Here is a 55,384-nt window from a genome sequence, read left to right on the forward strand (position 1 = left end):
GTCGCGGGCGGTCGACAGATGCCCCTCTTCGGTCAGGCCGTGCATGTTCTTGAAGGTCGTCCGGGTCATGCCGAGCGCCTTGGCGGTGCGGTTCATGCGCCGGGCGTAGGCGGCCTCGCTCCCTTCGATCGCCTCGCCGATTGCGGTGGCGGCATCGTTGGCCGACTTCACCGCCGCGGCGCGGATCAGGTAGCGGAGCTCGATGGTCTGCCCGGCCTGCAGGCCCAGCTTCGAGGGCACCTCGTTCGCCGCCTTCTTGGAGATGCGGACCTTGGTGTCGAGCCCGATCTCGCCATGCTCGATCGCCTCGAACGCCACGTAGAGCGTCATCATCTTGGTCAGCGACGCCGGGTGCACCCTGGTGTCGGCGTTCTGGGAATACAGCACCTCGCCGCTGCGTGCGTCCATAACCATGGCGGCGAACGGCGCCGCGCCGGCACGGATGCTGGTGCCGATCATGACACTGAAGGTGAGGATAAATATCACGGAAATCGCGAGCGCACGGCGCCCGCCAATGCTCGTCGTCATCTCGAAGCCTGCCTCTGTCTGCCTCGTCCCGCCCGGTTTTCCGGGTCGGATTCTTTTGCTCGTGACAAAGGTAGCACGACAAAGGGGAGTCGAAAAGCGTTCGCTTTCAAGCGCTTTCGAGGTGACATTCAAGCCACATCGCAACATCTCGGGGCCAGTTTGGCCCAAGGCACCAGATCTCAGCCGATCTCGTCCACCAGGCCGGCCAACTGCCCGAGGTTCTCCAGAACACGAAAACGTGCGTGGCCCTCGGGCGCCTCGGCCTGCTCCAGCGCCCAAGCCAGTTGGAACGGCACATGGACGCCCCAGGCCCCGGCCTCGATGGCCGGGAGGACGTCGGATTTCATCGAATTCCCGACCATCACGGCGCGCTCCGGCCCGTCACCATGGGCGGAGAAGACGCGGGCATAGACCTCGGGCGTCTTTTCCGAGACAATTTCCACCCCGTCGAAATACTCCCAAAGCCCCGATTCCGTGAGTTTGCGCTCCTGGTCCAGAAGGTCACCCTTGGTGATCAGCAGCACGCGGTGATCGGAATTCGCCATCGCCTCCACCGCGGCGCGGGCCTCGGGCAGGAGTTCGATCGGGTGGCGGAGCATGTCCTGGCCGATCTCGAGAATCCGGTGGATCACCGAGGCGGGAACCCGGGAATCGGTGACCTCGATCGCGGTCTCGATCATCGACAGCATGAAGCCCTTGATGCCGTATCCGTAGTGGCCGATGTTGCGCCGCTCCGCCTCGAGCAGGCGCTCGTCGAGGCTGTCGCGGTCGCTGTAATCGCTCAGAAGGTCGGCGAATCGGTCCTGCGTCAGCACGTAGAAGCGCTCGTTGTGCCAAAGCGTGTCGTCCGCGTCGAAACCGATTGTGGTGATTTTCATCGCCCATTCCCCCCGCCACGCGCGTCTGAACCCTTTTCAGACCCTGTGTGACGACTATATAACCGCAACGAACGCCCCAATTCCCAGTAGCCAATGGAGCGCACCGCGCCTTGAAACGCCTGAGCGATCCCATCCTGTCCGCAGACGATGACGACCGGACCGACGGCGAGACGGGTGTGGCCACCAAGACGCGGCCGCGCACCCAGCGTCCGCCGCTCTACAAGGTGTTGCTGCTGAACGACGACTATACGCCGATGGAGTTCGTGGTCCATATCCTGGAGAGGTTCTTCGGGATGACCCATGCGCAGGCCTTCGAACTGATGCTGGTGGTCCACAAGCGCGGCGTTGCCGTTGTGGGCGTGTTCAGCCACGAGGTGGCCGAGACGAAAGTGGCGCAAGTGATGGATTTCGCCCGCCGGCACCAGCACCCGCTGCAATGCACCATGGAAAAGGAATGACCGCGCCATAGGGCGCGGCCGATCTTTCGGAGAAAGATCGTGCCTCCGGCGGGGATATTTACGGACAGAAGAAGCGAAGTGTGCCCGGCGGATCAGCTGTCGAGCCCGGCCAGAAGGCGGGTCTTGTGGCCCGCGCCGGTCAGCGCAGACGAAAGGTCCGCGAGCGTGTCGAGCGAGTGGCAGGCGGCGAAGCTGTCGACATGCGGCAGCAGCGCCCGGATGCCGCCGGCCTGGGGCGCAAAGCCGTCGAAGCGCAGCAGCGGGTTGAGCCAGATCAGGTGCCGGCAGGACAGGGCGAGCCGCTCGGCCTGCTGGTTGAGCAGGTCCGGGTCGCCGCGTTCCAGCCCGTCCGAGATCAGCAGCACCACGGCACCGCGCCCGAGCACCCGGCGTGACCAGTCCTTGTTGAACCGCTCCAGCGCCTCGCCGATCCGCGTGCCGCCGCGCCAGTCCTGCGCCTCGCGGCCGACCGCCTCCAGCGCGAGGTCGGGGTCCTTGTGGTGCAGCGCGCGGGTGACGTTGCTCAGCCGCGTGCCGAAGGTGAAGCTGTGGATGCGGCCCCAGGCGCCGTCCTGCGACTGCCCCAGGGCGTGCAGGAAATGCATCAGCATCCGCGAGTAGACCGACATCGACCCCGAGATGTCGCAGAGCGCCACCAGGTCCGGCGGGCGCTGGCGGGGACGGGTGGTCGACAGCCGATCGATCTCGCCGCCCCGACGCAGCGAGCGGCGTAACGTGGCGTGGATGTCGGGGTGCCGGCCATGGGGGGCAGGGGCCTGGCGCCGGGTGCGGATCGGCGGCACCGGCAGGCGCAGGCTGCGGATCGCGCGGGTGGCCTCGGCCAGTTCGGCGGCGCTCATCTGTTCGAAATCCATCGCCCTGAGCCGCTCGGTGTCGGACCAGTTCAGATGCGCCTCGATCTCGATCTCCTGCCGATCCTTTTTCGGAGGCGGGCGCTCCGGCCGGTCGCCGAGTGCGTCGGAGGCACGGCGTTCGGCGGCCTTGGGGCGGGTGTCCTCCGGCTGACCGCGCAGGGCCGGCGAGAGCATGTGGATCATGTGTTCGAGGAAGTCGGGGTCGCGCCAGAACATGGCGAAGATCTGGTGGTAGATCTCGAGGTCGCTGGCGCGGTTGATCAGGGTCGCCCGCAGGGTGTGGTAGAAATCGACCCGGTGGGTGAAGCCCGCAGCCTCGACCGCGCGCACCGCGTTCTCGACCTGCGCAGTGCCGACCTTCACGCCCGCCTTGCGAAGGGCGCGGGTGAAATGGACGATGTTCTCGACCAGCCGGCCGTCGACCTCGCCGGGCCGGCGCGCGGCGGTCATCCCGCGGTGGCGAGGCGGGCCTTGGCCTCGTCGAGCAGGCGCGTCGCCTCGGCGCCGGCGATGCGGGTGATGTCGTCCTGGTATTTCAGCAGCCCGCCGAGCGTGTCGGAGATGACCTCGGGCGAGAGCGCCACCGTGTCGAGCGCGATCAGGCAGCGCGCCCAGTCGATGCTCTCGGCCACGCCGGGCGTCTTGAACAGGTCAGCGCCGCGCAGGCTCTGGACGAAGGCGACGATCTCGGCGGAGAGCGCATCGGTCGCTTCCGGCACCCGGGCGCGCAGGATCTCCATCTCGCGGGTGAAACTGGGGTAATCGACCCAGTGATACAAGCAGCGCCGCTTCAGCGCGTCGTGCACCTCGCGGGTGCGGTTCGAGGTCAGCACCACGATCGGCGGTTCGGGGGCGCGGATCGGTCCAAGCTCGGGGATGGTGACTTGGAAATCGGACAGCGCCTCGAGCAGGAAGGCCTCAAAAGGTTCGTCGGTGCGGTCGATCTCGTCGATCAGCAGCACGGGCGGCCCTTCGGCATGGGGTTCCATCGCCTCCAGCAGCGGGCGGCGGATCAGGAAATCCTCGGAGAAAAGCTCGCTCTGGAGGGCGGCCCGGTCGGCCCCGCCAGTGGCCTCGGCGGTGCGGATCGCGATCATCTGGGCGGAGAAGTTCCACTCGTAGATCGCGGAGGCGGCGTCGAGCCCCTCGTAGCATTGCAGGCGGATCAGGCGGCGGCCGAGGGCCGCGGCAAGCGCCTTGGCGATCTCCGTCTTGCCGACGCCGGCCTCGCCTTCGAGGAAGAGCGGTTTTCCGAGGCGCAGCGCCAGGAAGGCGACGGTGCCCAGGTCGCGGCCGCAGACGTAGTTCTGCCCGTTGAGCAGCGCGATGGTGTCGTCGATGGATGAAGGGATCTCGCCCAAGGTCGCGCGCTCCTCCTGCTTGCGGTTCGGGGAAGACTAGGCGGCAGTTTCGCCGCTGTCCACGTTTGGGAGCGCTTGCCCCGCGGCGGCGGCGGTCTAAGAATGGTCGAAACGCGGGGGGAAAATGACCGAAATCGTTTCGGGTCCGGCAAGGGATCCAATTTCAGAGCTGCTCTCTCGGCCGGAGGAGTCCGTGCTGGCGGTGATCGTCGGGGTCGAGGGGCCATCCTACCGGCCGGTCGGAGCCACGATGGCGATCTTTGCCGATGGCGCGCGGGCGGGGACGCTGTCGTCGGGCTGCGTGGAATCCGACATCGCGCTGCACGGGCTGGATACGCTGGAGCGGGGGCGGCCCACGGTGCTGCGCTACGGGCGCGGCTCGCCCTTCATCGACATCCAGCTTCCCTGCGGCGGCGGGCTCGACATCCTGCTCCTGCCGCGGCCGGACCGCGAGGCGTTGGGTGATCTCGCGCAGCGGCGGGCGGCGCGGCAGCCCTGCACGCTGGAAGTGGCGGAGGAGACCGGCGCGATGGCGATCCGGGAGACCGGCGAGACCGGCCGCGACGCCGGCCTGTTCCGCCTGCGCTGCCTTCCGGAGCTGCGGTTCCTGGTGTTCGGCAAGGGACCCGAGGCGAGCACGTTCGCCGCGCTGGTGAAGTCGGCAGGCTATCCCAACATGCTGCTCTCGCCCGACGCCGAGACGCTGGAGGAAGCCGCGCGCGCCGGGAGCGAGACGCGGCACCTGGTGCGGCCATTCCTGCCGGAGGATGTGGCCGTCGATGCCTGGACGGCGATCGTTCTGTTCTTCCACGATCACGACTGGGAGCCGCCGATCCTGGAGGGCGCGCTCGCGACGAAGGCGTTTTATATCGGCGCGCAGGGCAGCCAGCGGGCGCGGGATGCACGACTGCTGATGCTGGAAGGCATGGGCGTGCCGGAGGACGCGCGGGCGCGGCTGCACGGGCCGGTGGGGCTGATTCCCTCCGCACGGGACGCGCGCACGCTTGCCGTCTCTGTCCTCGCCGAGATCCTCGCGGAGGCGCCCTGGGTGCGGGCATGACACGGGTCGGGCTGGTCCTGGCGGCGGGCCGATCCGCGCGGTTCGGGCTGGAGAACAAGCTGCTGGCGCCGTTCCGGGGCCGTCCCCTCGCGGCCTGGGCGGCCGAGGCCATGCGGGGTGTCGCGCTCGATCACCGGCTGGTCGTCACCTCCTCGGCGGAGGTCGCGGCCCTGTTCGAAGGGTTCGAGGTAGTGCCCGGCGCGGGCGAGATGGCCGGGCAGGCCGACAGCCTCCGGGCGGGCGTGGCGCGGGCCTGGGCGCTTGGTGCGGAGCGCCTGCTGATCGCGCTGGCCGATATGCCGCAGGTCGGGGCCGAGGTGATGGAGGCGGTGCTGGCCCGGTGCAGTGACACCTGCGCCAGCGCGGTGACGGACGGCCGCCGCAGGATGCCCCCCGCCTGTTTCCCGAAATCCGATCTCGCCGCTCTGTCCGGGCTGCAGGGCGACCGCGGGGCCGGCGCGCTCCTGCGCGGCCTGCCCGCAACTGCGCTGGTGAGGGTGTCCGCGGATATGCTGGCCGATGTCGATACAGTGGCCGATCTCGCGGCGCTCGCTGCGTCCAACGGTCACGAACCCGGCAACCGCCCATAGAACATCCAGCTCCGTGCATGGAGCGGTCCTGCTGTCGTTACGGGAAGTGGAGGCCCGGCTTGCATCCATTTTGGTTTGGATGTCTAACTTTGGGCATGTGCCCCGGAAGTGGGCAGATCTCGCAGGGAGACTACTTATGAAACAGACGCGGACATTTACCGCAGCGCTCATGTGTGCCGGCGTGCTCGCCGGTGCGGCTTCGGCGCAGACACTCGTATATTGCTCCGAGGGTTCGCCCGAGGGCTTCGACCCGGCGCTCTACACCTCGGGCACGACCTTCGATGCCTCCGAGCACCCGATCTACGACAAGCTCGTGCTTTTCGAGACCGGCAGCACCAACGTGGTTCCGGGCCTCGCCGAGAGCTGGGAAGTGTCGGAGGACGGGCTGGAGTACACCTTCAACCTCCGTCAGGGCGTCAAGTTCCACAGCAACGACGCCTTCACGCCGACCCGCGACTTCAACGCCGACGACGTGATCTTCTCGTTCGAGCGTCAGTGGAAGGACGACAACCCCTACAAGGAAGTCTCCGGCGGCACCTGGGAATATTTCGACGGCATGTCGATGCCCGACCTGCTGAAGGAGATCGTCAAGGTCGACGACTACACGGTGAAATTCGTGCTGAACCGGCCCGAGGCGCCGATGATCGCGAACCTCGCCATGGGCTTCGCCACGATCGTCTCCAAGGAATACGCCGACGCGATGCTGGAGGCCGGCACGCCCGAGCAACTGAACCAGGCGCCGATCGGCACCGGTCCGTTCAAGTTCGTGGCCTACCAGAAGGATGCCGTCATCCGCTACGTGCGCAATGACGACTACTGGCGCGAGCCGGCGGCCATCGAGAACCTGGTCTTCGCGATCACGCCCGATGCCTCCGTGCGCTACCAGAAGCTGCAGGCCGGCGAATGCCACGTGATGCCCTATCCGAACCCGGCCGACATCCAGGCGATGAAGGACAACCCGGACATCAACGTGATGGAGCAGGAAGGCCTGAACGTGGGCTACCTCGCCTACAACACGACCCAGGCGCCCTTCGACAACCCGAAGGTCCGCAAGGCGCTCAACATGGCCATCGACAAGCAGGCCATCATCGACGTCGTGTTCCAGGGCTCCGGCCAGATCGCCAAGAACCCGATCCCGCCGACCATGTGGTCCTACAACGACGCGATCGAGGACGATGCGTTCGATCCGGAAGCCGCCAAGGCCGCACTCGAGGCCGAGGGCGTCACCGACCTCAGCATGAAGGTCTGGGCGATGCCTGTGCAGCGTCCGTACAACCCGAACGCCCGCCGCATGGCCGAGCTGATCCAGGCCGACATGGCCAACATCGGCGTCGACGTGGAGATCGTCTCCTACGAGTGGGGTGAGTATCTCAGCCGCTCGCGCGAACTCGACCGCGACGGTGCGATCCTGCTCGGCTGGACCGGCGACAACGGCGACCCGGACAATTTCCTCGCCGTTCTGCTCGGCTGCGACGGTGTCGAGAACTCCAACCGTGCCCAGTGGTGCTACGAGCCCTTCGAGGAAGTGATCCAGAAGGCCAAGATCACCACCGACGTCGCGGAGCGCACCGCGCTCTACGAAGAGGCGCAGGTCATCTTCAAGGAGCAGGCGCCCTGGGCCACCATCGCCCACTCGGTCGTCTTCATGCCGATGCGTCCCGAAGTGGAGGGCTACAAGGTCCACCCGCTCGGTGGCCACATCTTCTACGGCGTCAGCATCGCCGAATGATCTCAACCGTGGTCCGGGGCGCTCAGGCGCCCCGGTCCCTCTTTCGGGTTCCCTGACAATATGGACCGCTACAGCGACTATCGCCGCATCGCACGCTCGCTTGGCGCGGATGCGGTCGCGCTCGTTCCGGGTGCGAATTTCGAGCGCCTTTTCAATGCCTCCTTCCACAGCCACGAACGACCGCTGGTCGTCGTGATCCCCGTCGAGGGCGCGCCGGCGGCCATCGTGCCGAACCTGGAGCTCCGGAGCTTCGAGCCGCTTGGCTTCGAGGGCGAGGTTTTCGACTGGCGCGACCAGGACGGCCATTCCGAAGCCTTTGCCGCGCTCGCCCGGCACCTGCCGCTGAAAACGCTCGCGGTGGAGGGCCAGGTGATGCGGGTCTTTGTGCACCACGCGCTGGTCACGGCGATCCCGGGCCTGCAGGTGCTGGATGCCGAGCGCGAGATCTCGGCGCTGCGCCGCGTCAAGACCGCCGACGAGATCGCCACGATGGAATGCGCCATCGCCACCTCCGAGAAGGCGCTGGCCGAGGTCCTGGAGCAGGTGCGCATCGGCCAGACCGAGGCCGAGGTGCAGAGCTTCCTCACCCAGGCGCTGTTCCGTCACGGGGCCGAGGATCACGCCTTCGGCCCGATCGTCGCAGGCGGCGACAATTCCGCGCGCCCCCACGCCCATGCGCGCGTCGACTACGCGCTGCGCGACGGCGACTGCCTGCTGTTCGACTTCGGCGCCCGGATCGGCGGGCTCAACGCCGACATCACGCGGACCTTCTTCGTGGGTCATGCGCCGGACGCGGCGCAGGAGGTCTATGAAACGGTGCTTTCCGCCAACCTGCGCGGGATCGAGGCGACCCGGCCGGGCGTCACCGCCCACGACATCGACGACGCCACTACCTCGGTCCTCGAGGCCTCCCGCTTCGCCGACCGGATCCGCCACAAGACGGGCCACGGGCTTGGCCGGGCGGTGCACGAGGCGCCGCAGGTGATGCGCGGCAACCACGAGATCCTTGAACCCGGCATGGTCATCACCGTGGAGCCTGGGCTATACGCCATCGGTGACCTCGGGATCCGGATCGAGGACGACGTCCTCGTCACGGACACCGGGTGCCGCTCGTTGACGACCTTTCCAAAGGACCTGACGGTAATCGGATAATGCTGAATTTCCTCCTGTCCCGCCTGCTCACCTTCGTCCCGACCTTCATCGGGGTGACGCTGATTTCCTTCTCCTTCATCCGCGTGCTGCCGGGCGATCCGATCATCGTGATGGCCGGCGAGCGGGGCATGAGCGAGGAACGTTACGCGGAACTGCAGGCGCAGTTCGGCTTCGACAGGCCGCTCCTGGTCCAGTACTGGGATTACATGACCGGCGTGCTTCAGGGCGACCTCGGCAACAGCTTCGTCACCAAGAAACCGGTGTTCGACGAGTTCTTCGCATTGTTCCCGGCGACGCTGGAGCTGTCGATCTGTGCGATGATCTTCGCCGTGGTCCTCGGCCTGCCCGCCGGCGTCATCGCGGCGATCAACCGGGGCAAGCTGTTCGACCGGACGCTGATGTCCACCGCGCTGGTCGGCTACTCGATGCCGATCTTCTGGTGGGCGCTGCTGATGATCATCGTCTTCTCCGGCTGGCTCGGCTGGACGCCGGTCTCGGGGCGGATCTCGCTGATCTATTTCTTCGACGACGTCACAGGCTTCATGCTGATCGACTCGCTGCTCTCGGGCCAGAAGGGCGCCTTCTCCTCGGCGGTGAACCACCTGATCCTTCCGACGATCGTGCTGGGCACCATCCCGCTTGCGGTGATCGCCCGCCAGACCCGCTCGGCCATGCTGGAGGTGCTGAGCGAGGATTACATCCGCACTGCCCGCGCCAAGGGCCTGCCGCCCTCCCGCGTCACCTATATCCACGCGCTGCGCAACGCGCTGATCCCCGTGGTCACGGTGATCGGCCTGCTGGTCGGCACGCTGCTGGCCGGCGCCATCCTGACCGAGACGATCTTTTCCTGGCCGGGCATCGGCAAGTGGATGGTCGACTCGATCTATCGCCGCGATTACCCGGTGGTGCAGGGCGGTCTGCTGCTGATCGCCGTGATGGTGATGATCGTGAACCTGACCGTCGACGTGCTCTACGGTTTCATCAACCCGAAGATCCGGAAGTCCTGACATGGCCGAGGCAACTGCAAACGTCGAGCGGCCGGGCCGCCTCAAGGAATTCTGGTTCTACTTCCGCGAGAACCGCGGCGCGGTGTTCGGGCTCTGGGTGTTCCTCGCCTTCCTCTTTGTCGCGATCTTCGCGCCGCTGATCGTTCCGCACGATCCCTCCGCGCAGTTCCGCGACCACCTGCTGCAGCCGCCGGCGTGGCAGGAGGGCGGCGACTGGTCCTTCGTGCTCGGCACCGACGCGCTCGGACGCGACCTGCTGTCCCGGCTGCTGATGGGCGCACGCTATTCCTTCTTCGTGGGGATTGTCGTCGTCGTCGTGGCGGCAACGGGGGGCATCACCGTGGGCCTTCTCGCCGGCTTCGCGCCGAAATGGCTCGACTCGATCATCATGCGGATCATGGACGTGATCCTCGCCTTCCCCTCGCTGCTGCTGGCGCTGGTCCTGGTCGCGATCCTAGGCCCGTCACTGCTCAATGCGATGATCGCCATCGCGATTGTGCTGCAGCCCCATTACGTGCGCCTGACACGGGCCTCGGTGATGTCGGAGCGCAACAAGGATTACGTTACCTCGGCCCGCGTGGCGGGTGCCGGGCGCTGGCGGATGATGTTCATCACCGTGCTCCCGAACTGCCTTGCCCCGATCATCGTGCAGGCGGCGCTGTCCTTCTCCACAGCGATCCTCGACGCGGCGGCGCTCGGCTTCCTCGGCATGGGCGCGCAGCCGCCGACACCGGAATGGGGCACCATGCTCGCAGAGGCGCGGGAGTTCATCCTGCGGGCCTGGTGGGTCGTCACCTTCCCCGGCCTTGCGATCCTGGTCACCGTGCTGGCCATCAACCTGATGGGCGACGGTCTGCGCGACGCGCTCGATCCCAAGCTGAAGAGGAGCTGACGACATGGCGCTTCTCGAAGTCCGCAACCTTTCGGTCGATTTCGCCACCACCTCGGGCACGTTCCGTGCGGTGGACGGGTTCGACCTGACGCTCGACAAGGGCGATATCACCGCGGTGGTCGGCGAATCCGGCTCCGGCAAGTCGGTGGCCTTCCTCGCGATGATGGGCCTGCTGCCCTGGACCGCGACGATCACCTCCGACCAGCTCACCTTCGACGGCAACGACCTGCGCGGCATCTCGCCCCGCAAGCGGCGCCAGATCATCGGCAAGGACATGTCGATGATCTTCCAGGAGCCGATGACCTCGCTCAACCCGTGCTACACGGTCGGCTTCCAGATCAAGGAGGCGCTGCGGATCCACCTCGGGATGGACCGCAAGGAGCGCCACGCCCGTGCCATCGAGCTGTTCGAGCAGGTTGGCATCCCGGCGCCCGAGACGCGGCTCTCGGCCTTCCCGCACCAGATGTCGGGCGGCATGAACCAGCGGGTGATGATCGCCATGGCGATCGCCTGCAAGCCCAAGCTGCTGATCGCCGACGAGCCGACGACCGCGCTCGACGTCACGATCCAGGCGCAGATCCTGGAGCTTCTGACCTCGCTGCAGGAAGAAACCGGGATGGCGCTGGTCCTGATCACCCACGATATGGGCGTGGTGGCGGAGACCGCGGAGCGCGTGTCGGTTCAATATGCCGGTCAGAAGGTGGAGATGCAGGACGTGCGCTCGCTGTTTGCGACGCCGCATCATCCCTACACCGCCGCGCTGCTGGCCGCACTGCCGGAGCGCGCCACCACCAAGCACCTGCCGACGATCCCCGGCGTGGTTCCGGGCCAGTTCGACCGCCCGGCCGGCTGCCTGTTCAGCCCGCGCTGCGCCCATGCCGACGAGCGTTGCCGCACCGTCGCGCCGCCCGTCGGCGGGCCGGAGCTCGGCTTCGCCCGCTGCCATTACCCGCTCAACGTGGCCCAAGAGGAAAGCGTATGACCGAGCCAGTCCTCATCGCCGAGAACCTGACGCAGGAATACGTCCTGAAAGGCGGCCTGTTCGGTCAGGACCGCATCGTGCGCGCGCTGACCGGCGCGTCCTTTTCCCTCGAGGCGGGCAAGACACTCGCTGTGGTTGGCGAATCCGGCTGCGGGAAGTCGACGCTGGCGCGCTGCATCACCATGATCGAGGAGCCGGTCGCGGGCAGCTTTGTGCTCGACGGGACGAAAGCCGGGCCGGACACCCACGACAAGCTGCGCACCACCGTTCAGATCGTCTTCCAGGACCCCTACGGCTCGCTCAACCCGCGGCAGCGCTGCGGCCAGATCCTCGAGGAGCCGCTGGTGATCAACCGCCCCGAGATGTCCGCCGAGGAGCGGACGCGGCGGGCGCGGGAGATGCTGGAACTCGTGGGCCTGCGGCCCGAGCATTTCGACCGCTACCCGCACATGTTCTCGGGTGGCCAGCGGCAGCGGATCGCCGTGGGCCGGGCGCTGATGCTGGAGCCCAAGGTGCTGGTGCTCGACGAGCCGGTCTCGGCGCTCGACCTGTCGATCCAGAGCCAGATCCTGAACCTGCTGGTCGACCTGCAGGAGCGGCTGGGGCTTGCCTACCTTTTCATCAGCCACGACCTGTCGGTGGTGAAGCACGTCGCCGACGATGTCATCGTGATGTACCTCGGCCGGCCGGTCGAAGTGGGCAGCAAGGAGGCGATCTTCAGCCACCAGCGGCATCCCTACACCAAGGCGCTGCTCTCGGCGACGCCGATTGCCGACCCGACCCTGCGCAAGGAGCGGATCAAGCTGGTGGGCGAATTGCCGTCGCCGGTGAACATCCCGCCCGGCTGCCCGTTCAGCCCGCGCTGCTGGAAGGCCACCGACAAGTGCCGGACCGAGCGTCCGGAACTGGAAGGCCAGCCGCACGCCGTGGCCTGCCACTTCCCGGAGTGATCGTCGGGTCGCGGTGTGATCTTGCGGAATCTCGCCGCAGTGCAGAATTGTTGAAGGGCTGGCCAAGGGCTTCTACACTTCGCCTGCGGCCCCCGCCGAGCGGTGCGGACACAGCCAAAGGAGGTCCCGATCATTTCCGGTCGGCCCATATCGACTTTGTCCAGGTCGGCGCGTGCCCGGGATTTCGTGGCCGCGTTCGATCTTTGGTGGCAGGATCCCGGCGCCGAGGGGTTTCCCTTCGGTTCCGCCGTCGATGCCAGCCATGAGGTTGGCAAGCAGTTCCTGCCTGAAGAAATGATCGGCTGCCTTGCCCGGTTGCGCGAGGCGCGGTCCCGCGTTGGTGGGGGCGCCGAGGCGCAGCGGTTGCTCGACGGCTTCCTCGACTGCGCGCTGGACAAGCACGAGGGCCGCTACGACTACGCCACCTATTGCGCCCTGAAGGTTCTCGACTTCCCGGACGACGGTACCGGTTTCCACGATCCCGCAGGGGTGCTCGAACAGCGCGATCTCGGTCTGCTCGCGCTGATGGGCGATTTGCTCGGCTTTGAACTCGACGCGCTGGAAGGCCGGGCGGAGATCCTGCCGCTGATGCGCCCCGGGGCGGAGCTTGGGCGGCGCCGACTGCGCCTGACACGGGCGGCGCTGCGCCCGTCGCTCGACCGGGCCGGGCTGGCGATCCGCTCGGACGAGCCAGAGGACGCGGCGCGGAAAGTGCTCGAGGCGATCGGACCACGGGTTTCGCAGCAGATGCGGCGCCGGCTCGCCGCCAGCATGCTGCCGGTTCACGTCGTGCACGACGAATACCTGTTCCTGCGGGTGCTGCAGGGCTTCGAACTGAGCTTTGCCTGGATCGCCGTCTCGCTCCGGCAGGCCATCGACGCCATGCCATCTGCGCCCGCGGCGTCGCTCGGCTGGCTGCACCTCGCAAACCAGCTCCTGCGGGAGGTGTCCCGGCTCTTTCCGCTGATCGGCTCGATGCAGCCCGCGGCCTTTCACGAGTTCCGCCGCTATACCGAGGGCGCCAGCGCCATCCAGTCGGCCGGCTACAAGACGGTCGAGGCGCTGTGCCGCCGGCCCGATGCGGAGCGGCTGGACTCGCCCGCCTACCGCTCGGTGCCGGAGGTGCAGGCCGCCGTGCAGGAAGGCCTGCCCACGCTGGAGGATGCGCTGGCGGCGATGAACGAGGATCCCGAAGCGGATGTTGCCCTGCGCGGGGAGATCGAGGCGGAGCTTGCCGCCTTTGCCCGCCAGTTGCTCCGCTGGCGGCAGGCGCATTACCAGATCGCCCGCCGTTTTCTCGGCAACCGCTCCGGCACGGGCTATACCGAGGGGCTTCCCTATCTCGACAAGGGCCGGTCCGTCCCTGTGTTTCGCGCCGCCAGCCTCCGCGAGACCTGAGCCGGGCGCCACCTCAGAAAATTCGGTCGCAGGCCCCGATGGCGGCGTTAATCCGGCTCGCATTGGCGAGGTCGTTGGAGCGGGCCCGGGCCTCCGCCGCATCGGGGGGCAGGCCATGATCCAGCCAGCGGCGGATCAGCCGTTCCAGCAGGACATCCTCGCCGACCTTCAGGAAGCAGCTGAAATCCCAAAGGGGTGCGAGCTTGTCCCAGGGACTTTCGGCGAAACACAGGTAATTGCCCTCGACCACGGCGATCCGGTCCTGCGGGCCGATCTCGACCGCACCGGCGATGGATATGTCGCGCTCGCGGTCGAAGGTGGGCAGGATGACCTGCGGTTCCTCGCGCAGGCGCCGGACGGCATGGACAAAGCCCTCGCCGTCGAAGGTCTCCGGCGCGCCCTTCCGGTGCAGCAAGCCGCGGGCGGTGAGCAGGGCGTTGTCGAGGTGGAACCCGTCCATCGGCACCAGGACCGCCGCCGCGCCGTGCTGGTTCAGCCTGTCGGTGAGGCGGGCGGCAAGCGTGGATTTGCCGGAGGCGGGCGGGCCCGCGATGGCGATAAGGCTGCGCACCCCGCTTGGCCGGACCGACAGCGCGATTTCCGCTAGCTCCGTCAGCCGATCCTCGTCCATCGCGCATTCTCCTCCCGGTCAGGCCGGCTCTTCCCGGCTTCAGGACACAGGGAATCCGGATGCCTTGTCAAGCCAAGTGAAACCCCGTTAGCTTTTCTGACCGGGGTTCGGAGAAGGCCCTGTTCCCCGGTGCAACCGGAGGACCAGACGTGGTGACGACACCGGAACAGCCGGCCTCTCGCAATTGGACAAGTTCGGTGCGCGGCTCGAACCAGAGCGGCTTGCGGGCGCATAACGAACGTCTCGTGCTGTCGCTGTTGCGCCGCGAGGGACCGATGGCAAAGGCGGAGATCGCGCGGGTCTCCGGGCTGTCGGCGCAAACCATCTCCGGCATCATGCGACGGCTGGAGGAGGACGGGCTGCTGAAACGGGGCGAGCCGATCCGCGGCAAAGTCGGCCAACCTTCGATGCCGATGCACCTCGCTCACGATGGCGCCTATTTCCTCGGGCTGAAGATCGGTCGCCGCTCGGTCGACCTGATCCTGATCGACTTTCTCGGCAAGGTGCTGGGGCGGGTCCACCGGACCCATCCCTATCCGACCCCGGACGCCGTCATGGGCTTTGCGCTCGAGGCGCTCGGAGAACTGCAGGCCAAGCTTCCGCCAGAGAAGCGGCCGCGTATCGCGGGTCTGGGCATCGCCATGCCGTTCCGGCTCTGGGACTGGGCGGTCTCGATCGGTGCGCCGCTGGACGACATGGAAGCCTGGCGCGACCGGGATATCCGCACCGAACTGGCCGACCGCCTCGATTTCCCGGTCTACCTTTGCAATGACGCCTCCGCGGCCTGCGGGGCGGAGCTGGTGTTCGGTACGGGAGAGCGGCCGCAGGTGTTTCTGCATTTCTTCATCGGCTATTTCATCGGCGGCGGGCTGGTTCTGAACGGCAATCTCTATACCGGGCGGACCGGCAATGCCGCGGCGCTTGGGTCTCTGCCGATCCCGGGGCCGGCAGGCACCTATGCGCAGCTCGTCGATGTCGCCTCGCTTTGCGTGCTGGAGCAGGAGGTCCGCGCCGCAGGCAGGCCGACGGAAAGCCTCTGGAACCCGCCCGAGGGCTGGGACGTGCCGCCCGCGATCCTCGACACCTGGATCAGCGAGGCCTCCGCGAGCCTGGCTTATGCCATCGCCGCCGCGGCTTCGGTCATCGATTCCGAGGTGGTGATGATCGACGGCTGGCTTCCGGTCGACGTGCGCCGCAGGCTGGTGGAAGGCACCGACCGTGTCCTGCAGGACCTCGACGTCGGCGGCATCGAGAAGCCGAACGTGCGCCCCGGCACCATCGGACAGGACGCAAGGTCCCTCGGCGCGGCGAGCCTGCCGCTGTCCGATCGGTACCTGCTCGACCTCAACGCGATGATGCTTCCCTCCTGATGGCCGGCATTGATGCCCGCGCCGCCGCCCGTTAGCGTGGCCCACGGCCGGCCCGCAACGCCGCCCCATCCGAAAGAGGTCCCATGTCGAGCGGCGAGGATTTCAGCTACGTCAGCCATCTTGCGCTGGACCGCCTGCTGTCGGCGCAGCAGCCGGTGTCGGGCAGGCATGACGAGATGCTCTTCATCATCCAGCACCAGACCAGCGAACTCTGGATGCGGCTGGTCATTGCCGAGCTGGAGGCCGCCCGGTCCGGGCTGCGCGCCCGCGACCTGCGCCGAGCGCTCAAGGCGCTCGGGCGGACGGGCGTGGTGTTCGATCAGCTTGTCAGCAGTTGGGACGTGCTGCGCACCCTGACCCCGGTGGATTTCGCGAGCTTCCGCGGCGAACTCGGCACGGCGTCGGGCTTCCAGTCCTTTCAATACCGGATGATCGAGTTCATGCTGGGCAACCGGTCGGTCGAGATGCTGGAGCCGCATCTTGGCGACCCGGCCGTCGCCGACACGCTGAACGCCGAACTGGCGCGCCCCTCGGTCTACCAGGAGGCGCTCGGGTGCCTCGGTGCGGAACTGGGCGTCGACCTGTCGGGGGCCTGTATCCCTCGCAGCGATGCCCACGCGCCCGACCCGGACGTGCTGCGGGCCTGGGGCGCTGTCTATGCCGACCCCGACCGATACCCCGCGCTCTTCGACCTCGCCGAGGCGCTGGTCGGGATCGAGGACCGGTTCCGGTGCTGGCGGTTCAACCATGTGACAACGGTGGAGCGGGTGATCGGCTTCAAGCGCGGCACCGGCGGGACGAGCGGCGTGAGCTACCTGCGCCGGATGCTCGACGTGGAGCTTTTCCCCGAGCTTTGGCAGGTGCGGACGACGATCTGACACGGGGCAGGTCTGCCCCCTTTCAATGTGATGGGCACTCACCTAGCCTTGCCGCGCAGGCACCGATCCGGGTGTCCGGGAAAAGGGGGCAATGTCCTGATGAAACTGAAGATCCTGCTTGCAGCTTCGACGCTGCTGTTCGCCGCCGGCTGTGGCATGATGAACCGTGACACGAGCTATGCCGAGCGGAGCGAAACCGTGACGCTGACCGGCACCATCGAGGAGGTGGACCTAGAAAGCCGCCTGTTCAAGGTGCGCGACGGCAGAACCGCGGTCGTGTTCCGCGCCGGTCCGCAGGTGCAGAACCTCGACCAGGTGATGGTCGGAGACCAGGTGACGCTCGACTATTACGAGTCGGTTGCGGTCGGCATGGCCGATCCGGACGATCCCGGCACGGCGGTCGGCGAGGTGATTGGTGGCGTGGCCGCGCCCGGCGAACGGCCCGCGGCCGGCGTGATCGGCTCGGTGACCGGCGTGGTCGAGTTCGTGTCCTACGACCCCGATACGCAGATCGCGACCGTGAAGCTGCAGGACGGCACCCTGGAGACCGCCCGCGTTCAGCCGGAGATGCAGGCCTTCGCAGCCGCGCGCGTGCCGGGGGACCGCATCGTCGTGGTGATCGACCGTGCCGTTGCCATCGCCGTGACCGCCGCGGAATGAGCTTCGCTCCCTTGAGGGGAGCGGTCTCACAATAATACGCCCCGCCGGGATGCCGGCGGGGCGTTTGCCGTTGTGAGGGCTGTCGGACCGAATGATCCGCCGTAGGTCAGCATGCCCTGCCTTTGCTGCCGGCGCCTGGGTACTGCGGTGAGCGACAAAGGGCCAGGCTGAGCGGACTGAAGGCTAGTGCGGTTTCTGCTTGCTGGCCTCCAGCCGGTTCTTGAACAGGAACATCGGCAGGAGGATGTTGGCGATCAGCGCGCCGAGCCAGACGAGGAGCGTCGCTGCGAGCCATGTCGCGAGCCCGTCCATCGACATGTTGGACACGATGGCGTTGGTGATGCCGAGGCCCACGAAGGTCGTCACCAGCGCCACGCCGCCCTTGAGCGCCGGCACGTTCTTGTCCGAAAGCTTGGTGATGATCGGCGCGGCGATGGCCTCGACCAGCGACAGCAGCAGCGTCGCGACCAGGAAGCCGGTGAAGCTCAGCGTCAGCCCATCGAGCAGCAGGGCTGCAACCAGGAGCCCGACGCCGTTCGCGAGGATATAGAAGAGAACCGATATCAGCGTACGCATCATGGAATTCGCCCTCCGCATAGGATTTACCCCTCGATTCCTAGCCAAGTCCCGCTCTTCGGACAACAATCCCCGCTGTAGCTTACGCTGGGGCACTCTGCGCTTGCTGCTGTTCAAGGCGCATCGATCTGCCTAACCTCAAGGGTGTCGGACACCTGCGCGCCATCGGTCTGGCCGGGGCCGCAGCAGACAGGAGGCCCGAATGCCCGCCAGACCCACCGGCAAGAACTCCCGCACCATCGGTCGGGGTTTCATCGAGGCGATCAATGACCCCGGGGTCCGCATCCTTCTGGCTTTGACGGCGACGGTGATCCTCGGCGGGGCGCTGGTCTATTCCCTGCTCGAGGGCTGGGGCTTCGTCGACTCGATCTACTTCGCGACGGTCACCCTGGCCACGGTCGGCTATGGGGATCTTGCGCCGCAGACGACATTGGGGCGGTTGTTCACCGTGGGCTACATCATCCTCGGGATCGGCCTTTTCGTGGCCCTTGCAAGCGCCATGGCGGATCACCTGATCCGGCGCGCCAAGCAAGACCACGGCTACAACGACGGCTCCGACAGGGATGACCCGCCTCCCTCAGGCTGACCTCGGACAGAGGGAACGATTTGCGGGAGCGCAGCCGTCGCTTGAACCGGAAGACCGGTGGTGGTCCCGGACCGCCCGGATCCTGTTGAGTCTCCGCTGTCAGGCACGTATCTCTTCGACAAGGACGTGTGCCTCTGGCCGGATCGTCCAGGCTGCTGCGGTTCCGGCGAAGCGCCGGTCCAGGAAGGGAGGGCGACAGTGACCCAGATCGATACCCCGGACGCCCTGCTGCGCGCCCTGTTCGCGCGGGCGGTGGAAGTCGCCGACCCGATGGCGGTGATCCCGCACCAACTTCCATCGAAACCCGCCGGTCGGGTCGTCGTTGTCGGTGCGGGCAAGGCCTCGGCGCGGATGGCGGAGGCCGTGGAGAGCCAGTGGGGGCCCTGCGAGGGGCTGGTGATCACGCGCTACGGCTATGCCCGGCCCTGCGCCGGGATCGAGATCGTCGAGGCGGCGCATCCGGTTCCGGACGCCGCGGGGCTCGAGGCCACCGCACGCATGCTCGCCCTGCTGGACAGCCTCGGGCCGGAGGATTACGTGCTGGCGCTGATCTCGGGCGGCGCATCGGCGCTGCTGGTGCAGCCTGCCGGCAAGATCACGCTGGAGGAAAAGCAGTCGGTCAACGCGGCCTTGCTCGCCTCCGGCGCGCCCATCGACAAGATGAACACCGTGCGCAAGCACCTCAGCCGCGTGAAGGGCGGCCAGCTCGCCGCGGCGGCGCATCCGGCGCGGATGCTGGCGCTGATGATCTCGGACGTGCCGGGCGACGATCCGGCCTTCATCGGCTCCGGGCCGACCGTTGGCGACGCCACCACCGCGGGTGATGCGCTGGCGATCCTGCAGCAATGGAGCGTGCCGATGCCCGAGTCGGTCTACGGCGCGCTCGACGAGCAAACCGGCGTGATCCCTCCGGGCGATCCACGGCTGTCGCTGGTGGAGAACCGTGTCGTCGCCGCGCCGTCGCTTTCGCTCGCAGCGGCCGAGGAGAAGGCCCGTGCCGCCGGTTGCGAGGTGGTCATGCTCGGCGGTGACGTCGAGGGCGAAGCGCGTCTGGTGGCGCGCCAGCAGGCGCGCGCGGCCCTGGCGGCGCGAGGGGAACGTCCCGTCCTGTTGCTGTCGGGCGGCGAGTTGACCGTCACCCGGCGCGGCGACGGCGTCGGCGGCCCGAATGCCGAGTTCGCGCTGGCTCTGGCGATCGAGCTGGCCGGCGCGCCGGGCATCCACGCCATCGCCTGCGACACCGACGGTGTCGACGGGGCGGCGGAGGTCGCCGGCGCGATCATCGACCCGTCGACATTGACGCGGGCGGCCGAGCTGGGCTGGGATCCGCGGATTGCGTTGGAACGTAACGACGCCCACAGCTTCTTTGCTGCGCTGTCCGACCAGGTGATCACCGGGCCGACGCTGACCAACGTCAACGACTTCAGGGCGATCCTCGTCGAACCGGCTTCGTGACATTGGGGGCACGGAGGTAGGGCAGTTCTGCAACAGGTGTGCGGCATACAGGTCCCGTCCTTGTCGCTCCCCATACCGGCACCTAGATCAGGGTGCATGATGCGCGCCCTGCCGTTCCTGAACAGGAATCCACTGGTATCTGTCATCCGTCTGGACGGCCTGATCGTGGCTGGCCAGCGCGGATTGAACAATGCCGGCACCGGCGCGATGATCGAACGCGCTTTCACGCGCGGCAAGCCGAAGGCGGTGGCGCTGGTCATCAACTCGCCCGGCGGCTCGCCGAGCCAGTCCTCGCTGATCGCCGCCCGCATCCGGCGTCTTTCCGAGGAAAAGAACATCCCCGTCACGGCTTTCGTCGAGGACGCGGCGGCGTCGGGCGGTTACTGGCTGGCCTGCGCCGCGGATGACATCATCGTCGACGAGAATTCCATTGTCGGCTCGATTGGGGTGATCTCGGCCTCTTTCGGACTGCAGGAATTCATCGCCCGTTTCGGTGTCGAGCGGCGGGTCCATACGGCCGGGGAAAGCAAGAGCTTCCTTGATCCTTTCCAGCCGGAAAAAGCCGAGGACGTGGCGCGGTTGAAGGACTTGCAGGAGCAGATCCACGGCAATTTCATCGCCCACGTCCAGACTCGGCGGGGCGACAAGCTCGACAAGGAAACACGTTTGTTCACCGGCGATGTCTGGGTCGGGCGCAAGGCTGTCGAGGTCGGTCTGGCGGACGAGGTGGGTCATCTGGTGCCGGTGATGAAACGACGCTACGGCGACAAGACGAAATTCGCGGTGCACGGGCCGCGGCGCAGCCTGCTTCGGCGCCTCGGCATTTCTGCCGGGGCCGAGGTTGTCGCCGGGCTGGAGGAGCGGGCGCTTTGGGCAAGGTACGGACTCTGACGTGCTGGTAAAGGTCGTCACCTTTTTCCTGATCGGCATGGCCGTGATGGCGATGTTCGGCCGGCTGCGCTGGCCGGGCGGGGCACGACGGATCGGCCGGAAAGACCCGCGACCTGCAAAACCTGCAAAATGCAAGGCATGCGGCGCCTTTATCATCGGCGATGGCCCATGCCCCTGCCAGAAGGATAAGTGAATGCTGATCGATGTTGCCCTGGCCGGGCTGGGGCTTGTGATCCTCCTTCTGGCGGGGGACGCACTGGTGAAAGGCGCGGTGAACCTCGCGCTGCGTATCGGCATTCCGGCCCTGCTCGTCTCGTTGACGATCGTGGCCTTCGGCACCTCGGCACCGGAACTTCTTGTCTCGATCCAGGCCATCCTGATGGACGCGCCGGGCATCGCGCTTGGCAACGTCATCGGATCCAACATCGCGAACGTTCTGATGGTGCTCGGCGTACCCGCGATCCTGACCGGGCTGCACACCTCAGGCTGCGACACCCGCAAGACCTATGTGATGATGATCGTCGCGACGGTCGTTTTCATCGGGCTCGCCTATACCGACCTGTTCAACTGGGTCGACGGGACAGTGCTGCTGTTCATGCTGGCCTTGATGCTGGGCGACGCCTTCCGCACCGCCTACCTGCATCGCCGCGAAGTGCGCAGTGCGGAGGCCGCGGCAAAGCTGGCGGCTGAGTCCTGCAGCCTGAACGGCGACGAGGAGGAGGTCGAAGGCGCCGATCCCTCGCTGCCGATGTGGAAGATCCTGGTCTTTCTCGGCCTCGGGCTGATCGGCTTGCCGCTCGGGGCGGATATCCTCGTCGACTCCGCGGTTCGCATCGCCGAGGCGCTGGATGTTCCCGAAACGGTGATCGGCCTGACGCTCGTGGCCATCGGGACCTCGCTCCCGGAACTGGCGACAACGGTCATGGCCGCATTGCGCGGGCAGACCGAGATCGCCATGGGCAACGTCATCGGCTCGAACCTGTTCAACATGCTGGCGATCATCGGCATCGCGAGCTTCGTGGGGCCGATCCCGGTCGATCCGAACACCCTGCGCTTCGATGTCTGGGCGATGCTCGCCTCGTCGCTGCTCCTCGTCCCATTCGTCTTCATGAAGCGCGACATCACCCGCGTCTGGGGCGGGCTGTTCACGGCGCTCTATGTTGGCTACCTTCTGGTGGTGATTGCCTGATACAGCCGAAGGGACGGGAATGACCGAGAAACGTGCGTTGGTGACGGGCGGCGCGCGTCGGCTGGGCCGCTCCATGGCGCTGTACCTGGCCGACCGCGGGCATGACGTCGCCGTCCATTACAACGGCTCGGCCGAGGAGGCCGCAACGGTGGTGGAGGAGATCCGGCACCGTGGCCGCGCGGCAGTGGCCGTCCGGGCGGACCTGACGGACGAGGCGGCGATGCAGGCGCTTGTGCCAGCCGCGGCGGAGGCGCTCGGCGGGCCATTGAACCTGCTGGTGAACAACGCCTCGATCTTCGACTACGACACCATCGCGACCGCGACGCGTGAGAGCTGGGACCGTCACATCGAATCCAACCTCCGCGCGCCGGTCGTGCTGACCCAGCGGTTCGCCGAGCAGGCGCCAAGGGCGATCCTCGACCACAACCACGAGCCGCTGCCCCAATCGCTCGTCGTCAACATGATCGACCAGCGGGTGCGCAAGCTGACGCCGGCCTTCATGAGCTATACCATCGCCAAGATGGGCCTCTGGGCGTTTACGCGGACGTCGGCACAGGCGCTGGCACCCCACGTGCGGGTCAACGCGATCGGTCCCGGCCCGACGCTCATCGGCGAGCGGCAGACCGACGATCACTTCGCCCGGCAGCGGCGCGCGACCATCCTGGAGCGTGGCGCCAACCCCGAGGACATCACCGCCGCGCTCGGATATCTGATCGATGCGCCGGGCGTCACGGGGCAGCTTCTCTGTGTCGACGGGGGGCAGCATCTGGGGTGGAAGACGCCGGATGTGCTTGGTCCGGAGTAGCAGTATTGCAGCGCCCTCACGTCACTTATGCACGTTTGGCAAGCGCTTCACAAATCCGTTAGGAAACCTTTATAAAAATCAAGCAATTGGCCGAAGCCCCTTAAAATTTCATTCAAAAACAATGCCTTATTTTTCCGCCCAAAAATTAGGCATATTAATCAATCGCTGAAAAAACAACGAGAATTTCCGGACGTCGAAGGGTTATCCAACGGGTTATCCACAGAAATCGTGGACATGTTTCCAGTTGCCCTTGCCGTCGCTACGTTGCAGCGGATCGAAGGAATCGAAAGTTAACGGGAGGTTAGAGTGACACCGGCCGACAACCAGGAGGCGAATGGCGATCAGGCGCCGGCGGAAACGCTCACAGGCCACCGCCGTATCCACGCCTACCTGAAGACGCTGGAGAGCTCGCCCGGCGTCTACCGGATGCTCGATGCCGAGAGCCGGGTTCTCTATGTCGGCAAGGCGCGCAACCTCAAGGCACGGGTCTCGAGCTATGCGCGCCCGACAGGGCACAGCCCGCGCATCGCCCGGATGATCTCGGAAACGGCCTCGATGATGTTCCTCACCACGAGGACCGAGGCCGAGGCGCTGCTGCTGGAGCAGAACCTCATCAAGCAGCTCAAGCCGCGCTACAACGTGCTGCTGCGGGACGACAAGTCTTTCCCGAACATCCTCGTGGCCAAGGACCACGCCTTTCCGCAGATCAAGAAGCACCGCGGCGCCAAGAAGGAGAAGGGCGCCTATTATGGCCCCTTCGCCAGCGCGGGCGCAGTGAACCGGACGCTGAACCAGTTGCAAAAGGTGTTTCTGCTGCGCAACTGCACCGATGCGACGCTGGAGAGCCGCACGCGGCCCTGCCTGCTCTACCAGATCAAGCGCTGCTGCGCGCCCTGCGTCGGCCATGTGACCGAAGAGGAATACGCGGCCCTGGTGCAGGACGCCGAGATGTTCCTGCAGGGCCGGTCGACCAATATCCAGGCGGAACTGGCCGAGCAGATGCAGGCCGCGTCCGACGCGATGGAGTTCGAGCGGGCGGCGGCCCTGCGCGACCGGATCCGGGCGCTGACCCAGGTGCAGTCGGCCCAGGGCATCAACCCGCGCGGCGTGGCGGAGGCCGATGTGATCGGGCTGCACATGGAGGGAGGGCAGGCCTGCGTGCAGGTGTTCTTCATCCGCGCCAACCAGAACTGGGGCAACCACGATTACTATCCCCGCACCGGCGGCACGCAGTCGGTGGGCGAGGTCATGCGCTCCTTCCTCGGTCAGTTCTACGACGGCAAGGAGCCGCCGCGGCAGCTCATCCTGTCGCACGACATCGAGGACCGGGAATTGCTGGTCGAGATCCTGTCGGAGCGCGCCGGGCGCAAGGTGGAGATCCTCGTGCCGCAGCGGGGCGAGAAGGCGGAACTGGTGGTCGGCGCGGTGCGCAATGCGCGGGAGTCGCTGGCGCGGAAGATGTCGGAATCGGCGGCGCAGTCGCGGCTGCTGGCGGGCCTTGGCGAGGCGTTCGATCTCGGCGGACCGCCGGGCCGGATCGAGGTCTATGACAACTCCCACATCCAGGGCACCAACGCCGTCGGCGCGATGATCGTGGCCGGGGCGGAGGGCTTCGTGAAGAGCCAGTACCGCAAGTTCAACATCCGTGGCGAGGACCTGACGCCGGGCGACGATTTCGGCATGATGAAGGAGGTCCTGATGCGGCGCTTCCAGCGTCTGCTGAAGGAGGACCCGGACCGCCAGTCCGAAGCTTGGCCGGACCTGCTGCTGATCGACGGCGGCGCGGGACAGGTGAGCGCGGTGGCCGAGATCATGGCCGAGCTTGGCGTGGAAGACGTGCCCTTCGTCGGCGTGGCCAAGGGCTTGGACCGCGATGCCGGCAAGGAGGAATTCCACCGCCCCGGACAGCGCCCCTTCGCGCTGCGCCACAACGACCCCGTGCTCTATTTCATCCAGCGCTTGCGCGACGAGGCACACCGGTTCGCCATCGGGGCGCACCGCCAGAAGCGGGCGAAGGCCGTGGGGGCGACGCCTCTGGAGGAGATCCCCGGTGTCGGCGCGACCCGCAAGCGTGCGTTGCTGGCGCATTTCGGCTCCGCCAAGGCCGTGAGCCGGGCCAACCTTGCGGACCTCAAGGCCGTGGACGGCATCAGCGAAGGGCTGGCGGAGCGGATCTACGACCATTTCAACGAGGGCGGCTGAGACTCCCGGCGACCGGAGTGTCGCGCGAAGTTCACATGTGTTTCGTGATGCTTACACCTGCCTGTCACGGTTCGGCAGGAGGAACGGGGCGGTTCTAGCTCACGGAGATTTGCCATGACCCGCCTGGCTTCCCTTGCCACCTTCCTCCTCGCCTCCGCATCGGCCGCGACGCTCGCCGCCGCCGAGCCGCAGGTCTTCACCGCGACCCTGCGCGCCCATGCGGAGCTGCCCGGCCCGTCCTTCCTCGTCGCGCCCGCCGATGCGCCCGAGATGTTCGACATGTCCGGCCGTTTCACCGATGGCGAACGCGTCGAAACGCTCTACGGTATCTTCGACGAGAAGACCGGCCTCTCGCGTCCCTTTCCCGGCCAGCCGCTGCAGGGCTTTTCGGGCATCCGCTCGCTGGGCGACGACCGCTTTCTCGTGCTCACCGACAATGGGTTCGGCTCCAAGGCGAACTCCGCCGACGTGCTGCTGATGTTCAACGTGATCGAGGTCGACTGGGAGACTGGCCGCGTGATGGTCGAGAAGACCACCTGGCTCTCCGATCCCGACCGGATCGTGCCCTTTCCGATCGTCAACGAGGCGACCGAGAGTCGTTTCCTGACCGGTGCTGATTTCGACATCGAGTCGATCCAGCCTGTGGGAGACCATTTCTGGATCGGGGACGAGTTCGGCCCCTGGCTCTTCGAGGTCGACGCCGAGGGCCGCATCCTGCAGGTGCTGGCCACCGAGCCGGGCGGCGTGCTCCACCGTTCGCCCGACAACGCCTTTGTCGCCACCCCGAATGCCGGCGGTGCGGCGGCCGAGGAGATGGTCGCCATGCGATCCGGCGGCTACGAGGGCATGGCCCTGTCCGAGGACGGCAAGACGCTCTACCCGCTGCTCGAGAAACTCGTCTGGGACGCCGGGGCCGGCGCGCCCGAGACCGTCTCCGACAAGCCCGTGCTGCGGATGTTCGAGTTCGACACCGAGGCCGGCGCCTGGGGCGACACGATCCGCTATTACCCGCTCGAGGCCGCCAATCACGCCATTGGCGACTTCAACATCATCGGCGGCACCCGCGCGCTGATCATCGAGCGCGATGGCGGGCAGGGCGGCGACTGGTCGGAGAAACCGGCCATGTTCAAGCGGATCTACCTGGTGGATCTCGACCGTGCCGACGAGAACGGCGTGCTGGAGAAGATCGCCTATATCGACCTGATGGACATCGCGGATCCCGACGGCGTCGCGCCGCGCGGCACCACGGACAGGGTGTTCACCTTCCCGTTCGTGACCATCGAGGACGTGGACCGCGTCGACGAGACGACCATCGTGGTCGCCAACGACAACAACTTCCCTTTCTCGGTCGGCCGTGAAGAGGGGCGCGCCGACGACAACGAGTTCATCCTGCTCGACGTCGCCGACTTCCTCAACGCGGAGTGATCCCGCGGCGCCGCTTGCCGGTTCCCGGCCGGCAAGCGGTTGCATCGGCTCTTTCCAGTCTCCGCCCGGAGCGGTAGACCGGTGCCATGACGTGGACCTTTCCGAATATCCTCACAGTCGCCCGGTTGGTGGCCGCACCCTTCGTGCTGCTGATCTTCGTGCTGCTGCCGCGTCCGCTGTCGGACTGGGTGGCGCTGCTGCTCTTCGTCGGCGCGTCGGTGACGGATTGGTTCGACGGCTATCTCGCCCGTGCCTGGAAACTGCAAACCAAGCTCGGCGCGATGCTCGACCCCATCGCCGACAAGGCGATGGTGGTCATCGCCCTCGCTGCGCTGGTCGGCCTGATGGGGTTCTCCCCGCTGGTCGTGGTCCCGGTGGCGCTGATCCTGCTGCGCGAGGTCTTCGTTTCCGGATTGCGGGAATTCCTCGGTGACACCGCCGGCACGCTCAAGGTGACCAAACTCGCCAAGTGGAAGACCACGGTGCAGATGTTGGCAATCTCGGTGCTCCTGGCCTTTGGCGGGCTGGTGAGCGGGATCGAGGCGAACACGGCCGGCATGGATTCGCAGGTCGCAACGGCGATCCTCGACGGCGAGGCCGCGGATCACTTCGGCCTGCGCTGGAAGGCCGCCGCCGCCTCGGTCTGCTTCGTCACGGGGATCGTGCTGCTCTGGGCCGCGGCGGCGCTGACGGCCATCACCGGCTGGGACTATTTCAACAAGGCCCGGCCCTATCTGAAGGACTGATGCGCGTGATCGACGTTCTCTATTTTGCCTGGGTTCGCGAGCGGGTCGGCCTGCCGAAGGAGCGGGTCGAGACGGAGGCCGAAACGGTCGCACAGCTTGTCGAGGAACTGCGCGGCCGCGAGGAGCGGTATGCGCTGGCCTTTTCCGATCTCTCCGCGCTCCGCGTCGCCGTCGACCAGGAGCTGACCGATTTCGACGCCCCGCTTGCCGGTGCCCGCGAGGTTGCGTTCTTCCCGCCGATGACGGGGGGCTGAATGGAGATCCGGGTCCAGAGCGAAACCTTTCTGCCGGGCGAGGAGCTGGACGCCTTCACCGCGCGCGTCGACGGGGCAGGGGCCGTCGTGAGCTTCACGGGGATCGTCCGCGACGACAGCGGTGCACTGGCGGAGATGGTGATCGAGCATTACCCCGGCATGACCGAGCGGGCGTTGGAGAAGATCGCTGCCGAGGCCTGCGAGCGCTGGAGCCTCGCCGATGTGCTGGTGATTCACCGTTTCGGCCCGCTTGCGCCGAACGAGCAGATCATGATGGTCGCCACGGCTTCCCGCCACCGGAAGGACGCCTTCGATGCGGCCGAGTTCCTGATGGATTACCTCAAGTCCCGCGCGCCTTTCTGGAAGAAGGAGCGCAGCCGCAACGGCGAAAGCTGGGTCGCGGCGAAGGACAGCGACGAGGACGCGCTGACCCGCTGGTAGCTCCTGGTGCGGCGGCTCAGGCCGCGCCGCCGAGCCGGTCCACCTCGGAACGCAGCTCCTCGGCCTCGCGCCGGGCGTCCCGAAGCCCTTCCATCGCCGCCTGCAGTTCCGCCTCGGTCTGGGTCAGCTGGTTGGACAGCTCCGCCTCGCGCTGCTGCAGATAGGTGATCGCCTGGTCGCGGGTCTCCTCCGCGTCGTGGAGCTCCTGCGCCATGCGGTCCAGCTCGCCCATCTCGGACTGGGTCACCCGGGTCACCCGATGGATCAGCCAGGAGGCGAACCAGCCGAGCAGGAACGCGACGAACAGGACCGCGGCGGTGGCGATGATGAATTCGGAACGGTTCACTGGGTATCCTCCGTGTCGCCGTCGCCGCTGTCGTCGGCCGGCTGGTCGTCTGCTTCTTCGTTGCTCGCGGGAGCGGCGCCCGAGGTGGCGTCGAGTTCCTCGGCCTCGCCTTCGGCCTCGGGCGCGTCCGCCTCGTCCGTCTCGGCACCCTCTTCAGGCTGCTCCGCGTCTTCGGCGGCTTCGTCGGAGCCTTCCTCCGCCTCGGCGCTGTCCTCGTCCTCGGTCACCAGCCGGAACTCGATCCGGCGGTTGGCCTCGCGGCCCTCTTCGATGTCGTTGTCGGCGATCGGTTCGCTTTCGCCATAGCCGCGGGCGGTGATGCCGGAGGTCAGCACCCGCCGGGCGATCAGCGCCTGCAGCACCGAGTCGGCCCGTGCCTGGGACAGGTCGAGGTTCATCTCCTCGCGGCCCTGGCTGTCGGTATGCCCGGCGATCTCGATCTCCATCTCGACGTCGCGGCAGGATTTCAGGATGTCCGCGATCTGGGAGATCAGGCGGATCGCCGAACCCGCCACCTCGGTCGAGCCGGGCTCGAAAGAGATCTTCTCCTGCGCCTGCACGGCAATCACGCGGGCGATGCATTCCTCGGGCGTCGGCAGTTCGACCACCGGATCGAGAGATTCGTCATAGGTGACGTCGATCGCGTATTTCTGCGAGTTGCCGAGCTTCTCCTCCAGCGTCCGGGCGACGGCGGCCTGGCTGTCGGCGTTGCCGGAGGTGCCGCGCACATCGACGAAATCGGCGGTGACGGTGACCGAGCCGTGTTCCAGCTCGGTGAGCGCCTCGAGCCCGGCCAGCACGCGCACCGGCCATTCCTCCGGCAGACCGTCGTCGATCCGCGTGGCGGTGTAGACGGTGCCGACGCCGAACCGCGCCTTGGCGTAGCTCTCCACGGTGTTGCGCACGAGGGGGTTGTTGAGCCGGCCGCGCAGCTGCACCTGGCCCTCGGGACTGCGGGTGGCCGAGAATTCCGGCGGAGCGGCCTCTGCCTCGTCATCCTCCGGCGTGGCGGGCTCCGGCAGGACGGAATGCAGCGAAAAGACGTCCGGCAGGTTGGATTCCAGCTCGCCGACGATCCGGTCGAATACCGCCTGCGGTGTCTCTTCCGGTGCGATAAGCGTGACATCGGCGTCGGCATAGGTGATCGAGCCGCCGCCCAGTTCGGAGACGGCCTTGATGCCGAGGATGGTCGCGTTGGTCCAGTCCGGGCTCGGGACGCCAAGCGCCAGCGTACAGTCCAGGCCCTCGGTCAGGCCGGCCTCGGCGGCGGCCTGCAGGATGCGGCCCTGGTTGCGCTCGGTGTCGACCGAGCAGGCATCGAACCGCGGCTGGCCGTCGTCGATCAGGAAACGCAGGGTGAACGGGGTCACCACGGGCCGGGGCGCCGTGATGTTGACGCGGACGTTGACGCTGGAGGGAACCCGCCGGTTGATGAGGGTCTCGAAGGATTGCTTCTGTTCCTCGGAATCGGCGATCGCGTCGATCGTGACCCTGCCGGACGAGATCGAGACCTTTGACCGCGGCAGCCGCGACAGCGCCGTCAGCCCGTATTGCACCGACGCGTCCCAGCCGCGCGGCTCGGGGTAGCTGGCGACCTCGAGCAGGTCCGTGACCTGGGCGCCGCTGGCCATCTCGGTGATGGTCTTGACCGTCGCCTCGCGGTCGAAGCTTTCGGGGACGAGGCCGATCAGGGTCACGCCCTCGTCGTTGCGCATGATCTCGATGGAGAACTTCGGGGGGGCGAGCGGCTCGGTCGGGGTCACGGTCGTTCCGTCGACGATCCGGGTCGCCTCGACCATGGTGCCGGCGATGTGCAGCGCGTTGAAGCGCTGCGCCTCGGTCGGGGCAATGCCGCCGATGTGAACCTGCAGGCCGTCGGTGTTGACATCGGCCCATTCATGGCCGGCTTCGATCAGCGCGATGCGGACCGCATCCCCGGACCGGGTCTCGATCGTGTTCGCCGCGAGGGTGGCGACGATCCAGCACCCGATGGCTGCAAGGAAGAGCGAGACGGCGGAGATGATCTTCGGACCCAGGCGCATGCGTTCACTTCTTCCTCATTCCCTGTCCGGTTGTCTTAGTGGGCCAAGGCATTGGGATCAATCGCCGCGACCCCCGCCAGACAGGCGGGGAGCCGCCGATTCACGACCGCGTGAGATCGTCCGGGCGTCAGACGAGAAGCGCCAGCAGGAACGCCGCGACCAGGATCATCCCGGTCTGCGTGAGCGCGCGGAAGGTCGAGAGGCACGACGCTGGGTCGGAGATGTCGAGCCGGGCGGTCTGCCAGGTCATGTGCAGACCCATCCCCCAGGCCCCGACAAGCGCGATGGCGAGCGCCAGCGGATTGCCCGCCGGGGCGAAGGCAAGGATCACGCCGACGGTCATCATCAGCACCGTGCTCATCATGAACAGCCGCAGCCAGCCGGGCGTCTCGTCGCCGAACAGCCGCGCGGTGGATTTCACGCCGATCAGCGTGTCGTCCTCGATGTCCTGGTGGGCGTAGATCGTGTCGTAGTAGAGCGTCCAGAAGACCCCGCCGAAGAACAGGAACAGCGGCGCGAGGCTGATCTCGCCGGTATGGGCCGCCCAGGCGACCAGCACACCCCAGTTCAGGTTCAGGCCGAGAATCAGCTGCGGCCACCAGGTGAAGCGCTTGCCGAACGGGTAGAGCGCCACGAGGCCGAGCGAGGCGATGCCGATCCAGATCGCGGTGGCGTTGAAGGTGAGCAGGATCAGGAAAGCCAGCAGAAGCTGGATTCCCATCCAGATCATCGCGTTCTTCACGGTCACCTGGCCTGAGGGCAGGGGGCGCGACTTGGTGCGTTCCACCCGCGCGTCGATCTCGCGGTCGGTGATGTCGTTCCAGGTGCAGCCCGCGCCGCGCATCAGCACCGCGCCGAGCACGACCGCGATGGCGATCCACCAGTCGACGGCCCGCCAGCCCGTGGCCGCGGCGGCGGCCAGCAGCCCCCACCAGCTCGGGATGATCAGCGTCCAGAACCCCACCGGACGGTCGGCCCGCGACAGGCGCAGGTAGGGGCGCAGCACCGGTGGCGAAACGCCGTCGACCCAGTTGCCGGCGACGGCATCCGAGACCGCGCCCGGAACCGGGGCTGGGGAGGTTTCGGGGGTGCTCTCTGGCGTCTTTGGCAAGTCGGTCATATGGTCCGCCCGGAAATTGGGAACAGGGTCGATGGCTAAGGTCCGTCTGTATGTAGAACAAAGCCTCCGTCAGGGGGAAGGCGTTTCACTGACGCGGGAGCAGGCGCATTACCTGTTCGGCGTGATGCGGCTCGGCGTGGGGGACGAGGTCCTGCTCTTCGATGGCCGTTCGGGCGAGTTCCGGGCCGAGGTGGGCGAGGCCGGCAAGCGCGGCGGAACGCTGCTCTGCGCCGAACAGACGAGGCCGCTCCAGACCCCGCCGGACCTGTGGCTGATGTTCGCGCCGATCAAGAAGGCGCGCACCGACTTCATCGTGGAGAAGGCCGCCGAGATGGGCGCGGCGCGGATCTGCCCGGTGCAGACCGAATTCACCAATTCCGAGCGAATCCGCCGCGACCGGCTGCAGGCGCACGCCGTCGAGGCGGCCGAGCAATGCGGCGGAACCTTCGTGCCGGAGGTCGCCGAGCTTGCCCGGCTCGACCGGGTGCTGGCGGACTGGCCGGAGGAGCGCCGGCTGATGTTCTGCGACGAGACGCTGGTAGGTGCCGGCGAGGCGCTGGCCGGCGCGCCCGGCCCCTGGGCGATCCTGATCGGGCCGGAGGGCGGCTTTTCGGAATCCGAGCGGGTGCGGCTACGTGCCATGCCGCAGGCGGTTGCCGTGAGCCTCGGGCCGCGTATCCTGAGAGCGGACACCGCTGCTGTCGCGGCGATGACGCTGTGGCAGAGCCACCTGGGAGACTGGTGATGGAATTCCGTCCCGCAACCCTCCACGATACCGCTTCGATCGACACTTTCCTGCGTGCGCGATCCGACACCTCGATGTTCCTGCGCTCCAACCTGCGCGCCTTTGGCCCCTGCGGCGGCAAGGCGCCCCACGCCACGCGGATGTGGCTTCAGTCGGAGGCCGGTGGAGCGCTCTGCGGCGTCTTGGGGATCAGCACGGCGGGTTTCGTCCTCGTGCAGCTCCCCGGCGGCGCCGAGCCCGTCGAGTTGCGGCGCGTCCTCTGCGGCGCGGAGATCAAGGGCATCCTCGGGGCCAGTGACCAGGCCCGCGCGGTGCAGCAGGCGCTTGCGCTCGGCGCCGCGCCGGCCAAGCTCGACGACGACGAGCCGCTCTATTCGCTCGATCTCGATCACCTCTGGGTGCCGCCCGGCGAGACCAGGCTCCGCCGCGCGCTGCCGTCCGACCGCGATCTGCTGATCAACTGGCGCGAGGAATACCTCGTCGAGACGATCCATTTCTCGCCAGAGGAGGCGATCGAGACCGCGCCCGGCGATATCGACGGCATGATGGAGCGCGGCGCACTGATGCTGTTGCAGGACACCAGCGGCACGCCCTGCGCGATGACCTCGTTCAATGCGATCCTGCCCGACATGGTGCAGATCGGGAACGTCTTCACACCGGACGAGAAGCGCGGGCAGGGCCATGCCCGCCGCGCCGTGGCGCTGCATCTCGAACGGGCCCGTGCGGCCGGCGTGGAACGCGCCATGCTTTTTGCCTCCGGTCCGGCGGCCTCCCGGGCCTACGAGGCGATCGGCTTCGACCGCATCGGCCGCTTCACGCTGCTCATTTTCGAGCAGCCGCAGACGATCTGCGCCGCGGCATGAGCTTCATCCGTCCCGAACTTGCGCGCGCCGCCGCCCGCTGGCGCGAGGTTCTGGCCGCACTGGCCGGCGCGCTCGCAGGGATCTGGCTCGCCCGGCTCGGCGGCCCGGCGATGTTCGTGCTTGGCGGGATCGTCACCCTGGCCTCGCTGGCGCTCGCGGTGCTGGCATGGCGGCGGGCGCGGTTTCGGCTCGAGGTCGACGCGCCCGGCGTGGTCAAGGTCGACGAGGGCCGGATCTTCTACATGGGGCCGGTGACCGGCGGGGCGGTCGACCTGTCGGAACTGGTCGAGCTTTCGATTCTGGATGTCGCGGGCGGCCGCCGCTGCTGGCTGCTGCGCCAGGCCGATGGACACGCGCTGCTGGTGCCACTGGCAGCCGCCGGAGCCGAGATGCTCTACGATCAATTTGCCGTGTTGCCGGGCATCGAGAATGCCGCCCTGATGTCGGCGCTGGAGGGCGATGCGACACAGGCCCGGCGCATCTGGACGCGCTCCGGCCCGGTGCAGGAACTGCTGACCGACTGACGCCGCCCGCCCGTGCGGGCCGGTTTCGCCGCGCTGGCGCGCGTCGACCGGCGGGGCGCCTCGCTTCGCTCGGCGCCCCTTGACTTGTCGCTCCACGCGTCGCACCTAACCCCGAACGCGCGATTGCCCGGAGACCCTACCCGATGTCCATCCCCCAGTCCGGCGGCGGCCCGATCGAACGGTACGAACAACTCGTCGAATACCTCGAAAGCGGCTGCAAGCCCAAGGACCAGTGGCGGATCGGCACCGAACATGAGAAGTTCGGCTATTGCCGCGACACGCTCCTGCCGCTGCCCTACGATGGCCCGCGCTCGATCAAGGCGATGCTGGAAGGGCTGCGCGACCGCTACGGCTGGGAGCCGATCTTCGAGCAGGACAATATCATCGGGCTGGAGCTGAACGGGGCCAATATCAGCCTCGAGCCCGGCGGGCAGCTTGAGCTTTCCGGCGCGCCGCTCCGGTCGATCCACGAGACCTGCGACGAGGTGAACGAGCACCTGCGTGAGGTGAAGACCGTGGCCGACGAGATCGGCGCCGGTTTCATCGGCCTCGGTGCGGCGCCCACCTGGACCCACGCGCAGATGCCCCAGATGCCCAAGGGGCGCTATCGGCTGATGACCGATTACATGGACAGCGTCGGCGAGCTGGGCAAGCAGATGATGTACCGCACCTGCACCGTGCAGGTGAACCTAGACTTCGCCTCCGAGGCCGACATGGTCGAGAAGCTGCGGGTCGCGCTCGCGCTGCAGCCGGTCGCCACCGCGCTCTTCGCCAACTCGCCGTTCCTCGAGGGCAAGCCCAACGGCCACAAGTCCTGGCGCTCACGCATCTGGCGCAACCTCGATGATGCCCGCACCGGGATGCTGCCCTTCGTCTTCGAGGAGGGGTTCGGCTTCGAGCAATGGGTCGATTACGCGCTCGATGTGCCGATGTATTTCGTCTACCGGGACGGCAAGTACATCAACGCGCTCGGCCAGTCCTTCCGTGACTTCCTGAAGGGCGAGCTGCCGGCGCTGCCCGGCGAGACGCCCACGCTGTCGGACTGGGCCGATCACCTGACGACGATCTTCCCCGAGGCGCGGATCAAGAAATACATGGAGATGCGCGGCGCCGATGGCGGCCCCTGGCGGCGGCTCTGCGCGCTGCCCGCGTTCTGGGTCGGCCTGCTTTACGACCAGGGCGCGATGGACGCCGCATGGGACCTGGTGAAAGGGCTCGATGCCGAAACCCGCGAGGGTCTGCGCGTGGGCGCTTCGATCCATGGCTTGCAGGGCGAAAGCAACGGCGTGCGCCTGCAGGACCTCGCCCGCGAGTCGGTGGCGATCGCCATGTCCGGCCTGAAGGCCCGCGCGATCCCCGGTGCCGGCGGCTTGGTGCCCGACGAAACCCATTTCCTCAACGCCCTGCAGGACAGCGTCGAAACCGGCCGCGTGCCGGCGGACGAGCTGCTGGAGCATTTCCACGGTGACTGGGGCGGCGACCTGAACCGCGTCTTCGCCGAATATTCCTACTGAACGTTCGGGGCGCCGGTCCTGGCCCGGCGCTCCCAACTACACGACGACGCGCGGCTCCGGGCCATACTGGTTTGGCCCCCGCGTGCCGGGCTGGATGAGCCAGTAGATCAGCAACAGCGTCCCCAGGATCGGGATCAGGGCGATCAGCAGCCACCATCCCGATTTGTCGAGGTCATGCAGCCGTCGCACGCCCACCGCGATCGACGGCACCAGCAGGGCCAGCCCCCAGATCACGCCCAAAACGCCCATGTCGGGGCCAAAGACCATGCGGTCGAGCGACTGTGTCACCGCCGATCCGATCAGGTTGAACAAGGCGAACCACCAGTATTCGGGGCGCCGCGCCCGCCCGCTGAAAACCGCGTACTTGTTGAGACATGTGCGAACCGCGTCCTGGAATTTCATCGGGACTCTCCGGGTAACTGCAACGACCTCAGGCTAGCCGTCGCCCGCTGGTCTGTCAGCCCCCGATGCGCGATTCCTCTCCGCGCCGCAGCCGGCGGATGTTCTCGGCATGCCGCACATAGACCAGCGATCCCAGAAGCAGGGCCAGCACGACCATCTGTGCCTGCCCGAACACCAGCATCCAGATCACCGAAAGCGCCGCCGCCACCAGGGCCGAGAGCGAGGAATAGCGGGTCACGACGGCCACCAGGAGCCAGGTCGCACAGCAGGCGAGCCCGACGCGCCAGTCGAGCGCCAGCAGCACCCCGAGGAAGGTCGCGACGCCCTTGCCGCCCCGGAACCCCAGCCAGACCGGGTAGAGATGGCCGAGAAACGCGAAGAGCCCCGCCACCTGTGCCGCGTCCTCTCCCACGAGCGCCCGCGCGATCAGGACGGCAACACCGCCCTTGGCGGCATCGAAAACCAGGGTGAGGAAGGCCGCCAGCTTGTTGCCCGTCCTGAGCACGTTGGTCGCCCCGATATTGCCCGAGCCGATCGCGCGCAGGTCTCCCAGCCCGAACAGTCGCGCCATCACGATCCCGAACGGGACCGAGCCGAGCAGATAGGCAAGCAGCGCGGTGGCGATCAGCGCGAGGCCGCCGGATTCGAGCGGTGGCATGGCAACTCCTGTCTTCTTCTGTCTTCAAATATCCCCGCCGGAGGCATCCAAGTCCATGCGCGCGGCGCCCGTCGCCGCAGCCGCATGCGTATTGCGCCAGACCGGCCACAGGCTGCCGCCCGAAGGGCGGCGCGGCCCAACCCCGAGCCGGCGCGCAAGCGCCGGACGAGGGGGCGGGAGCGCCCCGGCGTCATTCCTCTCCGCCGAAGACCTCCACGCCGCCGACCCAGGTTCTCAGAACCTTGCCTTCCATGCGGTGCCCGTCGAACGGCGTGTTCTTGGATTTCGAGCGCAGCCGGAACCGGTCCAGCACGAAGGGGGCGTCGGGATCGAAGAGCACCAGATCAGCCGGCGCTCCCGCCGCCAGCTGCCCGCAGGGCAGGCCCAGCCGTTTCGCCGGGTTGAGCGAGATCGCACGGAAGATCTGCGGCAGGCTCAGAAGGTCGGCGTGATAGAGCCGCATCGCCGCCGGCAGGAAGGTCTCCAGGCCCACGGCGCCGGAGGCCGCCTCCTCGAAAGGCAGCCGCTTGCTTTCCTCGTCCTGCGGCGTGTGGAAGGAGGAGATCGTGTCGATCACCCCCGAGGCCACCGCTTCCACCACCGCCAGCCGGTCGGTCTCCGACCGCAGCGGCGGCTTGATCTTGAAGAAGGTCCGGTAGTCTCCCACGTCGAGCTGGTTCAGCGTCAGGTGGTGGATCGAGGTGCCGGCGGTGATGTCGAACCCGTTGGCCTTGGCGCGCTCCAATGCGGGCAGGGCGCGCCGCGTGGTGATCTGGTCGGCGTGGTAGCGCACGCCTGTCATCTCGACCAGCGCGATGTCCCGGTCGAGCCCCATCCGCTCGGCCATCGGCGAGACCGCCGGCAGGCCGCGGAGCGAGGCGAACTTGCCCGAGGTCACCGCCGCACCCTTCGACAGCCCCGGCTCCTGCGGGTGGGCGATCACCAGCGCGCCGAGCGACCGGGCATAGGTGAAGGCGCGGGAGAGCACCTTGGTATCCGTCGTCACCGCGTCGCCATCGGAGAAGGCCACCGCCCCGGCATCGAGCAGGAAGCCGATCTCCACCATCTCGCGCCCGGCGCGTTCCTTGGTCAGGGCGGCCATCGGCGCGATGCGCACGAGGCTGTCCTGCGCGGCACGGCGGGTGACGAATTCGAGCGTCTCCGGCGTATCGATCGCGGGCAGCGTGTCGGCACGGGTGACCATCGTGGTGACACCGCCCGCCGCCGCGGCGCGCCCGGCCGAGCGGAAACTCTCCTTGTGGCGCTCGCCCGGCTCGCAGACCTTCACGCCAAGATCGACGATCCCCGGCGCAAGGTACTTGCCGCCGCAATCCACCGACCCCGGCGCGTCCGTCCGGCCGCCAGTGATCGTCTCGATCTTCCCGTCGCGGATCGTCAGCGTGCCGAGGGTTTCGGTGCCGGCCTCCGGGTCGATCAGCCGTGCGTTGGTCAGTACCAGTTCAGTCATGAGGCTCCCCTCTGGACCTGGCGCATGAGGCTCAACACCTCGCGCCCGTCCTCTATCATTTCGAACCCGATGCGCCGGCCCCCGGCGAAGCGACGGCCGCTATCAGCGAACAGCACGCTCGCCGGCGGGCCTTCGACCAGATCGATCACGGTCCGCGGCGTGATCGGCCAGTCCTGCAGGGCACGTTTTCCGAAGAGTTCGGTCGCGATCAGCGCCCTCCGGCTGGTCAGCGTGTACCAGCTGTGCCGCCGGACATAGGCCTGCCAAAGGCGCTCGCCGCCGGCGAGCTTTGCGCCCTGGAACACGAAGAACGCCCCCGCAAGCGGCGCGACCAGGCGCATCGGCAAGGGCGCGCCGGCACCCAGGCCCATCGACTTCGTTGTCCAGATCAACGCGACGCAGAGGAACGCGATGCCGAAGATCGTGCGTCGCGGATCGAGCCCGGCAAAGATGACCTTTCCCGAGGGCCGCCCCTGCCAGAGCACGCGCTCACCCGGCTGCAGGATGCCCTCCCAGCCGGCGGGTGCGGGGGCGCCAGCGCCTGCCGTCATGCCGTTTCCACGCCCGCGGCCGCGGCGATGCGGGAACGGGCGGCTTCGGGATCGGTCAGGTGCTTCATCAGGTGTTTGTCGCCGCCGCGTGTCACCACCTGCACCGCCGTGCCGATGGTCCGGACGCGTTCCACGTCCCGAAGGGCGATCCGCTTGCCGAAGGAACTCGAGAGCGTCGTCTCGGTCAGCTCCCAGCGAACGCCGATCTCTTCGGAGGCGAGGTAGAAACCCCGCACCCCGAGCGCCAGCACCACGCCCACCGGTCCAACCCACGGGGTCGGGTTGCCCATGACGACCAGCACCGCTGCCGCGGCGACCGAACAGATCGCCGCGAGCGTCACGCTGCCCCGGACATAGGTTGCCTTGTCGGAGGTCCAGCTGGCGAGAACGGGCTCAGCCATTGGCGCGCGCCTCTCGAAGGTTGAGCGCCAGCAGGTCCATGGCGGCCATGCGCACCGCCACGCCCATCTCGACCTGTTCCTGGATCACCGAGCGGTTGATGTCGTCCGCGATCGTGCCGTCGATCTCCACCCCGCGGTTCATCGGGCCGGGATGCATGACGATGGCATCGTCCTTCGCATGCGCCAGCTTGGCGGCGTCCAGCCCGAAGCGGTGAAAGTATTCGCGCTCCGATGGGATGAAGCCGCCGTCCATCCGTTCCTTCTGCAGTCGCAGCATCATCACCACGTCGCAATCCTTCAGCCCCTCGGCCATGTCGCCATAGACCTCGACGCCCCAGTCCTCGGCGCCCGCGGGGATCAGCGTCGGCGGGCCGACCAGCCGCACGCGGTTCTCCATCTTGCCGAGCAGCAGGATGTTGGAGCGCGCCACCCGGCTGTGGGCGATGTCGCCGCAGATGGCGATGGTGAGCCGGTGCAGCCTTCCCTTGGCCCGCCGGATCGTCAGCGCGTCGAGCAGCGCCTGCGTGGGGTGCTCGTGGCGCCCGTCGCCGGCATTCAGGACGGCGCAGTTCACCTTCTGCGCCAGCAGGTCCACGGCACCGGAATGCGGATGGCGCACCACCAGCAGGTCCGGGTGCATCGCGTTCAGCGTGAGCGCCGTGTCTATCAGCGTCTCGCCCTTCTTGATCGAGCTGGCCTGCATCGACATGTTCATCACGTCCGCCCCGAGCCGCTTGCCGGCCAGCTCGAAGCTCGCCTGGGTGCGAGTGGAGTTCTCGAAGAACATGTTGATCTGCGTGAGCCCGGCGAGCGCGTCCGAGTGCTTCACCGCAGCGCGGTTGAGGCCCACGTAATCGTCCGCAAGGTCCAGCAGCGTCGTGATCTCGACCGGGTGCAGCGGCTCGATCCCCAAAAGATGTCTGGCGCGAAAAGTCATGGGGCCCTCCGGGTGGTCTGGCGCGGTTATAGCAGAGGTGCGGGGGTGGGCAACGGCATGGGGTGCCGCTGATGTCGCGGCGGCTTTCCGACTCTGCGGGGATCGGCTAGCAAGGCTTCATGGCCCAGGACATGTCCTATCACGCGATGCTTGCCGCCCTCGATTTCCAGGTCGAGTTGGGCGCGGATTACTGCATCTCGGAAGAGCCGCTCGACCGGTACGCGCAGGCCGAGGCCGAGGCGGAGCGGCGCCGCGAGGCCGCCGCCGCAGCGGCACCCGCGTCCAGCATCTCCATGCCCAAGGCCGCGCCGCCGCCGGTGCAGGTGGTCCAGGTCGACCCTATCAGCGATGCCCGCAGGGCGGCCGATGCCGCCGGCACGCTCGAGGAGCTGCACGAGGCGATCGCCGCCTACGATCATTGCGAGCTCAAGAAGGGCGCGCGCAGCCTCGTCTTCTCGGACGGACGCCCGGAGGCGCGGGTGATGATCATCGGCGAGGCGCCGGGCCGCGACGAGGACATGCAGGGCAAGCCCTTCGTCGGCCGTGCGGGGCAGTTGCTCGACCGGATGTTCGGGGCAATCGGCCTGTCGCGCACCGCGCCGGAGCCGGACGGCGCCTTCTACATCACCAACATCCTGCCCTGGCGGCCGCCGCAGAACCGCGATCCCAAGCCGGAGGAGATCGCGATGATGAAACCCTTCGTGGAGCGCCATGTCGCGCTGGCCAAACCCGACCTGCTGGTGCTGATGGGCAATATCTCCTGTCAGGCCATGCTCGGCCGGCGCGGCATCACCCGGCTGCGCGGCACCTGGGCCGAGACGCTCGGCCTGCCGGCGCTGCCGATGTTCCACCCCGCCTACCTGCTGCGCAATCCTTCCGCCAAGCGGGAGGCCTGGGCCGACATGCTGGAGCTGTCCGCCCGCCTGCGCAGCCTCGGATGAAAGGACCCTGAATGAGCCGTATCGACGAGACCAAGGAGTTCATCCCGGTCCGAATCGCCGTGCTGACCGTCTCCGACAGCCGTGGCCTCGAGGAGGACCGTTCCGGTGCCGTGCTGGTGGGCCGGATCGAGGCGGCCGGGCACGTCGTGGCGGACCGCAAGATCCTGCGCGACGAACGCGCCGAGATCGCCGCGCAGCTCAACGCCTGGTGCGACGATCCCGGGATCGACGTCGTGATCTCGACCGGCGGCACCGGGCTGACCGGCCGCGACGTGACGGTCGAGGCGCATCGGGACGTCTATGAAAAGGAGATCGAGGCCTTCGGGACCGTGTTCACCATCGTCTCGATGCAGAAGATCGGGACCTCGGCGGTTCAGTCCCGCGCCACCGGCGGCGTGGCCCGTGGCACCTACCTTTTCGCGCTGCCCGGCAGCCCCGGGGCCTGCAAGGACGCCTGGGACGAGATCCTCGCGGCGCAGCTCGACTATCGCCACATGCCCTGCAATTTCGTCGAGATCCTGCCCCGGCTGGACGAGCATCGGCGCAGGAAGTAGCGGAAATGTGAAATACGAAGGTGACGGAAAAGCGCCCGTCGCCCGTAACACCCATGTGGCTTTGCCGTTTCCGACTTTCGGCTTAGGCTCTTGAGGGCCGCGGCATATTTCGAGAAGGGCACCCTGATGCAGTTTCTTCGCAGGTCCCTTATGGGGATCTTTCTGCTGTCCCTGACGGTCGGTCTTCTCGCCTATGGCGGGCGGATGTTCTACGAGGCCGTCCAGGAACGCATCAATCGCGAGGTGAACCGCACCCCCGCGAGCGAGCGGGTGCTCGCGGTCAATTCCGTGGAGATCGCTCCGACGGACGTGGTTCCGGTTATGGTGGCCTTTGGCGAGATTCAGAGCCGCCGCACGCTGGAGATCCGCGCCGGCGCCGCGGGCCGGATCGTCGAGATGGCCGAGAGCATGGAAGCGGGCGGGCTGGTTCAGGCAGGCGAACTGCTCGCAAGGATCGACCCGACCGAGGCCGAGGCGGCGCTGGCCGTCGCCCGGACCGGGGTGGCCGAGGCCGAGGCGGAGCTCCGCGAGGCCGAACGCAATCTGCAACTCGTCCGTGACGAACTGGTCGCCGCGCAGGCCCAGGCCGACTTGCGCACCCAGGCGCTGAAGCGTCAGCAGGACCTTGCCACGCGCGGTGTCGGAACCGAGGCGGCCATCGAGACCGCGGCGCTGGCCGAGGCGAGCGCGAACCAGGCGGTCGTGAGCCGCCGGATGGCCGAGGCGGCGGCCGAAAACAGGCTCGACAACGCCGGCAACATCCTCGCGCGGGCCCGGATTTCGCTCGACGAGGCGCAGCGCGACCTCGCCGACACCGAGGTGCGCGCCGCGTTCACCGGCACGCTGGCCGATGTGACGGTGGTCGAGGGCGGGCTGGTGACGCAGAACGAGCGACTCGCCACGCTGATCGACCCGGAGGCGCTCGAGGTCGCCTTTCGCCTGTCGACGACGCAATACGCCCGGCTGCTCGACGAGTCCGGCCGACTGATCGACGCGCCGGTGCGCGTCACGCTCGACGTGCTCGGGCTCGATCTGGAGGCGGCGGGCCGCATCTCGCGGGTCGATGCCTCGGTGGGTGAGGGCCAGACCGGCCGCCAGCTCTTTGCCGGCCTGGACCGTTTCGCCGGCTTCCGTCCCGGGGATTTCGTCTCGGTCCATGTCGAGGAGCCGGAGCTCACCGGCGTGGCGCTGTTGCCCGCGACTGCCGTGGACGCGGCGAACACCGTTCTCGCGATAACCGACGCCTCGCGCCTCGAAGTGCTGCCGGTGTCCGTGCTGCGCCGGCAGGGCGACGACGTGATCATCGACGCCGCGGGAATCGCGGGCCGCCGGGTCGTGGCCGAAAGGACCCCGCTGCTTGGCCCGGGCATCCGCGTGCGCGATCTGACCGCCGAACGCACCGAGGCGGTCGCGGATAGCCCGGAGCCGGAGGACGAGACGATCTCGCTCTCCCCGGAACGGCGCGCGGCCCTGATCGCCGCCGTGGAGGCCAATGGCCGGATGCCTGCCGAGGCCAAGGAACGGATCCTGTCGCAACTGCGCGAGGATCGCGTGCCGATGCAGATGGTCGAGCGCATCGAAAGCCGGATGGGAGGCTGAGCGCATGGAGACGAATGTCCCCGATCCCCGGCACCGCGGTCTGCTCTCGTATTTCACGCGCCACGGGACGGCGGCGAACCTTCTTCTCGTCGTGCTCATCGTCGCCGGTCTGGCCGCCTTTCCACGGATGCGGGCGCAATATTTCCCGGACGTGGTGCTCGATACGGTCACCGTGAACGTCAACTGGGACGGCGCCGGCGCGGAAGACATCGACCGCGCCATCGTCGATACGCTGGAACCGGCGCTGCTCGCGGTCTACGGCGTCAGTGCCTCCAGCTCCACCGCGCGGGAGGGGAACGCCTCGATCCGGCTGGAGTTCGAGCCCGGCTACGACATGGGGCGCGCCAGCGAGGACGTTCAGCAGGCGGTCGATTCCATCACCACCTTTCCCGAGGACGCCGACGACCCGCGGGTGATCCGCGACGAATGGCGTGACCGGGTCTCGGATGTGGTGATCGCGGGGCCGGTCGGAGTGGACCTGCTTGGGCGGTTCACCGACGAATTCATCGCCCGGCTTTACGCCGAGGGCGTGACCCGCACCACGATCCGCGGGCTGGCCGCGCCACAGGTCATCGTCGAGGTGCCGACGCTGGCGCTCGTACGCAACAACGTGACAATGGCCGACATCGCGGAGGCCATCGCGGGCGAGGTCGACGCCTCCCCGGCCGGCGACGTGGCCGGCGCCAACGCGCGGGTTCGGACCGGCACGGAAAAGCGCTCCGCCGACGAAATCGCCGGCATCGCCCTGCGCTCCAATCGCGACGGCTCGCGGCTGACGATCGGCGACGTGGCGACGATCCGGGTCGAGGGCGTGGACCGCAACCGCACCTATTTCGTCGGCCCCAACCCGGCAATCTCGGTTCGGGTGGACCGCTCGACCCAGGGCGACGCGCTGGAGATCCAGGCCACGGTGGAGCGGGTCGCGGCCGAGATGCTCGAGGGGCTGCCAGAGGGCGTGACCATAGACCTGATCCGCACCCGGTCGGAGTCAATCTCCAGCCGTCTCAACGTGCTGCTCGAGAACGCGGCGATGGGGCTCGTGCTGGTTGTGGGCCTGCTGTTCCTGTTCCTGAACGCGCGCACCGCGCTCTGGGTTGCCGCCGGTATCCCCGTCGCCATGCTCACGGCGATTGCGCTGATGTGGGCGGCGGGGCTGACGCTCAACATGATCTCGCTCTTCGCACTGCTGATCACGCTCGGCATCATCGTGGACGATGCGATCGTCGTGGGCGAACACGCGGATTTCCGGGTGCGGCGGCTCGGCGAGCATCCGGTCAACGCTTCGGAAAACGCGGCGCGCCGGATGGTGGCGCCGGTCTTCTCCGCGACCATCACCACCGTCATCGCCTTTGCAGGGCTGACCGCGATCGAGGGGCGGTTCGGCGATCTCATCGCCGACATTCCCTTTACCGTCATCGTGGTGTTGATCGCCTCGCTGGTCGAATGCTTCCTGATTCTGCCCAGCCACCTCGCGCATTCGCTGCATGCCTCGGCCAAGGCGGATGCCTGGTACGACTGGCCGTCGCGCATGGTGAACCGCGGCTTCGGCTGGTTTCGCCACACCCTGTTCCGCCCCTTCGTCGCACTGGTCCTGCGGTTCCGTTACCCGGTGATCGCGGGCCTGATCGTGCTGCTGTCGAGCCAGGTGGTGCTTCTGGTGCGGGGCGACGTGCAGTGGCGTTTCTTCTCGGCCCCCGAAGAGGGCTCCGTCTCCGGCAACTTCGCCATGGCGCCGGGGGCGACGCGTGCGGACTCGCTGGAACAGATGCGCGCCTTCCAGGCTGCGGTGGACGAGCTCGGGGCCGAATACGCCGAGACCTATGGCACCAACCCGGTGACCTACGCGCTGGCCGAGATCGGCGGCAACACCGGGCGCGGGCTGTCGGGAACGGATGGCAAGGATCCCGATCAGCTCGGCTCCATCGCGGTGGAGCTGATCGACCCGGACCTGCGGCCCTATTCCAGCTTCCAGTTCGTCAGCGACCTGCAGGACCGCGTCGAGCGGCACCCGCTGGTGGAGACGATCAGCTTCCGCGGCTGGCGGTCGGGGCCGGGGGGCGATGCGCTCGACGTGCAGTTCTTCGGCGCGAGTGCCGACACGTTGAAGGCCGCCGCGGAACGGCTCAAGCGAGAGGTCTCGCGGTTCGGCGAGGTCTCGGCGGTGGAGGACGACCTTGCCTATGATAAGGAGGAGCTGATCCTCGACCTGACGCCGCAGGGGGCCGCCCTGGGCTTCACCATCGACGAGCTGGGCCGGGTGCTGCGCAACCGGCTGAACGGGATCGAGGCGGCGACCTACCCAATGGGCGTGCGCAGTGCCGAGATCCGGGTCGAGCTGCCGGAGAGCGAGCTGACCGCCGATTTCATGAGCCGCACCCAGCTTCGGACGCCGAGCGGCGCCTACGTGCCGCTGGCCGATATCGTGGAGGTCAGCCGGCGCGACGGCTTCTCCACCATCCGCCGCGAGAACGGCATCCGGGTGGTCAGCGTGACCGGCGACATTGCCGAGGACGACCCGGCGCGTGCGCAGCAGATCGTGGAGACCCTGCGCACCGATATCCTGCCGCGGATCGAGGAGGAGATGGGCGTTTCCTACCGGCTGTCCGGGCTTGCCGAGCAGGAGCAGGATTTCCTCAACGACGCCATGGTCGGCTTCGGTTTCTGCCTTATGGGCATCTACATCACCCTTGCCTGGGTGTTTTCAAGCTGGACGCGGCCGCTGCTGATCATGGCGGTCATCCCGTTCGGGCTGATCGGCACGATCTACGGTCACGCGTCCTGGGGCATGCCGCTCTCGATGTTCACCGTGGTCGGGCTGATCGGCATGTCCGGCATCATCATCAACGATTCCATCGTGCTGGTGACGACGGTCGACGAGTATTCCCGCGACCGGGGCCTGTTCCCGGCGATCGTGGACGCCACGTCGGACCGCCTGCGGCCGGTTCTGCTGACGACGATGACCACCGTGATCGGCCTCGCGCCGCTGCTCTACGAGCCTTCGCGGCAGGCGCAGTTCCTGAAGCCCACGGTGATCACCATGGTCTACGGGCTCGGCTTCGGCGTGGTGCTGGTGTTGCTGATCGTGCCGTCGCTGCTGGCGATCCAGCAGGACGTGATCCGCCAGTGGGATGCGCTGCGGCGGGCATTGCGGCACCGGGGCAGGGCGCGCGCCATCTCCTGGCTGACGATCTGCGCGGCGCTGCTGGTGGCCGGCGTGTTTGCGATGACCATGGGCCATGTCGCGCTGACGGGTGAAATCTGGCCGCCCCTGGCCGCGGCGCTCGGCCTGCCGGAGCTGCGGCCGATCGTGGTGCTGGGTCTCTTCGCGGCGAGTGCCTTCGCGATCCTGATGGCGGTCTTCGTCGTGGGGGCGCTTGGACTGCTTCTCACGCGGACGCGGGGAGCGCGGACGGATGGCGGGTTCGGTCAGGAGAACGAGCCCGCGGCCTGAAGCCGCGGCGCGGTCTTCCGGCTCGCCAGAGGCGGTCAGCGGGTGGTGCAGCCGCGGATGTCGACCGCGGAATGCGCGCCGATCACGGTGAAGCGCAGCGCGCTGCGGTCGAGCGCCACCGGCATGCCCGAGGGCGGTACCAGTTCCGCGACCACGCGCAGGTCGTCGCCATTGCGCTCTGTCTGAGGCTCGGAAACCCAGATCCGCGGATCGTTGGTCTCCACCACGGCCACTTCCCCGCCCGTGAGGCGCGGCATCCGGATCGTGGCGTCGATCTTCAGCCCGTCGCTGATAGGCGCGATGTCGCAGTCGACATCCGACACCCCGGCGCGTTGCGCGGAGACCGGGCGCTCTGCCAGCGCCGCGTGAATCGCCATGTCGGATGCGCCCTTGCCCGACAGTTCGGCTTCGAAGGACAGATGCGCCGGTACGCAGATCGTCTCGCAGACGCCGAGTTCCATCGCGCCGCGAAGGCGGATCGGCGCGGCGGGATCGGTGGGGTGCAGCTCGATGGGAAGGATCAGTTCCTTCTTGTAGCCGATTGTGCGCAGGCCGTAGGAATCGAACACCTCCGGGCTCGGCCAGTGATAGACCACGGCCTTGAGATTGTCCGACCCGGCCCAGGAGAAATTCGGCGGGATGCCGGTGTCGCCCGGCGCGCGCCAGTAGGTCTTCCAGCCGGGCGCCAGCGTCAGGCGGAGCGCCGACATGCGGGTTCCCGAATCCGTCACCCAGCCACTCAGAACCTCGCCCCGCACCACATCGGCGGGAACTTCGCCGGCTGCATCGGCGGCAGGTGCCAGCGCACAAAGCGCGGCGATGGCGAGGGCGGGAACAAGGCGGGTTGTGAACATGGTGGCAACAGTAGTCAGAGCCGGTGAAATGGGAAATCACATAGTGGCGACGGAAACGTGGGCGTGGCCTCACGGCCTCTTGTAAGCACCCGGCAGGCGTCGCATTGTTCGGGCAATGACCGATTTCACGATGGATCTCTCAGGCAAGCTCCTGATCGCAATGCCGGGCATGGGCGACCCCCGCTTCGACAAGTCGGTGGTCTTCATCTGTGCCCATTCCGAAGAAGGGGCGATGGGGCTGATCATCAACCAGCCGGCGCCGGACCTCGATTTCGCCGATCTGCTCGAACAGTTGAAGATCGAGGTCGCCGATCCCGATCTGCCGACTCAGATCCACATCGGCGGGCCGGTGGAGCACGGGCGGGGATTCGTGCTGCATTCCGGCGAGTATGACATCGCCGATTCGACGTTGCGGGTAGACGAGCGTTTCGCGATGACCGCGACGCTGGAGATCCTGGAGGACATGGCGCGCCATCGCGGCCCGCGGGACGCGCTGCTGGCGCTCGGTTATTCCGGCTGGGCACCCGGTCAGCTGGAGAGCGAGATCGCCCAGAATGGCTGGCTGACCTGCGATGCCTCGCGCGAGATCGTGTTTTCCCGTGACAATGCCCAGAAATGGGAACTGGCCCTTGCCACGCTCGGAGTCGACCCGCTGACGCTCAGCGCCAGCGCCGGCCGCGCCTGACACCGGCCTTCGCCGCTCAACCCTGATGAACGCGCCCGGCAGTTGCGGCGCGCATTGGGTATTTTGGCCAAGAAGAGGGGGGGGTCAGCCGCGCGGTGCGGCGGCGCGGGTGAGGCGGTCGTTGATGGCCCGGCCGAGGCCGTGATCGGGGATCGGCGAGACCGCGATCGGTCCGGAGCCTTCGGCATCCATCTTTCGCAGATAGGCGAAGAGGTTGGCGGCGGCTTCCACCAGGTCGCCCGAATGCGAGAGGTTCAGCGCGGCGTCCCTGACATCCGGGCCGAAGCCGAGCAGCCGCTCGCCCGGGCGGGTTTCCGTTGCGTTCAGCCGGATCGGCGCGTCGGGCGCGTAATGCGAGGGCAGTTGGCCGGGAGCGTTCGGGCTGTCGCTGGTCGGGGCATGGGCGAGCGGACGGCCGAGCGCGGTTTCGATGGCCTCGGCGGGTAACCCGCCGGGACGCAGCAGGCGGGGATGGTCGAAGCAGCCGATGATGGTCGATTCGATGCCCACATCGGCCGGGCCTCCGTCGAGCACCGCCGCGATCCGGCCCTCGAGCCCTTCGAGCACGTGATCGGCCGTGGTCGGGCTGACCTTGCCCGATGGATTGGCCGAAGGGGCGGCGACCGGTCCGCCGAAGCTGCGCAGAAGGCTCTGTGCAACCTCGCCCGCCGGTACCCGGATGCCGACCGTCCGCAACCCGGCGGTGACCAGTTCAGTGATGCCGGAGCCGTCACGCAGCGGCAGCACCAGCGTCAGCGGGCCGGGCCAGAAGGCATCCGCGAGGGCGTGGGCATCGGCGTCGAAAATGGCGATCGCCTCGGCCGCGGCCAGGTCGGCCACGTGCACGATCAGCGGGTTGAACTGCGGGCGCCCCTTGGCCGCGAAGATCGCTGCCACCGCCCGCGACTGGCGGGCATCGGCGCCGAGGCCGTAGACCGTCTCGGTCGGAAAGGCGACGCAGTCGCCCCGGGCGAGAAGGGCGGCGGCGCGGTCCAGTCCCGCGGAATCCGGTTCGAGACGTTCGGTAACGGTGGTCATGCGCTTTCGTGACGCTGCGTTGCGCTTTGTGCCGCAACGGTGCAATCGTTAGTTTTCCTTTGGGGCTCGGTGATACGCCGGCGGCTCCGCCATGCCAAGGCCGCAGATACGAGGGTACCTCCCCCATGACTTACCGCGCTCCGATCGCCGATCTCCGCTTCCTGCTGGAGCATGTGGTGGACTTCGGCAAACTCCGCTCGACCGAGCTGTTCTCCGAAGCCGGCGAGGACGTGACGGATGCGATCCTGACGGAAGCCGGGAAACTCTGCGAGGAAGTCATCGCGCCGGTGAACCGCCCTGGCGACGAGACCCCCTCGACGCTCGAGAATGGCCAGGTGCGCTCGGCCCCCGGCTACGCCGAGGCCTACAGGGCCATTGCCGAGGGCGGCTGGGTTTGTGTTTCGGCCCCTGCGGACTATGGCGGGATGGGCTTGCCGGTGACGCTGCAGACGGCGATCAACGACATGATGTCGTCGGCCTGCCTGTCGCTGCAGCTCAACCCGCTGCTCACCCAGGGGCAGATCGAGGCGCTGGCCGCCCATGCGAGCGACGAGATCAAGGCGCTCTACCTGCCCAAGCTGATCTCGGGCGAATGGTCGGGCACGATGAACCTGACCGAGCCCGCGGCAGGCTCCGACGTCGGCGCGCTGACCTCGAAGGCCGAGCCGAACGGCGACGGTACCTACGCCGTGACGGGCCAGAAGATCTATATCACCTGGGGGGACGCCGATTTCGTGGACAACGTCTGTCATCTGGTGCTGGCGCGGCTGCCCGATGGCAAGCCGGGCACCAAGGGGATCAGCCTGTTCATGGTGCCGCGCAACCTGCCGGATGCCGACGGGGCACCGGGTGTCGCCAACAGCCTCAAGGTCGTCAGCCTAGAGCACAAGCTGGGCATTCATGGCTCGCCGACCTGCGTGATGGAGTTCGACGGGGCCACCGGCTGGCTGGTCGGCGAAGAGCATGGTGGCATGGCGGCGATGTTCACCATGATGAACAACGCCCGTCTAGGGGTTGGGTGCCAGGGCATCGGCATCGCCGAGGCGGCCACCCAGAAGGCGCTTGCCTATGCCCTGGAGCGCAAGCAGGGCAAGGTCGGGGGCACCGGCGCGATCATCGAGCACGCGGACGTGCGGCGGATGGTGACGACGATGAAGGCCGAGACCTTTGCCGTGCGCGCCATCGCGCTGGCCAATGCGGTCGCGATCGACATGGGCGAGGCGACCGGCGAAGAGGACTGGAAGGCGCGCGCCGCGCTGCTGACGCCGATCTCGAAGGCTCACGGGACGGATATCGGGCACGAAATGGCGCAGCTCGGCATCCAGGTGCACGGCGGGATGGGGTTCATCGAGGAGACCGGCGCCGCCCAGTTCGCCCGCGACGTGCGCGTGACACAGATCTACGAGGGCACGAACGGCATCCAGGCGATGGACCTGGTGGCCCGCAAGATGATGGACGGCGGCGCGGCGGCCTATGCCCTGCTCGACGAGGTCGAGGCGGCGGCGGAGGCCGCGCGGGAGACGCTGCCGGACCTTGCCCAGCCGATCTTCAACGCGGCGGAGAATTTCCGCGAGGCGACCGAATGGCTGGTGGAGCAGGAGATGCAGGACCGGTTCGCAGGCTGCGTCGCCTATCTGCGGGCCTTTGCCCGGGTGCTCGGCGCGCATTACCACCTGCTGGCGGCGATGGCGGAGGGCGGCAGCGGACCGCGAACCGGCCTGGCGCGGTTCTTCATCAAGCGGATCCTGCCCGAGCACGAGTCGCTGATCGCCCAGGTGCGGGAAGGGGCCGAGGGGCTCTATGACCTGAGCGTCGAAGAGCTGCAGGCCGTGTGACCGTGGACGGCGCCGGTCGCAGCCCGATTCGCTATCCCCACCCGACGCCGCCGGCCGAGGGCGAGGCGGTGGAGCTGGCCGAGGGCGTGCTCTGGATGCGCCTGCCGCTGCCGATGGCGCTCGACCACGTCAATATCTATGCCTTCGACGAGGGCGACGGCTGGACCATCATCGACGCCGGGATCAGCAGCCGGCGGGTCCGTGCGCTCTGGGAAAGCCTTATGCAGACCGGTCCGCTGGCGGGCAAGCCGGTGCGCCGGGTGATCCTTACCCATCACCATCCCGACCACGTCGGCCTCGCCGGCTGGTTCCAGGCGGAACACGGGGCCGAGCTGGTGGCGAGCCGCACCGCCTGGCTTTATGCGCGGATGCTGACGCTCGACGTGCAGGAGAGCTGGCCGAAGGAGACGCTCGATTTCTACCGCGCGGCCGGGATGGACCCGGCGATCTTTGCCGAACGCGCGGCGGGGCGGCCGTTCAACTTCGCCGACACGGTCTGGCCGATGCCGCTCGGTTTCAGCCGGATCTCGGAGGGCGATACGATCCGCCTCGGCGGTCGGACCTGGGACGTGCGGATGGGCAATGGCCATGCCGCCGAACACGCCACCTTCTGGAGCCGGGACGACAGCCTCGTGCTCGGGGGCGATCAGCTCCTGCCCTCGATCTCGCCCAACCTCGGGGTCTATCCGACAGAGCCGGAGGCCGACCCGGTGGGCGACTGGCTGGAGAGCTGCGAGCGCCTGTCGGTCCATGCGCGGGACGACCAGCTTGTGATGCCGGGGCACAAGCTGCCATTCTACGGGCTGCCGACCCGCCTGCGCCAGCTCATCGACAACCACCACGGCGCACTGGACCGGCTGCTCGAGCATCTGGCGGAGCCACGCACCGCGCATGATTGCTTCCCCGCGCTCTATCGGCGGCAGATCGGCGCCGGAGAATACGGTCTGGCCCTTGTGGAATCCGTCGGGCACCTCAATCATCTGTACCACTCCGGCAAGGTCACCCGCCGGCGCCGCGAGGATGGCGCCTGGCTGTGGCAGCGGTCGGGGGACGGATAGGACACAGCCGGGGAGCGCGCGATGGACAGCAGGGAAACCGAGGACACCCACCAGCATCTGCCGCGCGCGCGCGCGATTCACGCCGACCCGGAGGCGCCACACACGGTCGAGTGCCAGCCGCTGCCCGATATCGCGCGGACCCCACCGTCCCAGAAGAGCCCGGCGAAATGGGCCTACGAGCGGCTGATCCTCTACATCAAGAATTTCGAGGAGCTGCTGGACGCCGACCACGAGGTCGCCATGGGCTTCACCGGTGCCAGCGCCGGCGTTCTGCGGATCGAGGGAATCGGCTATTTCGACCCCGACATCGTGACCTTCTACGGCTCGGATGCGGACGGCACGCGCACCCAGCTCATCCAGCATGTCAGCCAGCTCAACGTGATCCTGCGGGCGCTTCCCAAGCGGCCGGAGGCCGCAGAACCGCGCCGCATCGGCTTTCGTCTCGCCGAAGGCCTGGCCGGCGAGGCGCAATCCTGACGCGGGTTGCGCAAAATCGACAGACGTGGCCTTAACAGCCCCGAACAACTGAGCTAAGCAAGGCAAGCGACGGGACATCGACGAGGAGACAGGACGTGTCGGGAGAAAGCCACAAGCACGGCAGCATGGATATTTCCACGCAGGAAAAGACCTTTGACGGCTTCATCAAGATGGTGGTCCGGACCTCGATCCTCTGCATCGTGGTGCTGATCTTCATCGCGCTGGTCAACGGCTGACATCTTTCGGGAAAGAACGGGGAAGGCGGATGAGAGCCATTCTTCTGGCGGTTTTTCTGCCTTTTCTTCTGAGCGCATGCACCGAGCCCGGCCCATGGGCGACGGAGCAGGAGATCCAGGCGGCGGCGGTCCGCGATGACGGGCCGCCCACCATCACGCTGTTCACGATGATCAACAACCGCACCGGCGACGGGGCCCACAGCGGGCTGATGGTCAGCGGTTCGCAGCGGATCATCTTCGACCCGGCGGGCACCTTCTACCACCCCTATGCGCCGCAGCGCGCCGATGTGCATTATGGCATCACCGACCGGATGGTGGATTTCTACATCGATTACCACGCCCGGATTACGTACCACGTCGTCCGGCAGGACGTAGTCGTCACCCCGGAGCAGGCCGAGATCGCCCTGCAACGCGCGCAGCAATACGGGGCCGTGTCCAAGGCGTTCTGCACGACGTCGATCCACCGGATCCTGCGCGGTGTGCCGGGCTTCGAGGATATTCCCGCCTCGCCGCGCCCCAAGCGCATCATGCGGGCCTTCGACGAGATCCCGGGCGTGCGGATCCGGCGCTACTACGACGATAGCCCGGATGACCGCTCCGACCTGATCACCGACAGCCCTGCCGCGCGCGAGGACATCCGCGTGCTCGAAGGGCCGGAGCCGACGACCCGCGCGGGCCGCGCGGCGGCGCTTCAGCTACCCGCCAACTAGGGCAAGCCCGACGTAGAGCGTGACCATCCCCGACAGGATGGACAGGAACACGTTGCGGGTAAGATAGCCGGCAATCGCGGTCACCGCGGCTGCCGCCATCCGGGCCGGGTCCGGCGTGCCGCCAGTGGCATCGGGCCAGACCACCAGCGGTGCGATCAGCCCCGGAATCACGGCGACGGGCGTGTAGCGCAGGTGGCGCAGCACCCAGTCCGGCAACTTGCGGTCACCGATCAGTCCAAGAAACGAAAACCGGATCAGGAACGTGCATATGCCGAGGGCGATGATCAGGCCCCAGATCGTGGCGTCGGAATAGCTCATGGCAGGCCTCCGGGGTAGAGCCGTCGTTCGACCTCCGCGCCGGCGGCCAGCGCCGCCACCGCGGCGATCAGCAAGCCGAAATTGTAGGGAAGCCCGGCCAGCGCCAGCCCGAGCGTCACGGAGACCAGAGCCGCCGCCAGGTGCGCCGGCGTTCGCACGGCGGGGCCGATGATCGCGATGAAGGTTATCGGCAGGGCGAAGTCGAGGGCGAATTCGGGCGGGATGCCGCGCCCGATCACCGTGCCGATGAAGGTGAAGGCGATCCAGACCGGCAGAAGCGGCGTGGAGGCGCCGAAGTAATAGGCCACGCGCTGTTGCATCGGCATGTCGCGCTCCATCTCGTAGCGGGAGAGCGCGGTGGCGAAGTTCTGATCGAAGAGCATGTATGCGACCAGCGCCCGCTGCCACATCGGCGCGGAGCCGAGATGCGGCGTGAGGGAGGCAGAGTACATAGCCATCCGCAGGTTCACCGCCAGCGCCGACACCAGGATGATAATCGCCGGCGCGTGGTCGTTCATGAGCTGCAGCGCGGTGAACTGCGCCGCCCCGGCCACCACCACGGAGGTGAAGGCCATCACCTGCAGGACGTCCAGGCCGGTCTCGGTCGCCACCACACCGAAGAGCAGGGCGAAGGGGGCCACCACGAGGAGGAACGGCGCGCTGGCGCGGCAGCCCGCGAGATAGGCGGATTTCGTGGTGGAGAAGGGCACGCGGGACCTCTAGGCTGTACCCATTGGCGCTTAGGCGATGCGGGGACCACATGCAATCCGGCAGGGCAGGGAATTCCCAAGCCAGCCTATACGGTTGGCAGTATTGAGGCAGGCATGGGCAACCGGGCGGCATCCGCTGAAACGCGCGCCATGAGGATCGTGCGCGGCTTCCCCGACGAGCGGCGCGACGAGGTGGCAGCGCTGTTCTGGCAGGCCTTCTCGGGCAAGCTCGGCCGGGTGATGGCACCCGAACGGCGGGCGCTCGATTTCATAACGCACGCCCTGCGCCCGGCCCACGCCTTCTCGGCGGAGACGGACGACGGGCGGCTGCTCGGCGTCGTCGGTTTCAAGACCCAGAAAGGGGGACTCGTGGCCGGCGGGTTCTCGGATCTCGCGCGCAGCTACGGCTGGTTCGGCGCGCTCTGGCGCGGCCCGCTGCTCGATCTGATGGAGCGGCCGCTCGCGGAGGGCGAGATGCTGATGGACGGGATTTTCGTCGATGCAGAGGCGCGCGGCGAGGGGGTCGGCTCGGCGCTGATCCGCACCGTGATCGCGGAGGCGCGGGCGCTTGGCATGAAAGAGGTGCGGCTGGACGTGATCGACATCAACCTGCGCGCCCGGGCGCTCTACGAACGGCACGGGTTCCGAGCCGCGGGGCGGATCGAGTCGGGGCTGCTCTCGGTGCTCTACGGGTTCCATCACGCCACGACCATGCGGCTGGAGCTGTCGTCGCGCTGAGGCTCAGTCGAAGGTGCCCGAGACGCGGCCGAGCAGCATGAAGGCGCGGGCGCTGCGGGTCTCGGCGAAGGCCGCGACCTCGGCGTCGGTGGCTTCCTTCTCGAAGCTTGCGAAGGTCGAGTCGAAGCGGCGCAGGAAATGGTGCGCGCTGTCGCGGAACACCGGGTCCTGCCGCATCCGTCCTGCGGTCAGCGCCAGGCTGGAACGGTCTCGCACGCCGCCAAGCGCCGCCACCGCGCGGCCGCGTTCGCCCTGCGCGAACTTGCGCCAGATCTCCGGGCGGGCCCGGTCGGGGGCGAGATCGTCCATGTAGATGCGGTCTTCGGCCAAGAGAGTCAGCACGTCCTGCGCAGAGCGCACCAGCGGCCCGGCCATCGGGTCCTTCAGCGCCATCCGCAGGGCCCGGAAGCCTTCCTTGTCGGATTCGGTCTCGGGGAAGTTCAGCGCCTTGATGAAATCCGCGGCGGTAAGGGGCGGGGCGTTCTCCTCCGGCACCGAGCCGAGCGCCAGCGAGGGCTGGTCCAGCTCCGGCTTGCCGGTTGGTTTCTTCGGCCCGCTCAGCGCCTCGCGCTCGCCGGAGCCGGCAAGGCTCGCGGCGGTCATGCGGGCGTTCACCGCGGTCAGATGCGCCAGCGCCGCC

General features: G+C 67.6%; 59 protein-coding genes (2 of these 59 only partly in view). 39 read left to right on the plus strand and 20 right to left on the minus strand.

All coding sequences use genetic code 11. From position 1 onward, the window contains the following. Window positions 1-528, minus strand: partial view of a D-alanyl-D-alanine carboxypeptidase family protein gene (locus CHB86_RS00245; RefSeq protein ID WP_089230551.1) — the beginning only. The gene continues 972 nt to the left of window position 1, outside the view; the window shows 528 of its 1,500 coding nt (coding positions 1-528); its start codon is at window positions 526-528; its stop codon lies off the left edge, out of view. 179 nt (window positions 529-707) lie between these two features. Further along, window positions 708-1,406 (minus strand): HAD family hydrolase, encoded by a 699-nt coding sequence (locus CHB86_RS00250; protein WP_089230552.1) that lies wholly within the window; start codon window positions 1,404-1,406, stop codon window positions 708-710. 131 nt (window positions 1,407-1,537) lie between these two features. On the opposite strand from CHB86_RS00250, the gene clpS reads away from it, so the two are divergent. Next, complete coding sequence (gene clpS, locus CHB86_RS00255; RefSeq protein WP_245837724.1) at window positions 1,538-1,864, plus strand: ATP-dependent Clp protease adapter ClpS; 327 nt, start codon at window positions 1,538-1,540, stop codon at window positions 1,862-1,864. Window positions 1,865-1,956: 92 nt separating this feature from the next. On the opposite strand, the gene CHB86_RS00260 is transcribed toward clpS, so the two are convergent. Both CHB86_RS00260 and CHB86_RS00265 read right to left on the minus strand, forming a co-directional pair. After that, a complete protein-coding gene (locus CHB86_RS00260) occupies window positions 1,957-3,189 on the minus strand; it encodes a vWA domain-containing protein (protein WP_089230554.1) in 1,233 nt (410 codons plus the stop codon). Continuing rightward, entirely contained in the window at window positions 3,186-4,100 is a 915-nt protein-coding gene (locus CHB86_RS00265; RefSeq protein WP_089230555.1) for an AAA family ATPase, read from the minus strand. Before CHB86_RS00265 ends, CHB86_RS00260 begins: the two co-directional genes overlap by 4 nt. A gap of 124 nt (window positions 4,101-4,224) precedes the next feature. On the opposite strand from CHB86_RS00265, the gene CHB86_RS00270 reads away from it, so the two are divergent. From CHB86_RS00270 to CHB86_RS00310, 9 genes are all read left to right on the plus strand, one after another. Next, on the plus strand, window positions 4,225-5,160 hold the full coding sequence (locus tag CHB86_RS00270; protein WP_089230556.1) for an XdhC family protein: 936 nt from the start codon (window positions 4,225-4,227) through the stop codon (window positions 5,158-5,160). Continuing rightward, the gene (locus CHB86_RS00275; RefSeq protein ID WP_089230557.1) at window positions 5,157-5,750 is read left to right on the plus strand and encodes a nucleotidyltransferase family protein; all 594 of its coding nucleotides are present in this window, start codon (window positions 5,157-5,159) and stop codon (window positions 5,748-5,750) included. Before CHB86_RS00270 ends, CHB86_RS00275 begins: the two co-directional genes overlap by 4 nt. A gap of 136 nt (window positions 5,751-5,886) precedes the next feature. After that, window positions 5,887-7,479 carry an ABC transporter substrate-binding protein gene (locus CHB86_RS00280; RefSeq protein WP_089230558.1) on the plus strand — a complete coding sequence of 531 codons (1,593 nt, stop codon included), beginning with the start codon at window positions 5,887-5,889 and terminating at the stop codon, window positions 7,477-7,479. A 60-nt stretch (window positions 7,480-7,539) separates the two neighbouring features. Then, entirely contained in the window at window positions 7,540-8,631 is a 1,092-nt protein-coding gene (locus CHB86_RS00285; protein ID WP_089230559.1) for a M24 family metallopeptidase, read from the plus strand. Beyond that, window positions 8,631-9,638, plus strand: a complete 1,008-nt coding sequence (locus CHB86_RS00290) for an ABC transporter permease subunit (protein ID WP_089230560.1) — start codon at window positions 8,631-8,633, stop codon at window positions 9,636-9,638. The genes CHB86_RS00285 and CHB86_RS00290 overlap by 1 nt, the downstream gene beginning before the upstream one ends. Before the next feature lies 1 nt (window position 9,639). Further along, window positions 9,640-10,530, plus strand: coding sequence for an ABC transporter permease subunit (locus tag CHB86_RS00295; protein ID WP_089230561.1), 891 nt, complete (start codon window positions 9,640-9,642; stop codon window positions 10,528-10,530). Window positions 10,531-10,534: 4 nt separating this feature from the next. Further along, the gene (locus tag CHB86_RS00300; protein WP_089230562.1) at window positions 10,535-11,512 is read left to right on the plus strand and encodes an ABC transporter ATP-binding protein; all 978 of its coding nucleotides are present in this window, start codon (window positions 10,535-10,537) and stop codon (window positions 11,510-11,512) included. Beyond that, window positions 11,509-12,462 carry an ABC transporter ATP-binding protein gene (locus CHB86_RS00305; RefSeq protein WP_089230563.1) on the plus strand — a complete coding sequence of 318 codons (954 nt, stop codon included), beginning with the start codon at window positions 11,509-11,511 and terminating at the stop codon, window positions 12,460-12,462. The genes CHB86_RS00300 and CHB86_RS00305 overlap by 4 nt, the downstream gene beginning before the upstream one ends. Before the next feature lie 186 nt (window positions 12,463-12,648). Then, a complete protein-coding gene (locus CHB86_RS00310) occupies window positions 12,649-13,860 on the plus strand; it encodes a tryptophan 2,3-dioxygenase (RefSeq protein WP_141134796.1) in 1,212 nt (403 codons plus the stop codon). A 13-nt stretch (window positions 13,861-13,873) separates the two neighbouring features. Here CHB86_RS00310 and CHB86_RS00315 read toward each other — a convergent pair whose 3' ends face one another. After that, entirely contained in the window at window positions 13,874-14,491 is a 618-nt protein-coding gene (locus CHB86_RS00315; RefSeq protein WP_089230565.1) for a nucleoside/nucleotide kinase family protein, read from the minus strand. Between the two features lie 197 nt (window positions 14,492-14,688). Here CHB86_RS00315 and CHB86_RS00320 point away from each other — a divergent pair, with 197 nt between their 5' ends. The 3 genes from CHB86_RS00320 to CHB86_RS00330 all read left to right on the plus strand — a co-directional run bounded on the left by CHB86_RS00320 (window position 14,689) and on the right by CHB86_RS00330 (window position 17,399). Further along, window positions 14,689-15,861 (plus strand): ROK family transcriptional regulator, encoded by a 1,173-nt coding sequence (locus tag CHB86_RS00320; protein ID WP_245837682.1) that lies wholly within the window; start codon window positions 14,689-14,691, stop codon window positions 15,859-15,861. A gap of 83 nt (window positions 15,862-15,944) precedes the next feature. Further along, window positions 15,945-16,739, plus strand: a complete 795-nt coding sequence (locus CHB86_RS00325; RefSeq protein WP_089230566.1) for a tryptophan 2,3-dioxygenase — start codon at window positions 15,945-15,947, stop codon at window positions 16,737-16,739. A gap of 99 nt (window positions 16,740-16,838) precedes the next feature. Beyond that, a complete protein-coding gene (locus tag CHB86_RS00330) occupies window positions 16,839-17,399 on the plus strand; it encodes a hypothetical protein (protein ID WP_089230567.1) in 561 nt (186 codons plus the stop codon). A gap of 183 nt (window positions 17,400-17,582) precedes the next feature. Here the strand turns inward: CHB86_RS00330 and CHB86_RS00335 are convergent, their stop codons facing one another. Further along, window positions 17,583-17,978: a phage holin family protein gene (locus CHB86_RS00335; RefSeq protein WP_089230568.1), complete on the minus strand. Its 396-nt coding sequence runs from the start codon at window positions 17,976-17,978 to the stop codon at window positions 17,583-17,585. 199 nt (window positions 17,979-18,177) lie between these two features. Between CHB86_RS00335 and CHB86_RS00340 the strand changes: the two genes are divergently transcribed. The 11 genes from CHB86_RS00340 to CHB86_RS00390 all read left to right on the plus strand — a co-directional run bounded on the left by CHB86_RS00340 (window position 18,178) and on the right by CHB86_RS00390 (window position 27,969). Continuing rightward, entirely contained in the window at window positions 18,178-18,561 is a 384-nt protein-coding gene (locus tag CHB86_RS00340) for a potassium channel family protein (RefSeq protein WP_089230569.1), read from the plus strand. 207 nt (window positions 18,562-18,768) lie between these two features. Further along, a complete protein-coding gene (locus CHB86_RS00345) occupies window positions 18,769-20,016 on the plus strand; it encodes a glycerate kinase type-2 family protein (protein WP_089231540.1) in 1,248 nt (415 codons plus the stop codon). A gap of 96 nt (window positions 20,017-20,112) precedes the next feature. Beyond that, window positions 20,113-20,907, plus strand: coding sequence for a S49 family peptidase (locus CHB86_RS00350; RefSeq protein WP_089230570.1), 795 nt, complete (start codon window positions 20,113-20,115; stop codon window positions 20,905-20,907). 1 nt (window position 20,908) lies between these two features. Beyond that, on the plus strand, window positions 20,909-21,100 hold the full coding sequence (locus CHB86_RS00355) for a hypothetical protein (protein WP_089230571.1): 192 nt from the start codon (window positions 20,909-20,911) through the stop codon (window positions 21,098-21,100). Continuing rightward, a complete protein-coding gene (locus CHB86_RS00360; RefSeq protein ID WP_089230572.1) occupies window positions 21,101-22,096 on the plus strand; it encodes a calcium/sodium antiporter in 996 nt (331 codons plus the stop codon). 19 nt (window positions 22,097-22,115) lie between these two features. Beyond that, window positions 22,116-22,901 carry an SDR family oxidoreductase gene (locus CHB86_RS00365; protein WP_089230573.1) on the plus strand — a complete coding sequence of 262 codons (786 nt, stop codon included), beginning with the start codon at window positions 22,116-22,118 and terminating at the stop codon, window positions 22,899-22,901. A 378-nt stretch (window positions 22,902-23,279) separates the two neighbouring features. Beyond that, window positions 23,280-25,103 (plus strand): excinuclease ABC subunit UvrC, encoded by a 1,824-nt coding sequence (gene uvrC / locus CHB86_RS00370; protein WP_245837726.1) that lies wholly within the window; start codon window positions 23,280-23,282, stop codon window positions 25,101-25,103. Window positions 25,104-25,217: 114 nt separating this feature from the next. Continuing rightward, the gene (locus CHB86_RS00375; protein WP_089230575.1) at window positions 25,218-26,528 is read left to right on the plus strand and encodes an esterase-like activity of phytase family protein; all 1,311 of its coding nucleotides are present in this window, start codon (window positions 25,218-25,220) and stop codon (window positions 26,526-26,528) included. An 86-nt stretch (window positions 26,529-26,614) separates the two neighbouring features. Continuing rightward, window positions 26,615-27,274 (plus strand): CDP-diacylglycerol--glycerol-3-phosphate 3-phosphatidyltransferase, encoded by a 660-nt coding sequence (pgsA, locus tag CHB86_RS00380; protein ID WP_089230576.1) that lies wholly within the window; start codon window positions 26,615-26,617, stop codon window positions 27,272-27,274. Window positions 27,275-27,279: 5 nt separating this feature from the next. Continuing rightward, window positions 27,280-27,528 (plus strand): molybdopterin converting factor subunit 1, encoded by a 249-nt coding sequence (gene moaD / locus CHB86_RS00385; RefSeq protein ID WP_089231542.1) that lies wholly within the window; start codon window positions 27,280-27,282, stop codon window positions 27,526-27,528. Further along, window positions 27,529-27,969 (plus strand): molybdenum cofactor biosynthesis protein MoaE, encoded by a 441-nt coding sequence (locus CHB86_RS00390; RefSeq protein WP_089230577.1) that lies wholly within the window; start codon window positions 27,529-27,531, stop codon window positions 27,967-27,969. It begins immediately after the preceding gene. Between the two features lie 16 nt (window positions 27,970-27,985). On the opposite strand, the gene CHB86_RS00395 is transcribed toward CHB86_RS00390, so the two are convergent. The 3 genes from CHB86_RS00395 to ubiA form a co-directional block, all read right to left on the minus strand. After that, on the minus strand, window positions 27,986-28,315 hold the full coding sequence (locus CHB86_RS00395) for a hypothetical protein (RefSeq protein WP_089230578.1): 330 nt from the start codon (window positions 28,313-28,315) through the stop codon (window positions 27,986-27,988). After that, on the minus strand, window positions 28,312-30,357 hold the full coding sequence (locus CHB86_RS00400; RefSeq protein ID WP_089230579.1) for an OmpA family protein: 2,046 nt from the start codon (window positions 30,355-30,357) through the stop codon (window positions 28,312-28,314). Before CHB86_RS00400 ends, CHB86_RS00395 begins: the two co-directional genes overlap by 4 nt. 127 nt (window positions 30,358-30,484) lie before the next feature. Further along, the gene (gene ubiA / locus CHB86_RS00405; protein ID WP_089230580.1) at window positions 30,485-31,477 is read right to left on the minus strand and encodes a 4-hydroxybenzoate octaprenyltransferase; all 993 of its coding nucleotides are present in this window, start codon (window positions 31,475-31,477) and stop codon (window positions 30,485-30,487) included. A 31-nt stretch (window positions 31,478-31,508) separates the two neighbouring features. Here ubiA and CHB86_RS00410 point away from each other — a divergent pair, with 31 nt between their 5' ends. From CHB86_RS00410 to CHB86_RS00425, 4 genes are all read left to right on the plus strand, one after another. Further along, on the plus strand, window positions 31,509-32,222 hold the full coding sequence (locus CHB86_RS00410; protein ID WP_089230581.1) for a 16S rRNA (uracil(1498)-N(3))-methyltransferase: 714 nt from the start codon (window positions 31,509-31,511) through the stop codon (window positions 32,220-32,222). Then, complete coding sequence (locus tag CHB86_RS00415; RefSeq protein WP_089230582.1) at window positions 32,222-33,085, plus strand: GNAT family N-acetyltransferase; 864 nt, start codon at window positions 32,222-32,224, stop codon at window positions 33,083-33,085. Before CHB86_RS00410 ends, CHB86_RS00415 begins: the two co-directional genes overlap by 1 nt. Beyond that, window positions 33,082-33,609, plus strand: coding sequence for a hypothetical protein (locus CHB86_RS00420; protein ID WP_089230583.1), 528 nt, complete (start codon window positions 33,082-33,084; stop codon window positions 33,607-33,609). Before CHB86_RS00415 ends, CHB86_RS00420 begins: the two co-directional genes overlap by 4 nt. A gap of 143 nt (window positions 33,610-33,752) precedes the next feature. Beyond that, window positions 33,753-35,123, plus strand: a complete 1,371-nt coding sequence (locus CHB86_RS00425; protein ID WP_089230584.1) for a glutamate--cysteine ligase — start codon at window positions 33,753-33,755, stop codon at window positions 35,121-35,123. Between the two features lie 36 nt (window positions 35,124-35,159). On the opposite strand, the gene CHB86_RS00430 is transcribed toward CHB86_RS00425, so the two are convergent. The 6 genes from CHB86_RS00430 to CHB86_RS00455 all read right to left on the minus strand — a co-directional run bounded on the left by CHB86_RS00430 (window position 35,160) and on the right by CHB86_RS00455 (window position 39,540). Continuing rightward, entirely contained in the window at window positions 35,160-35,525 is a 366-nt protein-coding gene (locus CHB86_RS00430; protein ID WP_089230585.1) for a DUF805 domain-containing protein, read from the minus strand. A gap of 55 nt (window positions 35,526-35,580) precedes the next feature. Continuing rightward, entirely contained in the window at window positions 35,581-36,183 is a 603-nt protein-coding gene (gene plsY / locus CHB86_RS00435; RefSeq protein ID WP_089230586.1) for a glycerol-3-phosphate 1-O-acyltransferase PlsY, read from the minus strand. A 190-nt stretch (window positions 36,184-36,373) separates the two neighbouring features. After that, the gene (pyrC, locus tag CHB86_RS00440) at window positions 36,374-37,651 is read right to left on the minus strand and encodes a dihydroorotase (RefSeq protein WP_089230587.1); all 1,278 of its coding nucleotides are present in this window, start codon (window positions 37,649-37,651) and stop codon (window positions 36,374-36,376) included. Further along, window positions 37,648-38,202: a hypothetical protein gene (locus tag CHB86_RS00445; protein WP_089230588.1), complete on the minus strand. Its 555-nt coding sequence runs from the start codon at window positions 38,200-38,202 to the stop codon at window positions 37,648-37,650. The genes pyrC and CHB86_RS00445 overlap by 4 nt, the downstream gene beginning before the upstream one ends. Next, entirely contained in the window at window positions 38,199-38,603 is a 405-nt protein-coding gene (locus CHB86_RS00450; RefSeq protein ID WP_089230589.1) for a hypothetical protein, read from the minus strand. The genes CHB86_RS00445 and CHB86_RS00450 overlap by 4 nt, the downstream gene beginning before the upstream one ends. After that, the gene (locus CHB86_RS00455) at window positions 38,596-39,540 is read right to left on the minus strand and encodes an aspartate carbamoyltransferase catalytic subunit (protein ID WP_089230590.1); all 945 of its coding nucleotides are present in this window, start codon (window positions 39,538-39,540) and stop codon (window positions 38,596-38,598) included. Before CHB86_RS00455 ends, CHB86_RS00450 begins: the two co-directional genes overlap by 8 nt. A 119-nt stretch (window positions 39,541-39,659) precedes the next feature. Here CHB86_RS00455 and CHB86_RS00460 point away from each other — a divergent pair, with 119 nt between their 5' ends. The 4 genes from CHB86_RS00460 to CHB86_RS00475 all read left to right on the plus strand — a co-directional run bounded on the left by CHB86_RS00460 (window position 39,660) and on the right by CHB86_RS00475 (window position 46,085). Beyond that, entirely contained in the window at window positions 39,660-40,481 is an 822-nt protein-coding gene (locus CHB86_RS00460; RefSeq protein WP_089230591.1) for a uracil-DNA glycosylase, read from the plus strand. A gap of 11 nt (window positions 40,482-40,492) precedes the next feature. Then, complete coding sequence (moaB, locus tag CHB86_RS00465; protein WP_089230592.1) at window positions 40,493-41,035, plus strand: molybdenum cofactor biosynthesis protein B; 543 nt, start codon at window positions 40,493-40,495, stop codon at window positions 41,033-41,035. A 126-nt stretch (window positions 41,036-41,161) separates the two neighbouring features. After that, on the plus strand, window positions 41,162-42,634 hold the full coding sequence (locus CHB86_RS00470; RefSeq protein ID WP_089230593.1) for an efflux RND transporter periplasmic adaptor subunit: 1,473 nt from the start codon (window positions 41,162-41,164) through the stop codon (window positions 42,632-42,634). Between the two features lie 4 nt (window positions 42,635-42,638). Next, window positions 42,639-46,085 carry an efflux RND transporter permease subunit gene (locus tag CHB86_RS00475; protein ID WP_089230594.1) on the plus strand — a complete coding sequence of 1,149 codons (3,447 nt, stop codon included), beginning with the start codon at window positions 42,639-42,641 and terminating at the stop codon, window positions 46,083-46,085. Between the two features lie 35 nt (window positions 46,086-46,120). Here the strand turns inward: CHB86_RS00475 and CHB86_RS00480 are convergent, their stop codons facing one another. Then, window positions 46,121-46,939, minus strand: a complete 819-nt coding sequence (locus tag CHB86_RS00480; protein WP_089230595.1) for a protein-disulfide reductase DsbD domain-containing protein — start codon at window positions 46,937-46,939, stop codon at window positions 46,121-46,123. A 115-nt stretch (window positions 46,940-47,054) separates the two neighbouring features. On the opposite strand from CHB86_RS00480, the gene CHB86_RS00485 reads away from it, so the two are divergent. Continuing rightward, complete coding sequence (locus CHB86_RS00485) at window positions 47,055-47,624, plus strand: YqgE/AlgH family protein (RefSeq protein WP_089230596.1); 570 nt, start codon at window positions 47,055-47,057, stop codon at window positions 47,622-47,624. An 84-nt stretch (window positions 47,625-47,708) separates the two neighbouring features. Here CHB86_RS00485 and CHB86_RS00490 read toward each other — a convergent pair whose 3' ends face one another. After that, window positions 47,709-48,662, minus strand: coding sequence for an L-threonylcarbamoyladenylate synthase (locus tag CHB86_RS00490; RefSeq protein ID WP_089230597.1), 954 nt, complete (start codon window positions 48,660-48,662; stop codon window positions 47,709-47,711). 125 nt (window positions 48,663-48,787) lie between these two features. Here CHB86_RS00490 and CHB86_RS00495 point away from each other — a divergent pair, with 125 nt between their 5' ends. The 5 genes from CHB86_RS00495 to CHB86_RS00515 all read left to right on the plus strand — a co-directional run bounded on the left by CHB86_RS00495 (window position 48,788) and on the right by CHB86_RS00515 (window position 52,978). Continuing rightward, complete coding sequence (locus tag CHB86_RS00495; RefSeq protein WP_089230598.1) at window positions 48,788-50,497, plus strand: acyl-CoA dehydrogenase; 1,710 nt, start codon at window positions 48,788-48,790, stop codon at window positions 50,495-50,497. 2 nt (window positions 50,498-50,499) lie between these two features. Next, window positions 50,500-51,555 (plus strand): MBL fold metallo-hydrolase, encoded by a 1,056-nt coding sequence (locus CHB86_RS00500; protein WP_483887657.1) that lies wholly within the window; start codon window positions 50,500-50,502, stop codon window positions 51,553-51,555. A gap of 21 nt (window positions 51,556-51,576) precedes the next feature. Then, window positions 51,577-52,032, plus strand: a complete 456-nt coding sequence (locus CHB86_RS00505) for a DUF6173 family protein (protein WP_089230599.1) — start codon at window positions 51,577-51,579, stop codon at window positions 52,030-52,032. Window positions 52,033-52,127: 95 nt separating this feature from the next. Next, window positions 52,128-52,268 (plus strand): aa3-type cytochrome c oxidase subunit IV, encoded by a 141-nt coding sequence (locus CHB86_RS00510; RefSeq protein WP_245837683.1) that lies wholly within the window; start codon window positions 52,128-52,130, stop codon window positions 52,266-52,268. 29 nt (window positions 52,269-52,297) lie between these two features. Next, on the plus strand, window positions 52,298-52,978 hold the full coding sequence (locus tag CHB86_RS00515; RefSeq protein ID WP_176442723.1) for a hypothetical protein: 681 nt from the start codon (window positions 52,298-52,300) through the stop codon (window positions 52,976-52,978). Here the strand turns inward: CHB86_RS00515 and CHB86_RS00520 are convergent. Together CHB86_RS00520 and CHB86_RS00525 are read right to left on the minus strand one after the other, a co-directional pair. Next, a complete protein-coding gene (locus CHB86_RS00520; protein ID WP_089230600.1) occupies window positions 52,964-53,296 on the minus strand; it encodes an AzlD domain-containing protein in 333 nt (110 codons plus the stop codon). The two genes, CHB86_RS00515 and CHB86_RS00520, sit on opposite strands and share 15 nt — an antisense overlap. Continuing rightward, window positions 53,293-54,006 (minus strand): AzlC family ABC transporter permease, encoded by a 714-nt coding sequence (locus CHB86_RS00525; protein ID WP_089230601.1) that lies wholly within the window; start codon window positions 54,004-54,006, stop codon window positions 53,293-53,295. Before CHB86_RS00525 ends, CHB86_RS00520 begins: the two co-directional genes overlap by 4 nt. 150 nt (window positions 54,007-54,156) lie before the next feature. Here CHB86_RS00525 and CHB86_RS00530 point away from each other — a divergent pair, with 150 nt between their 5' ends. Further along, on the plus strand, window positions 54,157-54,744 hold the full coding sequence (locus CHB86_RS00530) for a GNAT family N-acetyltransferase (protein WP_089230602.1): 588 nt from the start codon (window positions 54,157-54,159) through the stop codon (window positions 54,742-54,744). Window positions 54,745-54,747: 3 nt separating this feature from the next. On the opposite strand, the gene CHB86_RS00535 is transcribed toward CHB86_RS00530, so the two are convergent. After that, on the minus strand, window positions 54,748-55,384 hold the 3' portion of the coding sequence (locus tag CHB86_RS00535; RefSeq protein WP_089230603.1) for a hypothetical protein. The gene runs 404 nt beyond the window's last position; only the last 637 of its 1,041 coding nucleotides appear in the window; its start codon lies off the right edge, out of view; it ends in the stop codon at window positions 54,748-54,750.

Origin of the sequence: Tropicimonas sediminicola (assembly GCF_900188335.1) — a bacterium.
Lineage (GTDB): Bacteria > Pseudomonadota > Alphaproteobacteria > Rhodobacterales > Rhodobacteraceae > Tropicimonas > Tropicimonas sediminicola.

Coding starts and splice junctions, on each gene's coding strand:
- CHB86_RS00250 (WP_089230552.1), bottom strand. CDS start 1,406: ATGAAAATCACCACAATCGGTTTCGACGCGGACGACACGCTTTGGCAC.
- CHB86_RS00260 (WP_089230554.1), bottom strand. CDS start 3,189: ATGACCGCCGCGCGCCGGCCCGGCGAGGTCGACGGCCGGCTGGTCGAG.
- CHB86_RS00270 (WP_089230556.1), top strand. CDS start 4,225: ATGACCGAAATCGTTTCGGGTCCGGCAAGGGATCCAATTTCAGAGCTG.
- CHB86_RS00275 (WP_089230557.1), top strand. CDS start 5,157: ATGACACGGGTCGGGCTGGTCCTGGCGGCGGGCCGATCCGCGCGGTTC.
- CHB86_RS00280 (WP_089230558.1), top strand. CDS start 5,887: ATGAAACAGACGCGGACATTTACCGCAGCGCTCATGTGTGCCGGCGTG.
- CHB86_RS00285 (WP_089230559.1), top strand. CDS start 7,540: ATGGACCGCTACAGCGACTATCGCCGCATCGCACGCTCGCTTGGCGCG.
- CHB86_RS00290 (WP_089230560.1), top strand. CDS start 8,631: ATGCTGAATTTCCTCCTGTCCCGCCTGCTCACCTTCGTCCCGACCTTC.
- CHB86_RS00295 (WP_089230561.1), top strand. CDS start 9,640: ATGGCCGAGGCAACTGCAAACGTCGAGCGGCCGGGCCGCCTCAAGGAA.
- CHB86_RS00300 (WP_089230562.1), top strand. CDS start 10,535: ATGGCGCTTCTCGAAGTCCGCAACCTTTCGGTCGATTTCGCCACCACC.
- CHB86_RS00305 (WP_089230563.1), top strand. CDS start 11,509: ATGACCGAGCCAGTCCTCATCGCCGAGAACCTGACGCAGGAATACGTC.
- CHB86_RS00315 (WP_089230565.1), bottom strand. CDS start 14,491: ATGGACGAGGATCGGCTGACGGAGCTAGCGGAAATCGCGCTGTCGGTC.
- CHB86_RS00325 (WP_089230566.1), top strand. CDS start 15,945: ATGTCGAGCGGCGAGGATTTCAGCTACGTCAGCCATCTTGCGCTGGAC.
- CHB86_RS00330 (WP_089230567.1), top strand. CDS start 16,839: ATGAAACTGAAGATCCTGCTTGCAGCTTCGACGCTGCTGTTCGCCGCC.
- CHB86_RS00335 (WP_089230568.1), bottom strand. CDS start 17,978: ATGATGCGTACGCTGATATCGGTTCTCTTCTATATCCTCGCGAACGGC.
- CHB86_RS00340 (WP_089230569.1), top strand. CDS start 18,178: ATGCCCGCCAGACCCACCGGCAAGAACTCCCGCACCATCGGTCGGGGT.
- CHB86_RS00350 (WP_089230570.1), top strand. CDS start 20,113: ATGATGCGCGCCCTGCCGTTCCTGAACAGGAATCCACTGGTATCTGTC.
- CHB86_RS00360 (WP_089230572.1), top strand. CDS start 21,101: ATGCTGATCGATGTTGCCCTGGCCGGGCTGGGGCTTGTGATCCTCCTT.
- CHB86_RS00365 (WP_089230573.1), top strand. CDS start 22,116: ATGACCGAGAAACGTGCGTTGGTGACGGGCGGCGCGCGTCGGCTGGGC.
- CHB86_RS00375 (WP_089230575.1), top strand. CDS start 25,218: ATGACCCGCCTGGCTTCCCTTGCCACCTTCCTCCTCGCCTCCGCATCG.
- pgsA (WP_089230576.1), top strand. CDS start 26,615: ATGACGTGGACCTTTCCGAATATCCTCACAGTCGCCCGGTTGGTGGCC.
- CHB86_RS00390 (WP_089230577.1), top strand. CDS start 27,529: ATGGAGATCCGGGTCCAGAGCGAAACCTTTCTGCCGGGCGAGGAGCTG.
- CHB86_RS00400 (WP_089230579.1), bottom strand. CDS start 30,357: ATGCGCCTGGGTCCGAAGATCATCTCCGCCGTCTCGCTCTTCCTTGCA.
- ubiA (WP_089230580.1), bottom strand. CDS start 31,477: ATGACCGACTTGCCAAAGACGCCAGAGAGCACCCCCGAAACCTCCCCA.
- CHB86_RS00410 (WP_089230581.1), top strand. CDS start 31,509: ATGGCTAAGGTCCGTCTGTATGTAGAACAAAGCCTCCGTCAGGGGGAA.
- CHB86_RS00415 (WP_089230582.1), top strand. CDS start 32,222: ATGGAATTCCGTCCCGCAACCCTCCACGATACCGCTTCGATCGACACT.
- CHB86_RS00420 (WP_089230583.1), top strand. CDS start 33,082: ATGAGCTTCATCCGTCCCGAACTTGCGCGCGCCGCCGCCCGCTGGCGC.
- CHB86_RS00425 (WP_089230584.1), top strand. CDS start 33,753: ATGTCCATCCCCCAGTCCGGCGGCGGCCCGATCGAACGGTACGAACAA.
- CHB86_RS00430 (WP_089230585.1), bottom strand. CDS start 35,525: ATGAAATTCCAGGACGCGGTTCGCACATGTCTCAACAAGTACGCGGTT.
- plsY (WP_089230586.1), bottom strand. CDS start 36,183: ATGCCACCGCTCGAATCCGGCGGCCTCGCGCTGATCGCCACCGCGCTG.
- pyrC (WP_089230587.1), bottom strand. CDS start 37,651: ATGACTGAACTGGTACTGACCAACGCACGGCTGATCGACCCGGAGGCC.
- CHB86_RS00445 (WP_089230588.1), bottom strand. CDS start 38,202: ATGACGGCAGGCGCTGGCGCCCCCGCACCCGCCGGCTGGGAGGGCATC.
- CHB86_RS00450 (WP_089230589.1), bottom strand. CDS start 38,603: ATGGCTGAGCCCGTTCTCGCCAGCTGGACCTCCGACAAGGCAACCTAT.
- CHB86_RS00455 (WP_089230590.1), bottom strand. CDS start 39,540: ATGACTTTTCGCGCCAGACATCTTTTGGGGATCGAGCCGCTGCACCCG.
- CHB86_RS00460 (WP_089230591.1), top strand. CDS start 39,660: ATGGCCCAGGACATGTCCTATCACGCGATGCTTGCCGCCCTCGATTTC.
- moaB (WP_089230592.1), top strand. CDS start 40,493: ATGAGCCGTATCGACGAGACCAAGGAGTTCATCCCGGTCCGAATCGCC.
- CHB86_RS00470 (WP_089230593.1), top strand. CDS start 41,162: ATGCAGTTTCTTCGCAGGTCCCTTATGGGGATCTTTCTGCTGTCCCTG.
- CHB86_RS00475 (WP_089230594.1), top strand. CDS start 42,639: ATGGAGACGAATGTCCCCGATCCCCGGCACCGCGGTCTGCTCTCGTAT.
- CHB86_RS00480 (WP_089230595.1), bottom strand. CDS start 46,939: ATGTTCACAACCCGCCTTGTTCCCGCCCTCGCCATCGCCGCGCTTTGT.
- CHB86_RS00485 (WP_089230596.1), top strand. CDS start 47,055: ATGACCGATTTCACGATGGATCTCTCAGGCAAGCTCCTGATCGCAATG.
- CHB86_RS00490 (WP_089230597.1), bottom strand. CDS start 48,662: ATGACCACCGTTACCGAACGTCTCGAACCGGATTCCGCGGGACTGGAC.
- CHB86_RS00495 (WP_089230598.1), top strand. CDS start 48,788: ATGACTTACCGCGCTCCGATCGCCGATCTCCGCTTCCTGCTGGAGCAT.
- CHB86_RS00505 (WP_089230599.1), top strand. CDS start 51,577: ATGGACAGCAGGGAAACCGAGGACACCCACCAGCATCTGCCGCGCGCG.
- CHB86_RS00515 (WP_176442723.1), top strand. CDS start 52,298: ATGAGAGCCATTCTTCTGGCGGTTTTTCTGCCTTTTCTTCTGAGCGCA.
- CHB86_RS00520 (WP_089230600.1), bottom strand. CDS start 53,296: ATGAGCTATTCCGACGCCACGATCTGGGGCCTGATCATCGCCCTCGGC.
- CHB86_RS00530 (WP_089230602.1), top strand. CDS start 54,157: ATGAGGATCGTGCGCGGCTTCCCCGACGAGCGGCGCGACGAGGTGGCA.